A 43,677-nucleotide genomic window follows, 5' to 3' on the forward strand; every position below is an offset into this window, starting at 1 on the left:
CACGGAAGTTAAGCGCTTCAGCGCCGAAAGTAGTTGGGGGTCTCCCCCTGTGAGGATAGGACGTTGCCAGGCCAACGCGAAAGACGATCAAGCATCCGCTTGATCGTCTCTTTTTGTATATAAGTCGCATCTATTTCGGATAGGAAGGTTGCCTATATGACTCGAAAACCTAAACATAATCCTTTCACATTTATGGAAACATTGGAGCAACATGTACGCGAAGATCGTGTCTCTTTTCATGTACCTGGTCATCACAATGGAACAGTAAGAGATGAGAAACTTCCGACTGTATTCCAAAAAATAATGCCATACGATTTAACAGAACTCGGACACTTGGATGATTTACACCATGCTGAAGGTATTATTCTAGAAGGAGAGAGGGCACTAGGCTCTCTTTATCAAAGTAAAAGTAAATGGTTAGTGAATGGGTCAACGGCGGGAAACTGGAGTCTGTTGGCAGCAACTGTGAAACGGGGAGAACGAGTATATGTACAACGTAATTCCCACAAATCCGTGTGGAACGCCATTGAGTGGCTCGGTTTAGAACCCATTTTACTCACTCCTGAATTAGATAGGGGGAGCAGTTTACCGACTGTCGTCGCATTAGAAACAATTCAAGATGCTGTCACGCAGTACCCAGGTGGGAAGGCCCTCCTACTGACATCTCCTACTTATTACGGAGATATGGCAAACATCCCGGAGATCAGTGCTTATTTGCGTCCGTTGCATATTCCTCTCTTAGTTGATGAAGCACATGGCGCTCATTTGATTCATCCTACATTTCCAAAGCGATCCGCTATTTTCGAAGGAGCTAGCGCCGTTGTCCAGTCTGCTCATAAAACCCTTCCAGCGCTCACGATGGGTGCTTGGGTCCACTATAAGGAAGAGATTAATGAGAAACGTTTATTTCATGCACTCTCTTCTTTTCAAACGTCTAGTCCGTCTTATTTGATTATGGCTTCACTCGATTACGCTAGAGAGTATCTCGAAAATTTGAGTGAACGAGATTGGACACATATTCAAAAAAGTCATTTCGCATTCATCATGGAAATGAGACGAGCTGGCTTTTCAATCAAAGTGGGCGATGATTTTACCAAAATGACCGTGCTGACATATCCGAAAAATGGTCTCATCTTTAGTCAACATTTGGCGTCAATCGGTATTGATACGGAACTAGCTGCAGAAGATCATGTGTTATTCTGCCTGCCGTTAAGGGAATTAAAAAGCCAAGAGATTCAACATTGGGTAAAACTGATTAAAAATGCATCACAACATGTCCCGCTCATTGTCGAAGATGAAACAATCTATCCTTACCCGATGACAGAACGTGTTTCGGTGTTGCATGCTATTTCAGATGATGCAGATATCATTCGCAAATCATTTGAACAAGCAATAGGAGCCGTCGCTGCAGAAACTGTTATCCCTTATCCACCAGGAATTCCGTGGATACTAAGAGGAGAAGTCATCACACACGAGAAAATTAGAGTATTGAATGAATGGATTTCACTAGGACGGAACCTGCAAGCGAGTAGGCATGTTATGATGAAACAAATTGATGTTATCGTAGAGGAGTTTTAATCGTGAAAGGTATGTTTATTACCGTAGAAGGTCCCGACGGTTCGGGGAAAACCACGCAGTTGCAATTGTTAGTTCGTTCATTGACTGAAAAAGGATACGAAGTAGTCGTCACTCGAGAACCAGGAGGGACCAAAGTCGGAAACAGTATTCGAGAGGTCTTATTATCACCAGAACATGATGAAATGACTCCACGCGTCGAGATGATGCTGTATGCCGCGTCCCGTGCCCAAAACATCGATCAAGTGATTCGACCTGCTCTTAAACGAGGGGCGATTGTTGTGTGTGATCGATTTGTCGATGCCTCGATTGCCTATCAAGGATATGGACTCCAATATGATTTGAATCAAATTCTATCACTGAACGAGTGGGCAACGGCCGGGATTAAACCCGATTTGACTTTCCTCTTTGATTTGACCCCTGATCAAGCGAGCCGTCGCATGAAAGATCGAGGTCAATTAGACCGTATCGAGAGCCGAGATGAGTCTTTCCATCAACGCGTATACGATGGGTTCAAAAAAATATTAGAACAACATCCGGATCGGATGGTTCGTATCGATGCGAACGCTACAATTGAAATGATTCAAGATGAAGTGTTAGATATTACGTTAGAACGATTAAATGAAAGAGGAGTGACGCAATGATGAAGATGGTAATCGCGATTGTACATGATAAGGACAGTGCTCGGTTGTCAGATGCTTTAATCGAAGAGGACTTCCGCGCAACAAAATTAGCCACAACGGGAGGCTTTTTGAAAGAAGGTAACACAACGTTCATGATTGGTGTACCAAAAGAACGGTTAGATGATTTGCTCGCGCTAATCAAATCGAATTGCTCGAGCCGAGATCAAATGATCACGCCGATTTCACCGATGGGCGGTCACGCTGATTCATATATTCCGTATCCGGTAGAAGTACAAGTTGGCGGAGCGACTGTGTTCGTCTTGCCGATTGAAGGATTCCATCAGTTTTAATGGGAACGGTCACGAATATGAGCTTTCAAGAGTTAGCGAAATCTCAAACGGTTATCGCCAAAGTGATTGAAAATTCGATTGTCGCTCAAAAGGTGGGTCACGCCTATATTTTCTCAGGAGATTATGAACCTTATTTAATTGAGACGGCGCAACTGTTTGCAAAATCCCTTTTTTGCGAGTCGCCTGACGGAGTAGAGCCGTGTGGCAGTTGTCGAAACTGTAGACGGATGGATTCGGGGAACCTCGTCGACTATATGGAAGTGGAACCGGATGGGGCCAGTATCAAAAAAGAACAAGTTCAACAATTGTTGAGCGACTTGTCGCTACGTGGAGCAGAAGGGGACCGTCAAATATATGTCATTCATCAAGCGCATAAAATGACACCTCAGGCGGCCAACAGTCTCTTAAAATTTTTCGAAGAACCGGGCGTTGGGAAACTGGCCATCTTGGTCACGACCCAGCCGCAACTCTTATTACCAACCATTCGCTCGCGGGCTCAGCATTTAGTGTTTCGACCGATTGATCGAGAACGGCTTGTGGAAACGTTGGTCGCAGACGTGCAATGTACGAGCGATTTAGCACGTCTTGCTTTAGAGACATATCCGAAATTCGAAGACGCCCGTGAGGCGCTTCACAACGACTGGTTTGTACAGGCGTATGGGCTAGTGGTACAATTAGTTGAAGTGTTGACAAAACGCCCGCAAGAATTGCTTTTATTCGCCCAAGAAAAATGGCTCGGTCATTTTAAAGGGCGGAATGAATTGCGAGTCGGTCTCGAGCTGTTCGGAAATTGGTTGGAGCAAGCGCTCCACTTCAAAGTGCGAACAGACTATGTTCCGGAGTTGTTTACGAAAGAACAAGCGCTATATACCGCGTTTGTAAAAGATCGTCCGGTTCATAAAATCGTCCATGCTATTGAATCTGTCCATGAGGCGATTCGACGGCTTGAGGCAAACGTCAATCCTCAATTAACGTTCGAACGGTTAACGTTCGATTTGCAGAAAGGATAGGAGAGCGTGCTTGAAGTAGTCGGAGTCCGTTTTAAAGAAGCGGGAAAAATCTATTACTTTTCACCAGGCGAAGCAACGCTTGAACGTGGAGACCATGTCATCGTAGAGACGGTACGAGGCATCGAATACGGTGAAGTCGTCCAAGTTGGTAAGCAACTGGGTGAAGACGAAGTAGTATTGCCGTTAAAGACAATCCTTCGTGTCGCCGATCAAAAAGATGCCGAAATCGTTCAAGACAATCGATTGGCAGCATTTGACGCTCACGCCGTCTGTGAAGAAAAAATTCGTGAACATCGACTTGAAATGAAGTTAGTAGATGTTGAGTATACATTTGATCGTAATAAAGTCATCTTTTATTTCACGGCAGAAGGGCGCGTTGATTTTCGGGAACTCGTCAAAGATTTAGCAAGTGTGTTTCGCACCCGGATCGAACTCCGTCAAATTGGAGTTCGGGACGAAGCGAAACTGCTGAGCGGAATCGGGCCTTGTGGTCGTGTGTTGTGTTGCTCCTCGTTTTTAGGGGAATTTGAGCCGGTATCGATTAAGATGGCCAAGGATCAGAACTTATCCTTGAATCCGAATAAAATCTCCGGTGTGTGTGGTCGTCTCATGTGCTGTCTGAAATACGAGAATGATACGTATGAAGAATTGAAGCGGGATTTACCCGACGTCGGAAAACGAATCAAAATTCCAGAAGGTGACGGACGTGTCATCGGTCTCAATATCTTGGATCAATTGATTCAAGTCGAGTTGAATGATCGGACCCGTGTTGTGACGTATACAATCGACGAGCTCGTCGAGGTCGGTGCAGTCAAACGAAAACCGTCGAAACAGTGATGGGGTGCTGAGCAGTGGAAAGAATGGATAAAAAGGAAGTCATGATGCGGGTCGATGCGATCGAGCAACAAATGCAATTGTTGACGGAGCATTTAGGGGTGCTCAAAGAGCAACTCGCCTATTTGCTCGAAGAAAACCAACACATGTATCTCGAAAACCATCATTTGCGTGAAAAAGTGGAGCAACTTGCAGAAGTCGAGACGCCTGACGGGGATCCCCAAATTGCGTTGTCCGGAAAAGGACAGAACAATCTGGCGGCGTTATACCAAGAAGGATTTCACATTTGTAATTTGCACTATGGACAAGTCAGAAAAGACGGAGACTGTCTCTTCTGCATGTCGATGCTAAATAAACATTAATAAGGGGCGATAGACGGGGGTATTCCCGTCCGTCGCCTTTGTACGTTATGTAGGAGGGAAATGGCGTGACTGTTAAACAAGGTGAACGTCTTGATGATTTGTTAGGGCGTCCCGGCAAGATCATTCAAAGTGATGACGTTTTTTCATTTTCATTGGACGCCGTATTACTCGCCGAATTTGTATGGGTGCCGATTCGAAAAGGGAAGCTCGTCGATTTGTGCGCCGGCACGGGGGCGATTCCGCTCTTTTTATCATATCGAACGAAAGGGACGGTCACGGGTGTTGAAATCCAGCCTCGCCTCGTCGACATGGCCAATCGTAGCATTGCCATCAATGAGTTGGACGAGAGGCTCCACATCGTTGAAGGGGACGTGAAAACCGCTGCAAGTCGATTAGGACATGCCCGTTACGATGTTGTCACGTGCAATCCCCCTTATTTTTTGGCGAACGAGACATCGTTACGCAATCAAAATGAACATCATACGATTGCACGCCATGAAGTCCTTTGCACACTAGAAGACTGTATTCGTTCAGCCAGTCAACTCGTCAAACCGGGTGGCAAAGTAGCCTTCGTCCATCGTCCGGAACGATTACTCGACATTCTGACGCTCATGCGGGCGTATCGGATTGAACCAAAGCGAATGCAACTCGTTTATCCGAAGCAAGGTCGAGATGCGAACACATTGTTAATAGAGGGGTCGAAAGATGGAAAAGCAGGGCTCACAATCTTACCTCCGTTTATCGTTTATGAGGAAGATGACACGTATACGAGCGACATGCGGGCAATCCTCGATGCGTAAGCACTTTGCCTATATTCTCGAGTGCAACGATGGCACGTACTATACCGGATATACGACGGATGTGGATAAGCGGATGGAAGTGCATAACAACGGAAAAGGTGCGAAATATACACGGGCTCGTCTCCCGGTGACGTTGCGATATGTCAGGTCGTTTGCGACCAAACGCGAAGCCATGCAGTACGAATGGTCCATCAAACAACTCACGCGGGCTCAAAAACAGCAATTGATGGAGGGAACGAGTAATGAACTCACAGAAAAGTTACCAGACTGATGGGCCCACGCTCTATGTTGTGCCGACGCCGATTGGAAATTTAGAAGACATGACGTATCGGGCGGTTCGAATTTTAGGAGAAGTCGATTTGATTGCGGCTGAAGACACGCGCCAAACGATGAAACTCTGTCGCCATTTCGGCATTGAGACGAAACTGGTCAGCTACCATGAGCATAATAAGCACGTGAGTGGCCCTCGCTTAATCGAAGATATCGAGGCGGGCAAGTCGGTCGCCGTGGTCTCAGACGCTGGCATGCCGGGTATCTCAGACCCTGGGAGTGACCTCGTGAGGTTGGCCATTCAAGCGAGGCTCCCCGTCGTCGTACTCCCTGGAGCGAACGCAGCATTGACGGCTCTTGTCGCCTCTGGTCTTGCGACCGAGCGGTTTTTGTATTATGGATTCTTACCCCGTAAAAAGAAAGAGCGCCTCGATGTGTTGTCATCCTTACAATATGAACCGGGCACCATTATTTTTTATGAAGCGCCACATCGGTTAAAAGAGATGCTGACCGGGATTCAAGACGTGTTTGGCAATCGGAAACTCGTTCTCGGACGAGAGTTGACGAAAACGTTTGAAGAGTTTTTACGAGGGACGGTAGAAGAAGCGCTGGTCTGGTGCGAAGGCGAAGTACGCGGCGAATTCGTCGTCATGGTGGAAGGATCGACGGAAGCGGCACCGACACACGATTGGTGGGAGGCGCTATCGCCCCTCGAGCACGTCGACCGTTACATTGAGGACGGCTTAAAACCGAACGCTGCCATTAAACAAGCCGCTAAAGAGCGGGGTCTGTCACGGAGTGAAGTGTATGACGCGTATCATCAAGTCGACAAAAAAGAGTAAGCAAGGAATCCCTTGCTTACTCTTCGCTGTAGTAGTTTTCGAGCATGTTTTTCAACTCGACGAGAACGCGTTGTGCGCCTTCTGGTGAAAGGATCAATTTACCGTCAGCCAACTTGAAGTTGTCATCCGATACTTCGCCCGTCACTTGGCAAGTCATGTTCGGTTTGTATTTTTTCAACACGATTTGATCGTTGTCGACGTAGATTTCAAGTGCATCTTTCTCAGCGATCCCGAGTGTGCGGCGCAATTCGATTGGAATGACGACACGACCGAGTTCATCAACTTTCCGTACGATACCTGTAGATTTCATTTTGTGTTTCCTCCTCCAATGGTGTCGAAATCTCTTGGTGACATGAGTCGTCAAAATTCGACAATGTTACTACAGCAAAAAGCATACTAAACTTTCCAATTGTAGTCAACTGCTTACTATTGGAAATCTACATTTTCGAAAAATGACAATGTAGGAGCGATATATACCTAAAATTCCCCGAAAGTTAGGACCTGAAACAAAGAAAGGGTTTTTTTGGAACATATTTTATGAGATAACAACAAAAAAATTCCAAACAATTGGTTTGGAAATTCTTTTGTCGAACCGTGTATAATGGAAATTGCAAATGTCGAAAGGATGGAGAACATACAATGGCGAAGCCTACTTTTTATATTACGACTCCGATTTACTATCCGAGTGCCAAACTACACATCGGTCACGCTTATACGACGGTGGCCGGCGATGCGATCGCGCGCTATAAGCGTTTGAAAGGTTTTGACGTTCGTTATTTGACTGGGACGGATGAACACGGTCAAAAAATTCAAGAAAAAGCGAAAGAAGCCGGTGTGACACCGCAAGCGTTCGTGGATGAAGTTGTCAAAGACATCAAAGTGTTATGGGACCGTCTCGAAATCTCATATGATGACTACATCCGTACAACAGACGCACGCCACAAAGCTGTCGTCGAGCATGTGTTCGAGACGCTTCTTAAAAATGATGATATTTATCTCGGAGAGTATGAAGGTTGGTACTCGATTCCTGATGAGACGTATTATACGGAGTCTCAGCTCATCGACGGGAAGAGCCCGGACAGCGGCCACCCAGTCGAACTCGTACGCGAAGAGTGTTACTTCTTCCGTCTCAGCAAGTATGCGGATCGTTTGATCGAGTACTTCGAGTCGCACCCTGACTTCATCTTGCCAGAATCGCGCAAAACGGAGATGATCAACAACTTCTTGAAGCCGGGTCTTCAAGACTTGGCTGTCTCACGGACGACGTTTGACTGGGGTGTACAAGTCCCATCGAACCCGAAGCATGTCGTATACGTATGGGTCGATGCCCTTACGAACTATATCTCTGCCCTCGGCTACGGATCGGACAACGACGAGTTGTTCAACCGCTATTGGCCAGCCGACGTCCATTTGGTCGGAAAAGAGATCGTCCGGTTCCATACAATCATTTGGCCAGCGTTGCTCATGGCGCTTGACCTCCCGTTACCGAAACAAGTTTTCGCACATGGTTGGTTGCTCATGAAAGACGGCAAAATGTCGAAATCAAAAGGCAACGTGGTCGACCCGATTCCACTGATCGACCGATACGGACTCGACTCGCTCCGCTACTATCTTCTTCGTGAAGTTCCATTCGGGGCAGACGGCACGTTCACACCGGAAGCATTCGTTGATCGCTTGAACTTTGATCTTGCGAACGACCTCGGGAACCTGCTCAACCGGACCGTGGCCATGATTAAGAAGTATTTTGATGGTGAAATTCCTGCTTATGCGGGCAATGTAACGGAATTCGATGCCTCATTGCTTCAAGTCGTCAACGAGACGAAAGCGAAGACGGAAGCGGCTATGGAACACATGGAGTTTTCGGTAGCGCTCACAAGCATTTGGCAACTCGTCAGCCGTGCCAACAAATACATTGATGAGACGCAACCGTGGGTTCTCGCGAAGGACGAAACGAAGCATGACGAACTGGCGTCGGTGATGACTCACCTCGCCGGCGTCCTCCGTCACGTCGCGGTGATGATTCAGCCGTTCATGACACGGGCGCCGAAAGAGATGTTCCGTCAGCTCGGTCTCGAAGGAAAAGATATGTCATGGGAAGCGCTCGATACGTTCGCAGCCTTCGATGGAGCCGTCGTCACAGACGGGACACCGATTTTCCCGCGTCGTGACGTCAAAGAAGAAGTCGATGCGATTCAAGAAATGATGCGTCAAGCGTCGCAAGCTCGTGTCGAAGAAGCCGAAGCGGAAGCGGGCGACGTCGAAGATGAGGACGTGCGTCCGGAAATCACGATTGACGTCTTTGACCAAGTCGAGTTCCGCGTCGGCCAAATCGTCGAAGCCGATAAAATCAAGAAGGCGAAGAAGTTGTTGAAACTTCAAGTCGATCTTGGCGGGGAGACGCGTCAAATCGTCTCGGGTATCGCGGAATGGTATACGCCGGAAGACTTGGTTGGCAAGAAAGTCATCGTTGTCGCCAACTTGAAGCCGGTCAAACTGCGTGGCGAATTGTCACAAGGGATGATTTTAGCGGCTGATAAAGACGGCAAGCTTGAACTTGCGACCGTATCTGAGAATATGCCGAACGGGGCCATCGTCAAATAATCGTTTGGGGGAGACTTCGGTCTCCCTCTTTGTCTATACAAGGAGGAACCATCATGTTGATTGATACACACACACATATCAATGCCGAACAGTTCAATGAAGACGTCGAAGCGACGATTGAACGGGCTCGTGCTGCGGGCGTTTCCCCGATGCTCGTCGTCGGGTTCGACAATCCGACCATCACGCGTGCCATCGAGCTCGCGGAAACGTATGAAGACATTTACGCGATCGTCGGCTGGCACCCAGTCGACGCCGTCGATTGCACGGAGGCCGATTTGGCAAGAATCGAGACATTGATGGATCATCCGAAAGTAATGGCGCTCGGGGAGATCGGGCTCGACTATCATTGGGACAAATCACCTAAAGATGTCCAACAGCACGTGTTCCGGCAACAAATCGCCATCGCGAAACGGACGAATATGCCGATCGTGATTCACAATCGGGAAGCGACCGCCGACGTGCTCGATATTTTAGAGGAAGAACACGCCGAAGAGGTCGGGGGTGTGTTCCATAGTTACAGCATGTCCGTCGAACTGTTGGAGCGCTGTCTGCGTTTGAACTTCTATATTTCTCTTGGGGGACCGGTGACGTTCAAGAATGCGAAAGTACCAAAAGCGGTGGCACAACAAGTCCCGCTCGATCGACTCCTCGTAGAGACAGACTGTCCGTATTTAACGCCGACGCCGTTCCGTGGCAAGCGGAACGAACCGGCTTACGTCACGTATGTCGCCGAAGAGATTGCATCGCTACGTGACATGTCTTACGACGCACTTGCTGAGGCGACGACCGCTAATGCGAAGCGCCTGTTCCGTCTCCCATGATGTTCAGACGGATCGTGTTAAGCGTCGGCGTCGTGGCCACCGCTGTGTTCGCCTATATGGCGATGCAACCAGAACCTGTCACCATCATCGATGACGGAATGACGATGGTGCATGAGAGTCGGGGCGAATCGGTGTTAGATGTGCTTGAAGAGACGGGGATTGTCGTTGACGAGTCAGACGTCGTGACGCCGGCTTTGAGTGCGGATATCCCGCTCGACCGAGTTATTCAGATTGAGCGGGCCCGTACCGTCTCGCTACAAATTGGTTACGGACAAATCGAAACGATTGAGACGCGTGAACGGACTGTCGAAGACGTGTTGCTTCGTTATGGAGTGAGTGTCCGTGACGGGGACGATGTGTACCCGGGCGTCCGTACCCCTATTACATCGGGTATGACCATCCGGTATCAGCCTGTCGTCGCACTCGATGTCATTGTCGGCGCTGAGGCGAAGACGGTTCATACGATGGCTCAAACTGTCGAGCAGGCGCTACAGGAGGCGAATGTGATGGTTTCTGACAAGGATACTGTCGAACCGGCTCTGGCGACACCAGTGCGAGACGGGATGACAATCACGGTCAATGTGAGTCGAGACGTCGTGCAGTATGAGAATCGACTCATCCCATTTGAAATCGTCAGAGAAGAGGACGACACGCTTGCGCTCGGAGAAACCGAGGTTGTTCAAGTCGGTGTCCCTGGACTCGAACGGACGCGGTATGCACTGACAGTGGAAAATGGTACAATTACAAATCGGACCGAAACGAGCGTGGAAACGCTGCGAACCGTGCGCCCTCAAATCATAAAACTTGGAACGAGAATCGTAGCTGAACCAGAGGCGAATCAAGAGACCGAGCAAGAACAAGAGGAGACGGAAACGACCGAACCGTCGAGCCCGTTTCGAGAGGAAGCAGAGATTAAAATCGAAGAGACGCCTCGAGCCGAGGACGTCTTAGATTTCACCTCTGCGAAACAGCTTCTCGTCGAGGCGACGGCGTATACGAACAATGCGGAAGATACGATCACGTTTGACGGCAGGGTACTGACGCGCAGCGGTTATGATGTGACGGACACGATTCTGTATGAAGGCATGCGAATCATCGCGGTCGATCCAGCCATCATCCCACTCGGCACACGCGTTTACGTCGAAGGGTTTGGCATGGCGATTGCCTTGGACACAGGCAGTGCCATCAAAGGCAATAAAATCGATGTGATGATGGACTCAAAAGAAGAGGCGGTGACGTTTGGGCGTCAGCCACTCACGATTTGGGTCATCCCGAAGCAAGAAGAGAAAGAAGGAACCGATGATGCGTGAAAAGATACAAGAAGTGATCGTCGTCGAAGGTCGAGACGACACGACGCGGCTACAGGAAGTATATGACGTCGATACGATTGAAACGAACGGATCGGCCGTTTCGAAGCAAACCATCGAGCGAATCAAACGTGCCCAGGAGAAACGAGGCGTAATAATTTTGACGGACCCGGATTATCCGGGTGATCGCATCCGTGCCATCGTCGAGGAGCAAGTCAAAGGGTGCAAGCATGCCTATCTCCCTCGAGCCGAAGCGAAAGACAAGCGCGGTAAAATCGGGGTCGAGCATGCTTCTCCAGCGACAATTCGCCGTGTGCTCGAAGCGTTGTATGAACAGCGGGTTGAGACGGACATGCCGCTCGTCACCCGTCAGATGGTGCTCGAGGCCGATTTGATTGGCGGACCAGATGCGGCGCGGCGGCGCAAACGACTCGGGGTGTTACTTCGCATTGGTGAACCGAACGCGAAACAGTTTGTGAAACGTGTGGAAGCGTTACGGGTCACGATTGAAGAATGGGAACGAGCACTGGCTCAGTTAGAGGAGGAAAATCATTGAAAGACATCGCCACAATTCAACGCACGAAATCAATTCTAGAACGTCACGGCTTCTCGTTTAAAAAGTCGCTTGGGCAGAACTTTTTAATCGATTTAAATATTTTGAATAAAATCGTGGACGCCGCGGAGCTAGGAGAGGCGAGCGGGGTGCTCGAAATCGGTCCCGGTATCGGGTCATTGACGGAACAGTCTGCCAAGCGGGCTAAAAAGGTCGTCGCCCTCGAAATCGACCAACGTCTGCTTCCGATTTTGGAAGACACGATGTCTCCTTATCCACACGTGCATGTCATCCACGGCGATGCGCTCGAGCTCGATATTCAAGCCATCGTCGAGCGTGAGTTTTTCAGTCAAGGTATCGAAGACATCTCGGTCGTGGCGAACTTGCCGTATTACGTGACGACGCCAATCATCATGCGTTTACTGGAAAGCCAAATCAAGTTCCGCTCACTCGTCATGATGATTCAAAAAGAAGTTGCCGAGCGGATCGGAGCGAAGCCTGGGACGAAAGCATACGGCTCTCTTTCGATTGCAATTCAGTATTACGCAGAGGCGAACGTGAGCTTTATCGTCCCGAAAAGTGTGTTCATGCCGGCGCCGAACGTCGATTCAGCGGTCATCACGTTGAAGATGCGCCCCAAACCGGCGGTCGACGTGAAGGATGAAGCCTTCTTCTTTGAGATTGCCCGTGCCAGTTTCGCGCAACGTCGGAAAACGATTTTGAATAACTTGACGAATCACCTGGGCAAAGATAAAAAAATGGAAATCGAACGTCTCTTAGGTGAGGCTGAAATCGATCCAAAACGGCGAGGCGAAACGCTTTCGCTTGAAGAGTTTGCCCGGTTAGCGGACACAATTTTACCACTTAAAAACAGTTGACGACCGGATAGCGAATCGATATAATATTAATCTTTATTTTCATTTCTGAATGTGTTATACTTGTAACAGTGAGGTGAAGCGTATGCCAAAGACGTTGCAAGAAATCAGACAGAAACTCGAATCGCATGTTGGAGAACGATTGACGTTGAAAGCAAACGGCGGTCGTAAGAAAGTCGTTACTCGGTTTGGAACGCTCGTTGAGACGTATCCCGCGGTGTTCGTCGTCAAATTGGATGAAGACCATCATAACGTGGAACGTGTCTCATATAGCTACGCTGATGTCCTAACGGATACAGTTAAAATTGAATTCAGCAATTGAACGATAAATGAGAGGCGGATGCATTGGCAGCTGCTTCTTTTTTTGTGCGCTCGTTTACGGTACAATGGCGAACAGGAGATACATGGGAAGGGTGAACGATATGCGCACGATCAGTGTGAAAGCGCCGGCAAAAATCAATTTGACGCTTGACGTCCTTGGGAAGCGGGCAGATGGCTATCATGAAGTAGAAATGGTAATGACGACAGTGGATTTATCGGATCGACTGGAATTGACCGTCCTTGATACAGACGAGATTCGGATTCAATCTGAACATGCCTATGTGCCGAATGACCACCGGAACTTGGCGTATCGTGCAGCCGAGTTGTTGCGGAAGCGATTTGGCATCAAGCAAGGTGTCGAAATCGTATTGGATAAGCAGATTCCGGTCGCGGCAGGGCTTGCTGGCGGATCGAGTGACGCTGCCGCGACGCTTCGAGGTATGAACGACCTGTTCGATCTCGGCCTGTCGTTAGAAGAGTTGGCCGAACTTGGGGCCGCCGTCGGATCGGACGTATCGTTTTGTGTCATGGGGGGAACAGCCATCGCGCGCGGACGCGGTGAACAGTTAGAGACAATCCCGTCACCGCCACCGTGTTACGTCGTCTTGGCGAAACCGAAAATCGGGGTATCGACGGCCGACGTCTATCGCGCGGTAGAGATGGAGAAGATTGTGCATCCAAACACCGAGGCTATGGTCACGGCGATTCGTGATCGTGATTTTGACGGCATCTGTTCAAACTTAGGCAATGCCCTCGAGGCGGTCACGCTCGAACTTCATCCGGAAGTTCGCCAAATCAAAGAAACGATGCTCCACTGCGGAGCGGATGGGGTGCTCATGAGTGGAAGTGGTCCGACCGTATTCGCACTAATTGAGCATGAACAAAAAGCACATCGTGTCTATAACGGGCTGAAAGGATTTTGTCCTGAAGTGTTCGTCGTTCGGATTCTCGGCAAAAAACATTGAACAAAGACGAATGAGAATGATATATTCTGTTTAGAACATTCGTCTATTATTGAAGAAGTGAAGGGGAATCCGTATGAAAATTCGTAGAAGTGGTCGTCTCGTTGATATGACCCGTTATTTGCTGGACCATCCGCACCAGCTCGTCTCGTTATCGATGTTTTCGAGCCGTTATAAAGCAGCCAAGTCATCCATCAGTGAAGATTTGGTCATTGTCAGTGAAATGTTGGCCCACGATGGCACGGGTAAACTGGTCACGGTGCCAGGAGCGGCCGGTGGCGTCATGTTCATCCCAGGGTGGAGCAAAGACAAGTCGCTCTCGATGATCGACGGGCTATGTGAACAGTTGTCGAAGCCAGAACGGTTGCTCCCAGGAGGCTATCTCTATTTGACAGACGTCCTCGGTAACCCGCGTCAAGTGAAGCCGATGGGCCAAGTCTTCGCCTCGGTGTTCGCTGATCGGAAAGTCGATGTCGTCATGACGATTGCGACGAAAGGGATTCCGCTCGCTTACGCTGTAGCCGAGCAACTCGGGGTACCGTTTGTCATCGTTCGGTCCGATAGTCGTGTCACCGAAGGTTCGACCGTGAGTATCAACTACGTCTCCGGTTCGTCAAAGGCGATTCGCACGATGGCGCTCGCGCGTCGCAGTTTGCCACGTGGCGCGAACGTGCTGTTGATTGACGATTTCATGAAAGCTGGCGGAACGATTCGCGGAATGATGAGTCTCTTGAACGAGTTCGAAGCGAACCTTGCCGGTGTCGGCGTACTTATGGAAGCAGAAGGCGCCGAGAAGAAAATGGTGAGCGAATACGTCAGTTTAATGAAATTGACGAACGTCGACTCGGATGAAGGTCTCGTTACGATTTCGCGTGGAAACGTCGAACAATTCTTAAAGTGATTGGCAAAAATTTGATTTCGTTTTATGATGAAAGGGTATAAGAATCGTACGAAGTCAATCGGTTCGCTTGGAATCATCTCAGCCTTTTAGAAAGTACACCACGGTCCAGACAACGATGAAAAGGGGATGCGAAACATGCAGATCACAGACGTAAAAATTCGCAAAGTCGCGACGGAAGGTAGAATGAAGGCACTGGCCTCCATTACACTCGACCACGAATTTGTGGTACACGACCTTCGAATCATTGAAGGGAGTATCGGTCTGTTCGTAGCGATGCCGAGCAAGCGGACGCCAGAAGGAATTTTCCGTGACATTGCTCACCCGATTAATGGAGATATGCGTCAGAAAGTCGAGGCTGCCGTTTTAGACGCGTACGGTCAAGAGGACGTCGCCATCGCCGAGACGCAAGCCCAATATAATGCCATGAACGAGTAATATTTGACAGCGGATGGGGATCCTTCCGCTGCCTTTTTACGTTTCATTGGTTACGAATAGGTACAACGGTTGAAACCGCGTCATGGTTTCGATATAGTAGATACGGTGTAAATAAGGTTTGAATGTATAAAAAACCGAACATTTGAGTACATTACAGTCGATATGAGATAGGAGCGAATCAAGAATGGATCGTTTTGCAGTCATTTTGGCAGCAGGTAAAGGGACGCGCATGAAGTCGAAGCTTTATAAAGTACTTCATCCGGTCCTTGGAAAACCGATGGTCGAACACGTCGTCGATCAACTCGACAAAATCGGGGTCAGTCGTCAAATCGTCATCGTCGGCCATGGGGCTGAAGCGGTACAAGAGACGTTGGGCTCACGCGTGGAGTATGCGGTCCAAGAACAACAGCTCGGTACGGGCCATGCGGTACAGATGGCAGAAGCTGAACTCGCAGGCAAACCTGGCGCGACGCTCGTCGTTTGCGGCGATACACCGCTATTGACAGCGGAAACGCTCGAGGCGTTGTTGGCCCATCACGAGGCGCAACAGGCAAAAGTGACTGTGTTGACTGCGATTGCTGATGATGCGACTGGATATGGCCGCGTCATCCGCGGTGAAGACGGAAATGTCACAAAAGTCGTCGAGCATAAAGATGCGTCTGACACTGAACTAGAGATTCGTGAAATCAACACCGGAACGTACGTGTTCGATAACGAGCTCTTGTTTGATGCATTGAAGCAAGTCGGGAACAACAACGCTCAAGGCGAGTACTACTTGCCGGACGTCATCTCGATTGCGAAAGAAGCAGGCGAAGTCGTGGCAGCACACACGGCGCCGACATTCGATGAAACGATCGGCGTCAACGATCGTGTCGCTCTCTCACAAGCTGAAGCGGTCATGCGCAAGCGGACGAACGAACGCCTCATGCGTGAAGGTGTCACATTCATGGATGCAGCTTCGACATACATCTCACCAGATGCCGTCATCGGTTCGGATACGATCATCTATCCAGGGACGGTCATTCTCGGGAAAACGATTATCGGTTCAGAGTGCGTGATTGGTCCAAATTCAGATATCCGCAATAGCGTCATCGAAGACGGTGCGACGGTTCGTCAATCGGTCGTAAGTGACAGCCGTGTCGGAACTGAAGCACAGGTCGGGCCGTTCGCCCACCTTCGTCAACAAGCAGTCCTCGGCGCGAATACGCGCGTCGGTAACTTCGTGGAAATCAAAAAATCAACGTTCGGAGACGGTGCGAAAGCATCACATCTCAGCTATATCGGAGATGCTTCGATCGGGGAACGCGTCAACCTCGGCTGTGGCTCGATCACGGTCAACTATGACGGCAAGAACAAGTTCGAAACGGTCGTCGAAGCCGATGCATTCGTCGGCTGCAATGTGAACTTGATCGCTCCGGTGAAAGTCGGAAAAGGCTCAATCGTAGCAGCCGGTTCGACGATCACGGATGACGTTCCTGAAGAGGCGCTTGCGATTGCACGCGAACGCCAAACGAATAAAGAAGGTTACACGAAACGATAAGTTGCTGCCTATTATTATGGAAAACGATGGAGGAGAATCCTAAACATGTCTACTGTATATGAACGTGAAATTCGCCTATTTAGCTTAAACTCAAACCGCCCACTCGCCGAAGAGATTGCCAAGGAAATTGGCATCCCGCTCAGCGATTGCCAAGTGAAGCGGTTTAGCGACGGAGAACTTTACATCAACATCGAGGAGAGCGTGCGAGGCGATGATGTGTACATCATTCAATCGACGAGCTCACCGGTGAACGAAACGCTCATGGAGTTACTCGTCATGATCGATGCGTTGAAACGAGCATCGGTTCGGACGATTAACGTGGTCATGCCATACTACGGTTACGCTCGCCAAGACCGCAAGGCGCGCTCACGTGAGCCGATCACAGCGAAACTTGTCGCTGATTTATTGACGGTTGCAGGTGCCACGCGTTTAATCACGATGGACTTGCATGCTGCTCAAATCCAAGGTTTCTTCAATATCCCAGTAGACCAATTATTAGGTGTTCCACTCATCTCGACGTATTTTGAGACAGATGAATTTAAAGCGAAAGACATTGTCGTCGTTTCACCGGACCACGGTGGCGTCACGCGTGCCCGTAAGCTTGCCGAACGCTTGAAGGCTCCAATCGCCATCATCGACAAGCGTCGTCCTGAAGCGAACGTGGCTGAAGTCATGAACATCGTTGGCAGCGTTGAAGGCAAGACGGCCATCTTGATCGATGACATCATCGATACAGCTGGAACAATCACGCTCGCGGCCGATGCCATCGTCCAAGCTGGTGCAAAAGAAGTGTACGCCTCGTGTACACACCCAGTGTTATCTGGACCGGCAATGGAACGGATCGACAACTCGTCAATCAAGGAACTTGTTGTTTTGAACACGATCGATTTAGAAGGTCGCGAATGTTCAAGCAAAATCAAGCAGATGTCGGTTGCCCGTTTGCTTGGAGAAGCGATCATGCGTGTCCACGAGCACAAATCGGTGAGCACACTGTTCGATTAAAAAAACGAGGCCCGAAGGCGTTCGCCTTTGGGCTTTTTTGTTCAGGAGGAATAAGATGAAATGTATTGTCGGCCTCGGGAATCCAGGCAAAAAGTATGAGATGACCCGTCACAACGTCGGATTTTTGGCGATTGATCGCCTTGCCGACAAGCATGGGATCAAACTCGATGAAGCCAAGTTTAAAGCATTGATTGGAACGGGAAGAATCAATGGAGAACGTGTCGTCCTCGTCAAACCGCTCACGTATATGAATTTATCAGGCGAGTCGGTCCGTCCGATTTTAGATTATTATAAGATTGAGATTGACGACTTGCTCGTCATTTATGATGACTTGGACATGGTCCCAGGAAAGCTGCGGTTCCGTCCGAAAGGCAGTGCCGGCGGACATAATGGCATCAAGTCGTTGATTCAGCATTTAGGCACACAAGACTTTAAACGTCTGAAACTGGGGATTGGCCGTCCGCCGCATCCGATTAAAGTGGTCGATTGGGTGCTTATGAACTACCGTAAAGAAGACATGTCAGAATTAAAAGATACGCTCGATCAAGCTGTGTCCGCCGCAACCGATTTTGTGGATACTGAATGGATTGCGCTCATGAATCGATATAACTAAAGGGTCAACGTACCCTTTTTTGTCGTATGAGGTGGAGGAAAACAAATGAATGCTCTAGAGAAATTCATGGTGACGTTACCTGAGACGAACGTGATTCGGGAGCGGTTGCCAAAAGTCGATCGACAACTCGTCACCGGATTGACGACAAGTGCCAAGGCGCTTGTATTGGCGGGTTTGGCGAAAAATTCGCCAAGACGTCTCGTCGTCGTCACGCATAACATGTATCAAGCACAAAAAATGTACGATCAACTCGAGTCGCTCATCGGTCCGAGCAAAACGTTGCTTTATCCGATTGATGAGACGCTCGCTGGCGAACTATCCCTCACATCGAGCCCAGAATTGCTGGCCGCTCGGATTGAGGCTCGGACACGTCTCCTTGACGAAACGGGAGGCGTCATTGTCGTGCCGCTCGGTGGCTTGCGCCGTTATATCCCGAACCCGTCAGACTGGAAGATGAGCCATCATCACATCAAACCTGGACAAGAGCTCGATTTAAAGCCATTCGCCGAGACGCTCATCACGCTCGGTTATGAACGGACGGCCACCGTGACCGCACCGGGTGAATTCTCCGTCCGCGGCAGTATTTTAGACGTTTATCCGCTCACGGCAGCGCGCCCGTATCGTATCGATTTGTTCGACACCGAAGTCGATTCCATCTTTACGTTTGATGCCGAGACACAGCGTTCGCTAGGTGTCGTCGGCGAAGCGGTCATCCCACCCGCCACCGAGTTCATCGCCTCACGCGACCAGTTGCAGCAGGCCGGACAAGCACTCGAACGTCAATACGAGCGGACGCTCTCGCTCGTCGAGACCGAGACGATCCGGCAAGCGCTCGAAGATGGAATTGCCCGGGACATCGAACAGTTCGGTCGAGGCGAGGCTCCTGAAAAAGTTGGGAAGTACACACCGCTCCTGTATAGCTCGACGCTCCTCGATTATGTTGGGGCGGAAGCGGTGTTGATGTTAGATGAAGTGGCACGGATTGAAGATGCTGCCGACGTGCAAGACCGCGAAGAAGCGGAATGGTTCTCGTCGCTCATCGAACGAGGGGAGTCGGTCAGCAACTACACGCTCGCCGTCCCGATGCATAAAGTATTCCGTACGTTGAAGCAAGTCGCGTTCTCCTTGTTGCCGTCACGACGGTCCGGAATTCCAGAGACGAACACGGTCCACCTCAGCTGTCGCCCGCTCTCGGCGTTTCATGGCCAGATGCACTTATTGAAACAAGAAGTTGAACGGTGGCAACAAGGTGACCATCGCATCGTCTTCTTGGCAGGCGATCAAACACGGGCCGATAAAGTAGTGGAGTTGCTTGACGATTATGGAATCTCATCCACGTTCACAAATGTGGACGGTGAGCTGTTGCCGCGTCACGTCCATGTCATGATCGGACAAATCGAAGGCGGCTTTGAACTCTCGACGAGCCGTCTCGTCGTCGTTTCCGAAGAAGAACTGTTCAAGCGCGTCACGAAGCGGAAACGTCAGACGAAGAATTTGACGAACGCCGAACGGATTAAAAGTTACCAAGAATTGAAGCCGAACGACCACGTCGTCCACATCCATCACGGAATCGGGAAGTACCTGGGCATCAAGACGATTGAAGTCGGCGGCATTCATCAAGACTACTTACATCTCGTCTATGCCGGCGACGATGCGCTGTACGTCCCCGTCGATCAAATCGATCTCGTTCAAAAGTATGTCGGGGCCGAAGGCAAAGAGCCTAAGATTTACAAACTCGGCGGGACCGAGTGGAAGAAGGTCAAATCGAAAGTCGCCAAATCGGTGGAAGACATCGCCGATGAACTGATCAAGCTGTACGCGGCGCGTGAAGCGTCCGTCGGCTATGCGTTCCCAGGTGATGACGAAGAGATGAGCCAGTTCGAAAGCTCGTTCCCGTACGCAGAGACAGAAGACCAAGTCCGCTCCATCGCCGAAATCAAAGCGGACATGGAACGGTCGCGGCCAATGGACCGTCTCCTTTGCGGCGATGTCGGTTACGGCAAGACGGAAGTGGCGATTCGAGCCGCGTTCAAAGCCGTGCTCGCCGGGAAGCAAGTCGCGTTCCTCGTGCCGACGACCGTGCTGGCGCAACAACATTACGAGACGATGCTCGAACGGTTCAGTGAATTTCCAATTAACGTCTCTGTCATGAGCCGCTTCCGCTCGAAAAGCGAGATGGCGGCGACGAAAAAAGGCTTGAAAGAAGGGACGATTGACGTCGTCGTCGGGACGCACCGCGTCTTGTCGAAAGATGTGACGTTCGCCGACCTCGGTCTCGTCATCATTGATGAAGAGCAGCGGTTCGGGGTCAAGCACAAGGAACGGCTCAAGCAGTTGAAGACGAATATCGACGTCTTGACGCTGACGGCGACACCGATTCCGCGGACACTCCACATGTCGATGATCGGCATCCGGGACTTGTCGGTACTCGAGACACCGCCGGAGAACCGCTACCCGGTGCAGACGTATGTCATGGAATACGATGGTATCGTCTTGCGGGAAGCACTTGAGCGCGAACTCGCGCGAGGCGGACAGGCATTCTTCCTCTACAACCGCGTCGAAGGCATCGAGCGGAAGGCAGAAGAGATTCGCGCTTTGTTACCGGAGGCACGCATTGCGACGGCACACGGTCGGATGACCGAGACAGAACTCGAGAGCCAGCTCATCAGTTTCCTAGAAGGGGAAGCGGATGTGCTCGTCTCGACGACGATCATCGAGACCGGCATCGATATCCCGAACGTGAACACACTCATCGTCCACGATGCGGACAAGATGGGGCTGTCACAGCTGTATCAGTTGCGCGGACGTGTCGGGCGTTCCAACCGGATTGCCTACGCCTACTTCACGTATCGGAAAGATAAGCGTTTGACCGAGGTCGCGGAGAGCCGGCTACAGGCCATTAAAGAGTTCACGGAGCTCGGGAGCGGGTTCAAGATTGCGATGCGCGACTTATCGATTCGCGGCGCCGGCAATCTGCTCGGAGCCCAACAGTCCGGATTCATTGATTCGGTCGGATTCGACTTATACTCACAAATGTTGTCCGAAGCCATCGAGGAACGGAAAGACCGGATGCGCGGACAGGCGAAACAAGTCGTCTTCAAACCAGAAATCGCGTTCCAAGCGGATGCGTACATTCCGGACGATTATTTATCGGACAGCGAATTGAAAATCGAGATGTACAAACGCTTCAAGTACGTCGATACACCAGAAGCGTTGTTCGCCCTCCAGGACGAGTTGATTGAACGGTTCGGCGAATTCCCGGAACCGGTCGCGCTCCTCATCCAACTGACGCGTCTGCGCATCTATGGCGAGATGGCGAAAGTGGCGCGCATCAAACAGTCTCCGGGCCGCATCGAGATGGTATTGTCGCTCGAATCGACGACGGCGCTCGACGTACCGTCATTCATGGAATGGACGATGCCGCTCGGTCGGAAACTCGGTGTCGGACAAGACAACGGCGCCCTCAAATTGTCGCTCAGTGGCCGCATGCCGGTCGTCGAACTGTTGAACGATGCCGATACGGTGCTTGAGGAGCTCGTGAAGAGGTTGGCGCATGCGGTCGCCAAGTAAGTTTGCGACCGGCGTCGTCTTATTTGCGCTCGCGGGCTATCTTTCAAAGTTCATCAGTTTTGCTTACCGAGTGCCTTACCAAAATATCGCCGGAGACTTCGGGCTATATGCCTATCAGACGGTGTATCCGTTTGCCGCGATCGTCGCTTCGCTCGGCATGTATGCGATGCCGGTCGTGATTGCCAAAATCGGTGTCGGCGCCCATGGACCGAGACGAAAACTCGAAGTGTTATGGGGCAGTTTTTATGCCTTGCTCGGTCTAGCCGTCATCCTTGTCGTCACGATGTGGATGCTAGCACCCGTCATCGCCCGTCTCCTCGGGGACATGGAACTCGCACCGACGCTGCGGATCATCAGCCTGAGTTATTTACTCATGCCGGCTTTAGCGGTGCTCCGCGGTTCGTTTCAGGCCGTCGATGACTTGCGGCCGAGTGCGATTTCTCAAGTGCTCGAGAACCTCGTTCGCGTCACGGTCTTACTCGTCGCCTTGTTGATTGGCGTGCGCTTCGGTCAAGATGCCTATACACTCAGTCGATACGCGTATGGGGCGACGCTCGTCGGAGGTGTCATCGCCATCGTCATCTTGTCATTATGGGCGAAGCAGTTACGGCTCGTACCGGTACAACCCACGACGTTGCGGTCTGTCCTTCGAATCTTACTGACGACGGGGTTTGCCGTCGGTTTCGCCTCGCTCGGGATTTTATGGATGCAACTCGTCGACTCGTTCACGGTTGTCAATCTGATGGGCGGGGATTATGCGGCGAAAGTCGGCAAAGGGGTATTTGACCGAGGTTATCCGCTCGTTCAATTCGCGATTCTTTTCACGACGGCGCTCGGAATGGCAAACGTCCCGAACTTGGTGCGGCATTATCGTGCCGGTCGTATCGAAGCGACCTCTTCCGGACTCAGTTCGATGATTCGCGTGACGACAACGGTCGCCGCTGCGGCCACAATCGGCTTGATGGGTGTCATGTTCCCGTTGAATGTCGCGCTATTTGAGAACGCGGCCGGGACGACAGCGCTCGTCTTGCTCTCGACGAGTACGTTCGCCGCGTCGCTTGCCGTGGCGAGCATGACGTGTCTACAGGCGATTGATCGGGAACGCACAGCTGCTGTCGGTATGATTCTCGCCATCGGCGTGAAGCTCGGCAGCAACTTGTGGCTCGTCCCTTACTATGGCATCGCCGGGGCTGCCCTCGGGACCTCGATTGCCTTTTTAGCGATGGCCGCGTTCAATTTCAATCGGCTCGATCAAATCATCCCGCTCGGCATGCTCCGGTTTCGACATTATGGACGTCTCGTCAAAGCGGTGGCGCCGATGGGTGTCATCTTGCTCGGCTTGAACGTCATGGCGCTGGATGGCCTGACGCATCGTCTCGATGCCCTCATCTGGCTCGTCTTCATGCTCGTGCTCGGGGCCGGCATTTATGTCTGGCGGTTATGGAAAGAACAAATTTTGACGATAGAAGAATGGGAAATGATTCCGTTCGGAGGTCGTCTCATCAATCTGCTAGAAAAAAAGGAGAACTGATATGAGTTACGGAATTACGGTCGTCGGCCTCGGGTCTGGCGAACTTGATCAACTACCGCTCGGTGTCTATCGTCATTTGAAGCAGCAACCGCTCGTTTGGTTGCGCACGAAAGAACACCCTGTCGTCAGCGAACTTGAGGCGGAAGGCGTGACGTTCGAATCGTTTGATGCGATTTACGAAGCGAGTGACACGTTCGAGGACGTCTACCGACAAATCGTTGAGACGTTGCTTGAAAAGAGTGAAGAGCTAGCCATCACCTATGCCGTACCGGGACATCCGTTCGTGGCGGAGCGGACGGTCGAGTTGCTCGTCGAACAAGGTGCGGACCTCACGTTCCTCGGCGGTCAGAGCTTTTTGGACGCCATGTTCCAAGCCCTCCGCATCGATCCAATCAACGGCTTCCAATTACTCGATGCGACGGCGCTCGATGTCGAACGGATTCAAGTGACTCAACACGTATTGATTGGTCAAGTGTATGACGGGTTCGTGGCCGGAGACGTGAAAGTCCAATTGATGGAACGATATCCGGATGAGCATATCGTCAAACTCGTGACAGCCGCTGGGACAAAACATGAGCGGGTCAGTGAAATCCCGCTCTATGAGATGGACCGCGTGGCAGAAGTCGACAACTTGACGACGCTCTATGTGCCGCCGTTGACGGACGAGACGCATTTGGCGCGCGAATTTTCGACGTTGAAGCACATCATTGCGACGCTCCGCGGTCCGGACGGCTGCCCGTGGGACCGGAAACAGACGCATGAGTCGCTCCGCAAATATTTGCTCGAAGAAGCGTATGAATTGATTGAAGCAATCGATACGGAAGACGATGATGCGATTGTCGAAGAGCTCGGTGATGTGTTGCTTCAAGTCATGCTCCACGCCCAAATCGGAGCGGACGAAGGCTATTTTGATATTCGAGACGTCATTGGCACCGTCAGTGAGAAGATGGTCCGCCGTCATCCTCATGTGTTTGGGGATGTGACGGTCGATGATGCCGATGAAGTGGTGACGAATTGGAATGCGATTAAACAAGTGGAAAAAGGGGAAAAGAGAAAATCGCAGCTAGATGGAGTTCTCATGACGCAACCTGGTTTGATGCGGGCCGAGCAATTGCAGAAGAAAGCTGCGCAAGTCGGTTTCGAATGGGACGATGTTCAAGGTGCGTTCGAGAAATTGGAAGAAGAACTCCACGAGTGGAGAAGTCAGCCTGAAGATGAACGAGAACTTGGGGATGTCCTCTTCTCAATCGTCAACGTGGCGCGCTATTTCAAGTTGAACGCCGAGCAGGCGCTCGAACGAACCAATCAAAAATTTAAGAGACGATTCGAATACATTGAAGCGAACGGCTCCCTCGAAGAGATGACGCTCGAAGAGATGGATCGGCTCTGGGATGAAGCGAAGGAGAAGGGATTATGAGACTAGACAAGTTTTTGAAAGTATCCCGCTTGATTAAGCGGCGTACGTTGGCGAAAGAAGTCGCCGACCAAGGCCGGATTCAATTGAACGGACAAGTAGCGAAAGCGAGCACCGACGTCAAAGTCGGTGATGAGTTACAAATTCGATTCGGGAACAAGCTCGTCACGGTCGTCATTGACTCGATTGCCGAGCATGCCCGCAAAGAGGATGCGAAAGAAATGTACCGCTTGCTCAAAGAAGAAAAGGTGAACAGTGGTACGGAAGCGTAAAAAAAAGGTATACTGAACGTAACAGGACAGGAGGAAGGTGATTCGATGAATGGACGTAACCCGATGGAACGCAAACAGCGGATTCGGGCTCTTGATGAACGGAGAGAACAGCTGGAAAAAGAACAGAACCGGCGACGTATCCATCTTCGACGCCGCCTGGCTGCGGCCTCACTTCTCTTTTTGTTAATGGTTGTCTTCATCGGTCAGAGTTACTTCTCGAAAGTCGGATATGTGTCCGAGCAAGAACGGAAACAAAATGAAGCGCAAGTCGAACTTCGGGAAACGAAGGACGAACAATCAGAACTGAAAGAGCAGGTCGAGCGTTTACAAGACGAAGAATACATCGCCAATCTAGCGCGCAACGAGCTGTTGTTCTCGAAAGATGGCGAGATTATTTTTTACTTCTCACCAGAGGAATAAGTGGGTTCGTTGACCGTTGACGAATCGACTCGTATAATTGTAGGGAATCAATCAAAAAAAGGAGTACATTATTTTATGTCAATTGAAGTAGGAAGCAAGGTACAAGGTAAGGTTACAGGGATTACGCATTTCGGAGCGTTCGTAGAACTTCCAAACGGCAAAACGGGTTTGGTGCACATCAGTGAAGTGGCAGATTCTTACGTCAAAGACATCAATGAAGTGCTAACGGTCGGTCAAGAAGTGACGGTCAAAATCTTGAACGTCGAAACAGATGGCAAAATCGGGTTGTCTATCAAAAAGGCCGTCGATCGCCCTGTCAGTGAACGTCCAGAGCGTCCAGCCGGCGAGCGTTTCTCTCGTGGCCCACGCCCGGGCGGCCCGGGTCAAGGCGGCCCACGCCCAGGTGGTCCAGGACAAGGTGGCCCACGCGGTGGCGGCGGTCCACGCGGTGGCGGTCCACGTGGCGGCGGCGGCGGACGTCGTGAAGTACGCCGTGAGCCAGAAACGTTCGATACGTTGATGAGCAAGTTCTTGAAAGACAGCGACGAGCGCTTGACGACGTTAAAACGTCAAACCGACTCAAAACGCGGTGGACGTGGAGCCAAGCGCGGGTAACCCTTCGTAAACCATCAGCTTCTACTCGTAACGATAGACGGTCTTCCTCAAGAAGACGACGAACCACAGACTTTTATAGTCTGTGGTTTTTTTTGATTCTTTTTTTGTTATGAAAAATAACTAAAAAGGGTTGCATTTTTTCGGGGAAGCGAGCACAATAGGGAACATGAAAAAATAGTTATGTTTTATAAGTGAAAGGTGAGAATGAAGATGAATGGATGGAAACTGTGGTTGGCGGAATGGAGAAGCATCGGGAAGAATCCTCGGGTCTGGGTCCCGATTCTCGCGGTCGCACTCGTACCGCTCATGTATGCCGGGATGTTCTTATGGGCGTTTTGGGATCCGTATGGACAGATGAAAGACTTGCCGGTGGCGATCGTGAACGAAGACCAGGGAGCGACGTTCGACGGGGAGCAACTTGCCGTCGGGGACGAACTCGTTGAGAAGTTAAAGACGTCTGAGGCGTTCGAATTTATCGAGACGACGAAACAAGAAGCCGAGTCAGGGTTGAACGATCATGACTATTACATGGCGATTGAGATTCCGGCAAACTTCTCAGAAAAAGCGACGACGGCGCTCAGCGAAAAACCTGAGAAGCTTGAACTCAAATATATCGCCAATGAATCGTATAACTTTTTAGCGGCTCAAATCGGCGGTTCCGCGATGGAGCAAGTGAAAGGTGAACTGTCGACCGAAGTCGCGAAACAGTACGTCAGTGCGATGCGTGACGGGATTCAAGATGCCGCTGCTGGACTCGATGAAGCGGCGGCTGGGGCGGGAAAACTAGCAGATGGATCGCAGACGGCCGAACAGGGGGCGACCCAATTGGCCGACGGGACCGCATTGCTCGCTTCAAAACAACAAGAATTGGCTGACGGGGCGAGTCGGCTGAATGAAGGTGTGGCCCAACTCGAGACAGGGACGACGGAGTTGGCGAAGGGAAGCCAGCAAGTTTATGCAGGTAGCGCCGCCTTATCAGACGGGGCACGTCAAGTGAATGACGGGGCGTCTGCCCTTCAAGACGGAACGAGCCAACTTGTCGAAGGGACAGACACGTTCGCCTCGAAGTTGGAGGAATTGCACAGCGGGACGGCTTCTCTCAATCAAGGCGTTCAACAACTCGCGGCCGGGATTCAGCGTTCGAAGGACGGCAGTGAGCAATTGAGTGCCGGTTCAAATGAATTGGCGGCCGCGATGACGGCGGCGAAAGAAGGGAATGCCGCCTTGATGGCAGGAGAGACAGAACTCGTGGCCGGAATCGGTCAGATGAAGACAGAAGTGTTGGCCAGTCAAGATCAGTTGATGACCCAGCTGTCAGCACTCGCCGAGGCAGGGCAACCTGCTTCACCAGAGATGCTACAGGCGATTGTGGCCCAATTGGCGGAAGGTCAAACAGCGACAGCCGCTGGATTCGATGCACTGTCCGCGGGAGCGACGCGTGTGAAAGAAGGACAGGCCGCGCTCGGTGACGGATTGACGCAAGCAGAGGCTGGTGCCAATGAACTCGCTTCGGGACTGGTGACGTTACGTGACGGACAAGCCGAACTCGCAAGCGGGGCACAGGCGTTGGCGGATGGGTCGACCCAAGTGGAACAAGGGGCGCAAACGGCAGCCGTGAGTTCGAAAGAGTTGGCTTCGGCAAGCAATCGCTTAAACGCCGGCGTCGGAGCGTTGAAAGACGGGACCGCCGAACTCGCGTCCGGCAGTACGCAGTTGACCGAGGCGACGGGTGCCTTGTCAGAGGGGAGTTCGAAACTCGCAGACGGGGCGAAGAGCGCCGGCGCGGGCACGAATACACTCGCGAACGGGGCTGTACGTTTGGCAGAGGGCGGTAAAGACCTCCAGTCAGGTAGCGACCAGCTCGCAGACGGAGTGTCCGAACTTGCGGCTGGTAACAGCAAGTTACGGGACGCGCTCGCCGATGGGGCCGAAGCGGCCGCGATCGACATCCGAGACGATAACGTCGACATGATGGCTGGACCGGTCACGGTCGTCAACGAATCGATTCACAAAGTCCCGAACTACGGAACGGGTTTTGCACCGTACTTCATGTCACTCGGACTATTCGTCGGGGCGCTCTTGCTCTCGATTGTCTATCCGCTGTACGATCCGGCTGGAAAACCGAAACGCAGCCTGTCATGGCTCGTCTCAAAATCAGGTGTGTTGCTCGTCATCGGATTTATTCAAGCGCTCGTCTTGGATGTGGCGATGGTCATGTTGCTCGGACTTGAAGTCGAGGCGCCGCTCCAGTTCTTCGGATTCAGTTGGCTCGTCAGCATCACGTTCCTCTTAATCGTGCAGCTACTCGTCACGACGCTCGGAAATCCGGGCCGTTTCGTAGCCATCGTCTTATTAATCCTTCAATTGACGACGTCGGCTGGAACGTTCCCGCTCGAACTGATTCCGAGCGCCCTCCAACCGTTTAACGCTTGGTTGCCGATGACATACACCGTATCGGGCTATAAAGAAATCTTGTCAGCGGACGGCTGGAGCTACCTGCAACAAGCAATCATCTATTTGGCGTTCGTCTCAACCGCTTGCTTCTTCCTGCTATGGGGATATTTCCGCATCGCTTGGAAGAAAAAATATCGGCTGACGACGTCAGAAGCGTGATGCACAACGAACTGAAAATCGTGTATAGTGGATAAGACGACACTATACACGATTTTTTTGTGAAAAAACTTTTAAAAAAGAATTGACACTGGCGTGGGTACTGGTTATTATAGAAAATGTGCTTAGGACACAACAATAACATGGCGGTGTAGCTCAGCTGGCTAGAGCGTACGGTTCATACCCGTGAGGTCGTGGGTTCGACTCCCTCCGCCGCTACCATTTTATTTAGGCCCGTTGGTCAAGCGGTTAAGACACCGCCCTTTCACGGCGGTAACACGGGTTCGAATCCCGTACGGGTCACTTACCTAAGCGAAAAGAAGCCATCTCACTCGAGATGGCTTCTTTTGTTATATCAAGGAGGCGGACGGATGACGAGAGTATTGGTTGCCGTGTCCGGTGGAATCGATTCGGTCGTCTTGTTGGATCGGGTCATTCGGAACGGTATGGAAGTGGGCGTGGCCCATGTCCATCATGGACTGCGTCCCGAGTCGGATGAAGAGTATGAATTTGTGCGACGTTTGGCCGACAAGTACGACGTGCCATTTCATGGCAAACGGCTCGCTTTCCCGAACGGCGGTTCGCAGGCGAGTTACCGGACGGCACGATATGCGTTCTTTGAACAGGTTATGCAGAAGTTCGGATATACACAACTGATGACGGCCCATCACGCGGATGACCAACTCGAGACCGTCCTCATTCAACTGCAGCGTAACGTCGTCGAAGTGACGGGGATTCCTGAGCGTCGTCCGTTCGCAGGAGGAGAACTCGTTCGTCCGCTCTTATCGGAACCGAAGCGGGAATTGATTGCCTATGCCAAACGATACGGACTTGAATGGCGAGAAGATGCGAGCAACGCCACGACCGAATATTTGCGCAATCAAGTGCGGCATCAGATCGTGCCCCAGCTCCTCGCGTCGCAACCGGATCTTGTTCAAGTTGTGAGCGAAACAGCTCGGCATCAACGCGAACTGTGGCGGACCCGCTACCGACAGATGGAGAATTGGATCCAGGACAACGTGCGGCTTGAGATGAAAGCGTTTCACGTGAAATCGGATAACTTGATGTGTCTAAATCCTGTCGAACGATACACCGTCGGGCGCCTGCTATCAATGCGCTACGGGGTAGAGGTGGGGACCGCGATCGACCGTCTGTTAACGAGTGCCCAAGGTTCTGGCCACTTCGACTTAGAGGGGCCATGGGGCCTGCGGAAACAAGACGGGTTCTTATCGTTACAGGCAACTGGTCAATCGCTCCTAGCCCCACACAAACAAGTGGTAACGACCTTCCCAGCACATGTAGTGTTCGGGACTTCGTTATTCTCACTAGACGTTGAGGATGATACGGACGGCATCCCGCTCGAGGCAATCGAGTTGCCGTTGATCATCCGCTCTGTTGAGGCTGGGGACGCGATGAAACTGTCCATCGGGACGAAAAAAGTCGCCCGCATCTTCATTGACGCGAAGATTCCGCGAGAAAAACGGCCTTTTGTCCCATTGGTAGTTGACGCAACGGGACGGATTATCGCTATAGTAGGGGTAAGAGTTTCCGATTTTCCGGATAAGTCGGGTGCGATGTGCCCACGATTAATGGTAAAATGATGATTGTGTCGGATAAGAAAGAGGAGGATTTTAAGATGTCATTAATGAACGATATGGAGAAAGTACTGATTTCAAGCGAAGAGATTCAAGGTAAAGTGAAAGAACTCGCTACAACACTTAGCGAAGAATATAAAGAAGAGTTTCCACTCCTCGTCTGCGTGTTAAAAGGTGCGATGCCATTCATGTCAGACCTCGTCAAAGAAATGGACATCCATTTAGAAATGGATTTCATGGACGTGTCGACGTACCATGGCGGAACGTCATCGACGGGTGAAGTTAAAATTGAGAAAGATTTAAATACATCTGTAGAAGGACGCGACATCTTGATTGTAGAAGATATCATTGATAGTGGACTCACGCTCGGCTATCTCGTCGACCTGCTCAAGTACCGCAAAGCCAAATCGGTTAAAATCGTGACGCTTCTCGATAAACCGACGGGCCGCAAGAACGGATTGTCGGCAGATTATAGCGGTTTCGTTATTCCGCACGAGTTTGTTGTCGGCTATGGTCTCGATTACGAAGAGAAATATCGTAACCTTCCGTACGTCGGTGTGCTCAAGCCGAGCATTTACGGGGGCTAACGTTTTTCTTTTGAAAATGCGTCGTGTTAAGATAAAAGAAATACCCAAAGTATACACATATACTGAATGGGCGAGAACATCGTTTCTCGGAATAGGAGGCAGAGAATGAATCGTGCAGTGAAAAACACCTTAGTTTTCGGTGTGATTTTCCTAGCCTTGATCTTGTTCCTTCAATATTTACAAAACCCGAATAGCCAGAGCGAGACGCTCACGTATTCGAAGTTCTTGGAATATGTGGAAGAAGGTCGGATTGAAACGGCAACCGTACAAGAAATTCCGGGAGCCATCTCAATTACAGGAGATCTAACAGGAGACGAAGATCAGCGTTTTGAAACGAATATCCCGGCCAACGAGGCCGAATACGCCGAAGTGCTCTCGTCACTTCGCGCGGATACCGACATCCAAATCGAAGAAGCAGAGTCGAGTGGTAGCTGGTTCAGCATCGTATTCGCGATCTTACCGTTCATCATCATCTTCATCTTATTCTTCTTCTTGCTCAACCAAGCCCAAGGTGGCGGTGGTGGTGGTCGTGTGATGAACTTCGGGAAATCGAAGGCGAAATTATACGATCAAGAGAAGCGTCGTGTGACGTTTGAAGACGTTGCCGGAGCAGATGAAGAGAAGCAAGAGCTCATCGAAGTCGTTGAATTCTTGAAAGACCCACGTAAGTTCTCGAAACTCGGGGCACGGATTCCGAAAGGTGTCTTGCTTGTCGGTCCTCCGGGAACAGGTAAAACATTGCTCGCTCGTGCAGCTGCAGGAGAAGCCGGTGTACCGTTCTTCTCAATCTCAGGTTCTGACTTCGTCGAAATGTTCGTCGGTGTCGGGGCGTCACGTGTACGTGACTTGTTCGAGAATGCGAAAAAGAACGCACCGTGTATCATCTTTATCGATGAAATCGATGCGGTCGGACGTCAACGTGGCGCTGGCCTCGGTGGTGGACATGACGAGCGTGAACAAACGCTTAACCAACTTCTTGTCGAGATGGATGGATTCAGTGACAACGAAGGGATCATCATGATTGCCGCGACGAACCGTCCGGATATTCTTGACCCGGCCCTTCTTCGCCCAGGTCGATTTGACCGTCAAATCACGGTTGATCGTCCGGATGTTAAAGGCCGTGAAGCAGTCCTCAAAGTTCACGCCCGCAACAAGCCACTTGATTCGACAGTCGACTTGAAGTCGATTGCGCAGCGGACACCTGGATTCTCAGGTGCTGACCTTGAAAACTTATTGAACGAAGCGGCGCTCGTCGCAGCCCGGTCTGACCGTTCAGCGGTATCAGTCGTGGATGTCGAGGAAGCGATTGACCGCGTCATCGCCGGTCCTTCTAAGAAGAGCCGTGTCATCTCGGAGAAAGAACGACAAATCGTCGCCTATCATGAAGCGGGTCATACGATTATCGGGATTGAACTTGAGAATGCAGATGAAGTGCATAAAGTGACGATCGTTCCTCGCGGTAACGCAGGCGGCTATGTCGTCATGCTTCCAAAAGAAGATCGCTACTTCATGACGAAACCTGAGCTTGAAGATAAAATCGTCGGTCTCCTCGGGGGCCGCGTGGCGGAAGACGTCATCTTCGGTGAAGTGTCAACAGGAGCAAGCAATGATTTCCAACGTGCGACTGGTATCGCCCGGAAGATGGTCATGGATTACGGGATGAGCGACAAGCTCGGGCCGCTCCAACTTGGGTCAAACCATGGTGGACAAGTCTTCCTTGGCCGTGACTTCCAAACGGAACAGAACTACTCGGATGCGATTGCACAAGACATCGACCTCGAGATTCGTGATATCATCAACCGTTGTTACGCGAAAGCGAAACAAATCTTGACGGATCGTAGAGACGATCTCGAACTCGTCGCGAAGACGTTGCTCGAAGTCGAGACGCTCGATTCGAAACAGATTCGTCACTTGATTAAGACGCGCGAATATCTTCCGCACGAACCGGAAGAGCCGTCTGAACCATCGAAAGATGATGCAAGCGACGAAGCGAAGAAGGATGAGGCGGCCGTCAAGCACGGACAAGTCATCGATCAGCCTGGAGTCGTTCAAGAAGCGAAGCCGGATGTTGTCCCTGAAGGCGATAAGCCGGAAGCGACACCGACGGAACGCCCGAACAACGAATCACGGTAAGTGTAAGAGACGAATGCCCTAAACAAGGCATTCGTCTTTTTTCGTGTTATAATTCGAGCGAACTGTAATTGACAACAAAGTGAGGAACGCTATCATGATTTTAGTGATTGATGTTGGGAATACAAATATTGTCCTTGGGATGTATGACGGCGAGACACTCGTCCATCATTGGCGCATCTCGACAGACCGCACGAAAACGACCGATGAATACGGCATGCTCGTGAAATCACTGTTCGATCATTCGAACGTCTCATTCGATCAGATTGACGGTGTGATTCTGTCTTCGGTCGTTCCGCCGGTCATCTTTCCGCTCGAGCAGATGTCGCAGCGCTACTTTAACGTCCGACCGATTGTCGTCGGTCCCGGCGTAAAAACCGGTCTCGACATTCATGTTGATAATCCGCGTGAAGTCGGAGCGGACCGCATCGTCAACGCGGTTGCTGGAATTGCCAAGTATGATGGACCGCTCATCATCGTCGATTTCGGAACGGCGACGACGTACTGCTATATTGATGAGAACCGCCGTTATCACGGAGGCATCATTTCACCGGGGATCATGATTTCGGTCGAGGCGCTCTATCAACGGGCGGCCAAGCTGCCGCGCATCGAGCTCGCGACACCGCCTACGGTCGTTGGGAAAAATACAATTCAAGCGATGCAGTCCGGGACGTATTACGGCTATGTCGCACAAGTCGATGGCATTGTCGGTCGTATGAAGCGTGAAGTCGGAGAAGCGACCGTGATTGCCACGGGCGGTCTCGCGCGTTTGATTAGCGAGCATGCAGAGACGATTGATGTCGTCGATTCATTTTTGACGCTCGATGGGCTTCGTCTCATCTATGAGCGCAACCAGAAATAAACTTAAAGGAGTTACTCGATATGATTCAACCAGAACAACAAGCATTACTTGACCAAATGAAAGCCGATTACCTCGTCCGTGCCCTCGGGTTCAACGGGGAAGTCCGCGCGTTTGCCGTCCGGACGACGAAAACAATCTTTGAAACGCAACTCCGTCACCAGACGACACCGGTCGCTTCAGCAGCGCTCGGTCGCACGATGACGATCGGGACGATGATCGGTGCGATGCAAAAAGGCGCCGCTCGCGTGACGCTCAAAGTCGAAGGCGATGGACCGATTGGGAAAATCATCGTCGATGCCGATACGGCGGGAGACGTGCGCGGTTACGTGTCACATCCTCGTGTCGAAGGCGGCACGTTTGTGAATGATCACGGTTTGACGAAGTTGAAAGTCGGTGAAGCCGTCGGACGCGGGACGATCTCGGTCATTAAAGACCTCGGTTTGAAAGACTTTGTCGGCGGCTCGTCTGAGATTCAAACGGGTGAGATTAGCGAAGACTTCACGTACTACTTTGCGACGTCAGAACAAGTACCGTCAGTCGTCGGTGCGGGTGTGCTCGTCCTTCCAGAAGATGAATCGATTCTTGCGGCCGGTGGCATTATCGTTCAATTGATGCCGGATGCGTCAGAAGAGACGATTCAAGCGCTTGAACAGGCGCTCAAGACGTTCCCGCCAGTGTCGGTCCTCATCGGTGAAGAGAAAACACCGGAAGAAATGCTCCATATGCTCCTTGGCGACAGCCTCGAAATGTTGGATCAAAAACCGGTTCAATTTAATTGCACATGTGGCCGCGACCGTATGGAAAGCGCGATTATCGGGCTCGGTGCCGAAGAGATTCGTCACATGATTGAAGAGGATGGCGGCGCTGAAGCGGTTTGTCACTTCTGCGGCGAGAAATACCACTTCTCGGCGGAACAATTAGAAACGATGAAACAACAAGCACGTTGACCGCTTTACTCCAAATTGCATATTTTGAATCTGATAGGGTATGATTACAATATCGGAATAGTCGGAATTATGGAGGAGGAAATGAAATGCGTATCGTAGATTCAGTAACAGACTTGATTGGAAAGACACCGATTGTGAAGTTGAATGGATTGACTGGCGCTGAAGATGCCACGGTTTACTTGAAATTGGAGTATATGAACCCGGGCTCTAGCGTAAAAGACCGGATTGCGCTCGCTATGATTGAAGCGGCTGAACGAGAAGGGGTCTTGAAACCAGGAGATACGATTATCGAACCGACCAGTGGGAACACGGGAATCGGTCTCGCCATGGTCAGTGCGGCCAAAGGCTATAAAGCGATTTTGGTCATGCCGGAAACGATGAGCATGGAACGTCGCAATTTGCTTCGTGGCTACGGTGCCGAACTCATTTTGACGCCGGGTCCTGAAGGGATGGGCGGAGCGATTCGCCGTGCGACGGAAGAGGCTGAACAAAACGGTTATTTCCTCCCGCAGCAGTTTAACAATGAAGCTAACCCGAACGTGCACGAGATGACGACAGGACCTGAAATCGTCGACGCGTTCGATGCGTCAGGCCTTCAAGTCGATGCGTTCATCGCCGGCGTCGGGACAGGTGGAACAATCACGGGAGCGGGTAAAGTGTTGAAAGCCCACTATCCGAACGTTCAAATCCTAGCGGTCGAACCGGTCGATTCACCGGTCTTGTCGGGTGGTAAACCAGGCCCGCATAAAATCCAAGGGATCGGGGCCGGGTTCATCCCGTCGATTCTAGATACGGAGATTTATGAAGGTGTCCTTCAAATCACGACCGATCAGGCGTTCGAATACGCACGTCTTGCGGCCAAAACGAACGGCGTGCTCGGAGGCATCTCATCTGGGGCGGCGATCGCAGCGGCTGTCGATACGGCGAAACGTCTCGGCAAAGGGAAAAACGTGCTGGCAATCATCCCGTCAAACGGAGAACGCTACCTCAGCACACCGCTCTATCAATTCGATGAAGAATCAGATAGCGTACGCTCGTAAACAAACGGCAGTTACCGGGAGACAACTTCTTTCGGTAACTGCCTTTTCTTGTGTACAATTAAAGGCATGAATCAGTGGAACGGGGGAATGTGGCGTGAGACAAACAGCGTTCAAAACCATGAGTATGACAAAAGAGAAGATGTACGACACATATATGACATTGACGGAAGGGAAGAAGCATTATGCGTGGTTAGAGAGCGGACGCGTCGGCCGCTATACAATGGCCGGGATTGAACCGTTCGCTACGCTTCACGTGAAAGATGGGGTCGGAACGTTCGAGACATCAGAGGCGACGGAAACACTTTACGGTGACCCGCTCGACATCGTCGAAACAATCCGGACCCGGTACGCCACCGAGCGGCCAGCTGGCGCTCCCCCGTTTTTTGGCGGGATGATCGGTTATGTGAGCTATGATGTAGCCCGTACCCTCGAACGTTTACCACGGCAAGCGGCAGACGATTTGGCAACACCGGACGTCTCGTTCTTGCTGTTCGATGAAGTAGCGGTCTTCGATGAAGAAGAATCACTTTTATATATGCTCGTTACGACGGACAATCAGTTAGAAGTGAAACTCGATCGCTTTGTCGCCCTCTGGCACACCGAGACGCACTATTCGTTCCCGCAGGTCGCGAGCGGAACGCTCGAACGTTCACGTTCATTGTCACAAGAGAATTTCGTGACGGCGGTGCAAAAGATTCAAGACTACATCGTCGAGGGCGATGTGTTCCAAGTGAACTTGAGCGTCCGGCAGTCGGAACCGCTACTCGCACACCCGCGTCACATCTACGACACGCTCCGGAAAGTGAACCCTTCACCGTATATGGGTTATTTCGTTGACGATTCGCTCACGATGGTGTCGGCTTCGCCGGAACTGTTGCTCGAGAAACATGGCGCCGCCATCTCGACCCGCCCGATTGCTGGGACGAGACCACGAGGACGAGATGAGGCGGAAGATCTGGAAATGGCTCGGACGCTGCTCGACAATGAGAAAGAGCGGGCCGAACACGTCATGCTCGTCGACCTTGAACGAAACGACTTGGGCAAAGTCGCGGCTTACGGGACAGTGCATGTCGATGAGCTGATGGTCATCGAGAAGTACTCGCACGTCCAACATATCGTCTCGAACGTGCGCGGTTTGATGCGGGACGGCGTATCGGGAGCCGAAGCACTCGGTGCGATGTTCCCGGGCGGCACCATCACCGGGGCACCGAAAATCCGGACGATGGAAATCATCGAGGAACTCGAACCGGTCCGACGCGGGATTTACACCGGCTCATACGGATGGCTTAGTTGGGATGATGACCTCGTGTTCAACATCACGATTCGGACGATGGTCGTGAAGGACGGAATCGCCCATGTTCAGGCTGGTGCCGGGATTGTGATTGATTCGGATCCTGAAGCGGAGTACGCCGAATCACTTTCCAAGGCGAAAGCGCTATGGACGGCGAAAGAAATGACGGAGGCGACGGTATGATTTTACTCATCGATAACTATGACTCGTTCACATACAATTTAGTTCAATACTTTGGGGAGCTCGGTGAACAACTCGTCGTCCGTCGTAACGATGACATCACGATCGAGGAAATTGAAGCGCTCGCCCCAAGTTATCTCGTCATTTCGCCTGGTCCGTGCACACCGAGTGAGGCGGGTATCAGCATCGATGCGATTCAGGCGTTTGCCGGTCGCATCCCGATTCTTGGCGTTTGTCTAGGACATCAAGCGATTGCTCAAGCGTTCGGCGGAAAAGTCGTCCATGCCGAGCGGCTCATGCATGGCAAGACGTCAGCGATTCAACATGACGGAAACACGCTGTTTAACGGCATCCCGCAACAGACAATCGTGACACGCTACCATTCGCTCGCGGTCGAACGAGATGCGTTACCGTCGTGCTTGAAAGTCACGGCCGAGACGAGCCTAGGAGAGATTATGGCACTCCGGCATGAAACGTTACCGATTGAAGGGGTCCAGTTTCATCCGGAAGCGATTTTGACAGAACACGGCAAAGACATGATTCGTAATTTCGTCGAGGTGTATCGTCATGTGGCTTTGGCATAACGGCGAACTGCGGGGCAGCTCTGAAGTAACGATTCCGGTGGAAGATCACGGATTTTTATATGGGATGGGCCTATTCGAGACGTTTCGAACGTTCAATGGCATCCCGTTCTTGTTTGATCTTCACTGGGAACGTCTCGAAAAGAGCTTAGTGGAACTATGGATTGATTTACCGTATACGAAACAAGAGATGGAGCAGGCGATTCAAGACGTCGTTCGTCAAAACGGGACCCCGAACCTGTATGTGCGCTTGAACGTGTCCGCGGGGGTGGCGCCACTTGGACTCTACGACGGACGCTACACTCGTCCGAACGTGACACTGCTCGTCAAGCCGTTACCGGAATCGTTCCAGCCCACGGAAAAACGGTTGGAAGCCATCCCGTTTCCGAGAAGTCGGCCCGAAGCTTCATTCCGCTTAAAATCCCATCATTATATGAACAATATATTAGGGAAGCGCATGCTCGTTGATCGGGAGGCGGAAGGGCTGTTCGCCGATGACTCAGGACATGTCGTAGAAGGGCTTGTCTCGAATATCTTCTGGGTCGAAGCTGACCAACTTTGGACGACGCCGCTCGCGACGGGACCTCTGGCTGGGGTCACGCGACGTTGGGTGATGGATACGTTTGATGTGAAGGAACGTGATGTGACGTTTGCGGAACTTACACAGGCAGACGAGATTTGGTTGACCAATTCGGTTCAACAGATTGCTCCGGTCACAGACTATGCCGGGAACAGCTATCCAGGAAAAGACGGGGCAAAATTTAAAGCATGTTGGTCTGTCTTGTCGCATGCGATTGAGAGGGAAGAAACGCGATGACAAAAATCATGGGAATTTTAAATGTGACACCGGATTCGTTTTCGGACGGAGGACGGTATACGGCGCTCGAACAGGCGGTCGCTCACGCCAAGCAACTCGTTCAAGACGGAGCGGACGCGATTGATATCGGCGGGGAATCGACACGGCCGGGAGCCCGGTTCGTCTCGGCGGAAGAAGAAATCGAGCGAGTCGTTCCTGTCATTCGTCAACTGAAGCAAGAGCTCGACGTGCTCATCTCGATCGATACGTACAAACCGGTGGTGGCAAAGGCAGCATTAGAAGCCGGGGCCGATATCATCAATGACGTCTGGGGCTCGAAGTGGGGCGATCAATCGATGGCACAAGTGGCACGGGCGTTTAACGTTCCCATCATCTTGATGCACAATCGCGACAATCGAAATTATGGCCATTTCATTGAGGAGGTCGTCGGTGACTTGTATGAATCGATTGAAATCGCTCAAGCGGCAGGTGTGCCGGATGAGATGATTTGGTTAGACCCGGGAATCGGCTTTGCGAAAGACTATGCGCAAAACATGGAGTTGATGAATCGACTCGACGTGATCACGAACCTCGGTTATCCGGTGTTACTCGGAACGTCGCGGAAATCATTTATCGGGCAAGCGCTTGATTTACCGACCGAAGAACGACTGGAAGGGACACTGGCGACGACGTGTCTAGGCATTATGAAAGGCTGTGCGTGGATTCGGGTCCATGACGTACGAGAGAATAAACGAGCGTCACTCATGATGGACGCGATGCTGGGAGGCGGACAAATTGGATAAGATGTTTGTGAATGGGATGCGTTTTTACGGCTATCACGGTGTGTTTGCAGAAGAGAATCGACTCGGTCAACGGTTTAACATCGATTTGATGTGTGAGTTGGATTTGGCGCCGGCTGGACAATCGGATGATTTATCAGACGGGGTCAGCTACGCCGGTCTCTATCAATTGACGGAAGACATCGTCACCGGGGAGCCAGTCAATCTACTTGAGGCGCTAGGCGAGCGCATTACGACGGCTGTTTTGGCCCACAGCGACAAGATTCAAAGCGTCACCGTCAAAGTGATCAAGCCGGACCCGCCCATCCCGGGTCATTATGACTCAGTCGCAATTGAGATGACACGGAGACGGAACGTATGATGTACGTAGCGCTGGGCTCGAACATTGGGGAGCGTGCCAACTATCTGGCAGAAGCGATTCAAGCGATGGCGGTAAACGGTCTTCAGGTGACGAAAGAGTCATCCGTATATGAGACGGCACCGGTCGGATACACAGATCAGCCATCCTTCTATAATATGGTCGTCGAAGTCGAGCCGTCGCTTTCTGCGGAAGCAGCCTTGCTTCAACTCCAACAGATTGAACGGGACCTAGGGAGAGAACGACTATTCAAGAATGGACCGCGTACAATCGACCTTGACATCTTGGTCTATAACAGCGAAGATATACAATCGAAGCAGTTAACTGTTCCGCATCCACGGATGCATGAACGCGCTTTTGTCCTTGCCCCGTTCGCGGAGATTGCTCCGGCGGTCGAGGTAAAGGGAATGACGGTGCGGGCGTTGCTAGAAGCCATTCCTGCGTCGGAACGACAAGATGTCGTCCGTCTCGGGCCGTTACAATCATTAGTCAGCTCGGTTTAACGTTAGCAAAGGAAGTGGAGAAGTGTCAGGGTTCAAAATTGGTAACATCGATATAAAGAACCGCGCCGTCCTTGCCCCGATGGCCGGAGTGACAAACCCTGCGTTTCGTTTGATCGCTAAAGAATTTGGCGCGGGACTCGTCTGTGCTGAAATGGTCAGCGATAAAGGGATTTTATTGGAGAACGCAAGAACGCTCCGGATGCTGTACGTCGATGAACGGGAAAAGCCACTCAGCCTTCAAATTTTCGGCGGTTCGAAAGATACACTCGTCAGAGCGGCCCAGTACGTAGATCAAAACACGAATGCGGACATCATCGATATCAATATGGGTTGCCCGGTCCCAAAAGTCACGAAGTGTGAGGCGGGTGCCAAATGGTTGCTTGACCCGGACAAAGTTTACGAGATGGTGAACGCCGTCTCGAATGCGGTGGATAAGCCGGTCACGGTCAAAATGCGCCTCGGTTGGGACGAAGACCATATTTATATTCTCGACAATGTTCGGGCGGCTCAATCCGGAGGAGCGGCGGCGATTGCGATTCATGGTCGTACGCGGTCTCAACAATATGAAGGAACCGCAAACTGGGATTGGATTGGCGAAGCCAAGAAGATTGCGACGGTTCCGATTATTGGTAACGGCGATATCTCGACACCTCAAGAAGCAAAACATGCGATTGATCACTATGGTGTCGATGCCGTCATGATCGGGCGGGCAGCGCTTGGTAACCCATGGATGCTGTATCAAACGGTGCAGTATTTGGAGACGGGTGAACTTCCGCCAGAACCAGCGGCGCGTGAAAAAATCGACATCTGTATGTTGCACCTCGATCGCTTGATTGCCATCAAAGGAGAAGTGACGGCCGTTCGCGAGATGCGTCAACATGCGGCGTGGTACTTGAAAGGGTTGAAAGGCAGCGGCCCGGTTCGGAAGCAAATCAACGAAACGGAATCGCGAGATGCTTTTGGCATCGTGTTGTATCATTTTGTGGAACAGCTCGAGCGACAAATGCAAGAAGTGTGAACTAGTGAAAAAAATTGATTTGTGGTAAGCTTGTTTGGCGAAAAAGTGAACCACACAAGCAAACGGTTTAGGCTGTGCTGTTGGCCGTGAGGCTGACAGTTTTTTATTAGGAACATCCCCAATACGTATAGAGGAGTGAATGGAGTAGTGAGTCACGAGTTGGAAATGAATGACCAAATGCAGGTTCGGTTTGAAAAAATGACCGAGATGCGTGAACAAGGGCTTGACCCGTTCGGACGTCGGTTCGAACGTTCTGCCCACGCCGGTGAATTACATGAACAATATGAGGCAATTGAAAAAGAAGCCTTGGCCGAACAAGACGTCGAAGTGACGCTTGCCGGACGAATCATGACGAAACGTGGAAAAGGGAAAGTCTTCTTTGCCCACATCCAAGACGTCACAGGACAAATCCAAATCTACGTGCGTAAAAATGACGTAGGTGACGAACCGTTCGATTTATTCAAATCATCTGACCTTGGTGACATCGTCGGGGTGAAAGGGAAGCTGTTCAAGACGAACGTCGGCGAATTGTCGATTCATGTTGAAGAGTTCGAACTCTTAACAAAAGCACTTCGTCCGCTTCCTGATAAATATCATGGCTTAAAAGATGTTGAGCAACGCTATCGTCAACGTTATTTGGATTTAATTACGAATAACGATTCGCGTCAAACGTTTATTCTGCGTAGCCGGATCATCTCGGAAATTCGGAATTTCTTGAACCATCGCGGTTACTTGGAAGTCGAAACGCCGATGTTGCATACAATCGCAGGTGGAGCGGCGGCCCGTCCGTTCTTGACGCACCATAATGCACTTGATATGGAATTATATATGCGGATCGCCATCGAGCTTCATTTGAAGCGCTTGATTGTCGGTGGTCTCGAGCGCGTGTATGAGATTGGCCGTGTCTTCCGTAATGAAGGGATCTCAACACGTCATAACCCAGAGTTCACGATGATTGAATTGTATGAAGCGTATGCGGACTATAATGACATCATGGATTTGACAGAAGAACTCGTAGCTCACGTAGCCCAAGAAGTTCTTGGCACGACGGACGTTCAATATGGAGAAGATACGATTCATTTGGCTGTCGGTTGGAAACGTGCGCACATGGTCGACTTGGTTAAAGAAGAAACAGGCGTCGATTTCTGGCAACAGATGTCTGATGAAGATGCACGTGCGCTTGCAAAAGAGCACGGTGTAGAGATTCAAGACCATATGACATTCGGTCACATCGTCAATGAATTCTTTGAGCAGAAAGTCGAAGAAACATTGTTACAACCGACGTTTGTCACCGGTCACCCTGTCGAAGTATCGCCATTGGCGAAAAAGAACGATACAGATCCACGCTTCACGGATCGATTTGAATTGTTCATCGTTCGTCGTGAACATGCTAACGCCTTCACGGAATTGAATGATCCGATTGATCAGCGTGAGCGTTTCGAAGCTCAACTTCTTGAGAAAGAAGCAGGGAATGACGAAGCCCATGAATTGGACAACGATTTCCTTGAGGCACTCGAGTACGGAATGCCGCCAACGGGCGGTCTTGGAATCGGAATCGATCGCCTCGTCATGTTGTTGACGAATGCACCATCGATTCGTGATGTTCTATTGTTCCCGACGATGAGACACCAACAGTAAAGAATCGTTTTAACCTCTCGCTCTTACGGGCGAGAGGTTTTTCTATGGAGAATGTTGCCGGTGTAAAGAGGCTAAAAACTTTTTCAGAAAAACTTTTGCAAAAAGACTTGCGTTCTATTTAGGGATGCGGTAAAGTAATAAACGTTGCCGCTGATGGCAGCGGAAAAGAATAAAAAAAGTGGTTGACAACTGTGTCGATGACTTGTATTATTTTAAGAGTCGCCAATGAGCGACAGACGAACTTTGAAAACTGAACGATGAGGCAAAAAAAGTTTTACAATTTTTGAATGAAGCGCAAGCTTCGTCATTTTTAAAGAGCTAT

General features: G+C 51.0%; 43 protein-coding genes and 2 tRNA genes. 44 read left to right on the forward strand and 1 reads right to left on the reverse strand.

Going from position 1 to position 43,677, the window contains the following annotated elements; translation table 11 throughout:
• Window positions 1-156: 156 nt before the first annotated feature.
• From KNP71_RS14255 to rsmI, 9 genes are all read left to right on the forward strand, one after another.
• The gene (locus tag KNP71_RS14255; RefSeq protein ID WP_236355765.1) at window positions 157-1,578 is read left to right on the forward strand and encodes an aminotransferase class I/II-fold pyridoxal phosphate-dependent enzyme; all 1,422 of its coding nucleotides are present in this window, start codon (window positions 157-159) and stop codon (window positions 1,576-1,578) included.
• Between the two features lie 2 nt (window positions 1,579-1,580).
• Window positions 1,581-2,219, forward strand: coding sequence for a dTMP kinase (tmk, locus tag KNP71_RS14260; protein ID WP_029594396.1), 639 nt, complete (start codon window positions 1,581-1,583; stop codon window positions 2,217-2,219).
• A complete protein-coding gene (locus KNP71_RS14265) occupies window positions 2,219-2,548 on the forward strand; it encodes a cyclic-di-AMP receptor (protein ID WP_029594397.1) in 330 nt (109 codons plus the stop codon). The genes tmk and KNP71_RS14265 overlap by 1 nt, the downstream gene beginning before the upstream one ends.
• Window positions 2,549-2,565: 17 nt before the next feature.
• Window positions 2,566-3,558 carry a DNA polymerase gene (locus KNP71_RS14270; RefSeq protein ID WP_034796952.1) on the forward strand — a complete coding sequence of 331 codons (993 nt, stop codon included), beginning with the start codon at window positions 2,566-2,568 and terminating at the stop codon, window positions 3,556-3,558.
• Between the two features lie 6 nt (window positions 3,559-3,564).
• Window positions 3,565-4,395, forward strand: coding sequence for a PSP1 domain-containing protein (locus tag KNP71_RS14275; RefSeq protein WP_021065761.1), 831 nt, complete (start codon window positions 3,565-3,567; stop codon window positions 4,393-4,395).
• 23 nt (window positions 4,396-4,418) lie between these two features.
• Window positions 4,419-4,754, forward strand: a complete 336-nt coding sequence (yabA, locus tag KNP71_RS14280; RefSeq protein ID WP_021065760.1) for a DNA replication initiation control protein YabA — start codon at window positions 4,419-4,421, stop codon at window positions 4,752-4,754.
• Between the two features lie 65 nt (window positions 4,755-4,819).
• A complete protein-coding gene (locus KNP71_RS14285) occupies window positions 4,820-5,554 on the forward strand; it encodes a tRNA1(Val) (adenine(37)-N6)-methyltransferase (protein ID WP_131472973.1) in 735 nt (244 codons plus the stop codon).
• The gene (locus tag KNP71_RS14290) at window positions 5,547-5,825 is read left to right on the forward strand and encodes a GIY-YIG nuclease family protein (RefSeq protein ID WP_021065758.1); all 279 of its coding nucleotides are present in this window, start codon (window positions 5,547-5,549) and stop codon (window positions 5,823-5,825) included. Before KNP71_RS14285 ends, KNP71_RS14290 begins: the two co-directional genes overlap by 8 nt.
• Window positions 5,797-6,666: a 16S rRNA (cytidine(1402)-2'-O)-methyltransferase gene (rsmI, locus tag KNP71_RS14295; protein ID WP_214756927.1), complete on the forward strand. Its 870-nt coding sequence runs from the start codon at window positions 5,797-5,799 to the stop codon at window positions 6,664-6,666. The genes KNP71_RS14290 and rsmI overlap by 29 nt, the downstream gene beginning before the upstream one ends.
• A 16-nt stretch (window positions 6,667-6,682) precedes the next feature.
• On the opposite strand, the gene KNP71_RS14300 is transcribed toward rsmI, so the two are convergent.
• Window positions 6,683-6,976, reverse strand: coding sequence for a transition state genes transcriptional regulator AbrB (locus tag KNP71_RS14300; RefSeq protein WP_012727742.1), 294 nt, complete (start codon window positions 6,974-6,976; stop codon window positions 6,683-6,685).
• Between the two features lie 329 nt (window positions 6,977-7,305).
• Between KNP71_RS14300 and metG the strand changes: the two genes are divergently transcribed.
• The 35 genes from metG to lysS all read left to right on the forward strand — a co-directional run bounded on the left by metG (window position 7,306) and on the right by lysS (window position 43,355).
• Window positions 7,306-9,267 carry a methionine--tRNA ligase gene (gene metG, locus KNP71_RS14305; protein WP_214756926.1) on the forward strand — a complete coding sequence of 654 codons (1,962 nt, stop codon included), beginning with the start codon at window positions 7,306-7,308 and terminating at the stop codon, window positions 9,265-9,267.
• A gap of 53 nt (window positions 9,268-9,320) precedes the next feature.
• Window positions 9,321-10,088 (forward strand): TatD family hydrolase, encoded by a 768-nt coding sequence (locus KNP71_RS14310; protein WP_021065755.1) that lies wholly within the window; start codon window positions 9,321-9,323, stop codon window positions 10,086-10,088.
• Between the two features lie 14 nt (window positions 10,089-10,102).
• On the forward strand, window positions 10,103-11,398 hold the full coding sequence (locus KNP71_RS14315) for a ubiquitin-like domain-containing protein (protein ID WP_353049158.1): 1,296 nt from the start codon (window positions 10,103-10,105) through the stop codon (window positions 11,396-11,398).
• Window positions 11,391-11,951 carry a ribonuclease M5 gene (gene rnmV, locus KNP71_RS14320; RefSeq protein WP_058765147.1) on the forward strand — a complete coding sequence of 187 codons (561 nt, stop codon included), beginning with the start codon at window positions 11,391-11,393 and terminating at the stop codon, window positions 11,949-11,951. Before KNP71_RS14315 ends, rnmV begins: the two co-directional genes overlap by 8 nt.
• Entirely contained in the window at window positions 11,948-12,826 is an 879-nt protein-coding gene (gene rsmA / locus KNP71_RS14325) for a 16S rRNA (adenine(1518)-N(6)/adenine(1519)-N(6))-dimethyltransferase RsmA (protein WP_058765146.1), read from the forward strand. Before rnmV ends, rsmA begins: the two co-directional genes overlap by 4 nt.
• Before the next feature lie 82 nt (window positions 12,827-12,908).
• Window positions 12,909-13,145: a Veg family protein gene (locus KNP71_RS14330; RefSeq protein ID WP_021065751.1), complete on the forward strand. Its 237-nt coding sequence runs from the start codon at window positions 12,909-12,911 to the stop codon at window positions 13,143-13,145.
• Window positions 13,146-13,245: 100 nt separating this feature from the next.
• Window positions 13,246-14,109: a 4-(cytidine 5'-diphospho)-2-C-methyl-D-erythritol kinase gene (ispE, locus tag KNP71_RS14335; RefSeq protein WP_034796941.1), complete on the forward strand. Its 864-nt coding sequence runs from the start codon at window positions 13,246-13,248 to the stop codon at window positions 14,107-14,109.
• Window positions 14,110-14,182: 73 nt separating this feature from the next.
• Window positions 14,183-15,007: a pur operon repressor gene (purR, locus tag KNP71_RS14340; protein ID WP_021065749.1), complete on the forward strand. Its 825-nt coding sequence runs from the start codon at window positions 14,183-14,185 to the stop codon at window positions 15,005-15,007.
• A gap of 135 nt (window positions 15,008-15,142) precedes the next feature.
• A complete protein-coding gene (gene spoVG, locus KNP71_RS14345; RefSeq protein WP_214830934.1) occupies window positions 15,143-15,442 on the forward strand; it encodes a septation regulator SpoVG in 300 nt (99 codons plus the stop codon).
• A 184-nt stretch (window positions 15,443-15,626) separates the two neighbouring features.
• Window positions 15,627-16,982: a bifunctional UDP-N-acetylglucosamine diphosphorylase/glucosamine-1-phosphate N-acetyltransferase GlmU gene (gene glmU / locus KNP71_RS14350; protein WP_021065747.1), complete on the forward strand. Its 1,356-nt coding sequence runs from the start codon at window positions 15,627-15,629 to the stop codon at window positions 16,980-16,982.
• A 45-nt stretch (window positions 16,983-17,027) separates the two neighbouring features.
• Window positions 17,028-17,984, forward strand: a complete 957-nt coding sequence (locus KNP71_RS14355; RefSeq protein ID WP_021065746.1) for a ribose-phosphate diphosphokinase — start codon at window positions 17,028-17,030, stop codon at window positions 17,982-17,984.
• A 55-nt stretch (window positions 17,985-18,039) separates the two neighbouring features.
• On the forward strand, window positions 18,040-18,597 hold the full coding sequence (gene pth, locus KNP71_RS14360) for an aminoacyl-tRNA hydrolase (RefSeq protein WP_214756921.1): 558 nt from the start codon (window positions 18,040-18,042) through the stop codon (window positions 18,595-18,597).
• Window positions 18,598-18,642: 45 nt separating this feature from the next.
• A complete protein-coding gene (gene mfd / locus KNP71_RS14365; RefSeq protein WP_214830936.1) occupies window positions 18,643-22,167 on the forward strand; it encodes a transcription-repair coupling factor in 3,525 nt (1,174 codons plus the stop codon).
• Window positions 22,151-23,698: a polysaccharide biosynthesis protein gene (locus KNP71_RS14370; protein ID WP_214830937.1), complete on the forward strand. Its 1,548-nt coding sequence runs from the start codon at window positions 22,151-22,153 to the stop codon at window positions 23,696-23,698. The genes mfd and KNP71_RS14370 overlap by 17 nt, the downstream gene beginning before the upstream one ends.
• 1 nt (window position 23,699) lies before the next feature.
• On the forward strand, window positions 23,700-25,115 hold the full coding sequence (gene yabN / locus KNP71_RS14375; protein WP_214830939.1) for a bifunctional methyltransferase/pyrophosphohydrolase YabN: 1,416 nt from the start codon (window positions 23,700-23,702) through the stop codon (window positions 25,113-25,115).
• On the forward strand, window positions 25,112-25,384 hold the full coding sequence (locus KNP71_RS14380; RefSeq protein ID WP_021065741.1) for an RNA-binding S4 domain-containing protein: 273 nt from the start codon (window positions 25,112-25,114) through the stop codon (window positions 25,382-25,384). The genes yabN and KNP71_RS14380 overlap by 4 nt, the downstream gene beginning before the upstream one ends.
• Before the next feature lie 45 nt (window positions 25,385-25,429).
• Complete coding sequence (locus KNP71_RS14385; protein WP_021065740.1) at window positions 25,430-25,804, forward strand: FtsB family cell division protein; 375 nt, start codon at window positions 25,430-25,432, stop codon at window positions 25,802-25,804.
• 75 nt (window positions 25,805-25,879) lie between these two features.
• Entirely contained in the window at window positions 25,880-26,419 is a 540-nt protein-coding gene (locus tag KNP71_RS14390; protein WP_021065739.1) for a S1 domain-containing RNA-binding protein, read from the forward strand.
• Window positions 26,420-26,629: 210 nt separating this feature from the next.
• A complete protein-coding gene (locus KNP71_RS14395; RefSeq protein ID WP_214830941.1) occupies window positions 26,630-29,032 on the forward strand; it encodes a YhgE/Pip domain-containing protein in 2,403 nt (800 codons plus the stop codon).
• Window positions 29,033-29,174: 142 nt separating this feature from the next.
• A tRNA-Met gene (locus tag KNP71_RS14400) sits at window positions 29,175-29,251 on the forward strand.
• Between the two features lie 9 nt (window positions 29,252-29,260).
• Window positions 29,261-29,332 (forward strand) — tRNA-Glu (locus tag KNP71_RS14405).
• Between the two features lie 68 nt (window positions 29,333-29,400).
• Window positions 29,401-30,630 carry a tRNA lysidine(34) synthetase TilS gene (gene tilS, locus KNP71_RS14410; protein ID WP_214716314.1) on the forward strand — a complete coding sequence of 410 codons (1,230 nt, stop codon included), beginning with the start codon at window positions 29,401-29,403 and terminating at the stop codon, window positions 30,628-30,630.
• A gap of 35 nt (window positions 30,631-30,665) precedes the next feature.
• Window positions 30,666-31,211: a hypoxanthine phosphoribosyltransferase gene (hpt, locus tag KNP71_RS14415; protein ID WP_021068188.1), complete on the forward strand. Its 546-nt coding sequence runs from the start codon at window positions 30,666-30,668 to the stop codon at window positions 31,209-31,211.
• Window positions 31,212-31,316: 105 nt separating this feature from the next.
• On the forward strand, window positions 31,317-33,344 hold the full coding sequence (gene ftsH, locus KNP71_RS14420; protein WP_021068189.1) for an ATP-dependent zinc metalloprotease FtsH: 2,028 nt from the start codon (window positions 31,317-31,319) through the stop codon (window positions 33,342-33,344).
• Between the two features lie 94 nt (window positions 33,345-33,438).
• Complete coding sequence (locus KNP71_RS14425; RefSeq protein ID WP_021068190.1) at window positions 33,439-34,203, forward strand: type III pantothenate kinase; 765 nt, start codon at window positions 33,439-33,441, stop codon at window positions 34,201-34,203.
• Between the two features lie 20 nt (window positions 34,204-34,223).
• Entirely contained in the window at window positions 34,224-35,150 is a 927-nt protein-coding gene (hslO, locus tag KNP71_RS14430; RefSeq protein ID WP_285801282.1) for an Hsp33 family molecular chaperone HslO, read from the forward strand.
• Window positions 35,151-35,236: 86 nt separating this feature from the next.
• Window positions 35,237-36,190: a cysteine synthase A gene (gene cysK / locus KNP71_RS14435; RefSeq protein ID WP_021068192.1), complete on the forward strand. Its 954-nt coding sequence runs from the start codon at window positions 35,237-35,239 to the stop codon at window positions 36,188-36,190.
• A gap of 94 nt (window positions 36,191-36,284) precedes the next feature.
• Entirely contained in the window at window positions 36,285-37,664 is a 1,380-nt protein-coding gene (locus tag KNP71_RS14440) for an anthranilate synthase component I family protein (protein WP_214830943.1), read from the forward strand.
• Window positions 37,661-38,245, forward strand: coding sequence for an aminodeoxychorismate/anthranilate synthase component II (gene pabA, locus KNP71_RS14445; RefSeq protein ID WP_029594412.1), 585 nt, complete (start codon window positions 37,661-37,663; stop codon window positions 38,243-38,245). The genes KNP71_RS14440 and pabA overlap by 4 nt, the downstream gene beginning before the upstream one ends.
• On the forward strand, window positions 38,229-39,059 hold the full coding sequence (locus KNP71_RS14450) for an aminotransferase class IV (protein ID WP_214830945.1): 831 nt from the start codon (window positions 38,229-38,231) through the stop codon (window positions 39,057-39,059). The genes pabA and KNP71_RS14450 overlap by 17 nt, the downstream gene beginning before the upstream one ends.
• Window positions 39,056-39,841: a dihydropteroate synthase gene (gene folP, locus KNP71_RS14455; protein ID WP_021068196.1), complete on the forward strand. Its 786-nt coding sequence runs from the start codon at window positions 39,056-39,058 to the stop codon at window positions 39,839-39,841. Before KNP71_RS14450 ends, folP begins: the two co-directional genes overlap by 4 nt.
• A complete protein-coding gene (folB, locus tag KNP71_RS14460) occupies window positions 39,834-40,199 on the forward strand; it encodes a dihydroneopterin aldolase (RefSeq protein WP_021068197.1) in 366 nt (121 codons plus the stop codon). Before folP ends, folB begins: the two co-directional genes overlap by 8 nt.
• Window positions 40,196-40,699, forward strand: a complete 504-nt coding sequence (folK, locus tag KNP71_RS14465; protein WP_214830947.1) for a 2-amino-4-hydroxy-6-hydroxymethyldihydropteridine diphosphokinase — start codon at window positions 40,196-40,198, stop codon at window positions 40,697-40,699. Before folB ends, folK begins: the two co-directional genes overlap by 4 nt.
• A 79-nt stretch (window positions 40,700-40,778) precedes the next feature.
• Entirely contained in the window at window positions 40,779-41,717 is a 939-nt protein-coding gene (gene dusB / locus KNP71_RS14470; protein ID WP_232819639.1) for a tRNA dihydrouridine synthase DusB, read from the forward strand.
• Between the two features lie 147 nt (window positions 41,718-41,864).
• Complete coding sequence (gene lysS / locus KNP71_RS14475) at window positions 41,865-43,355, forward strand: lysine--tRNA ligase (RefSeq protein WP_021068200.1); 1,491 nt, start codon at window positions 41,865-41,867, stop codon at window positions 43,353-43,355.
• The last annotated feature ends 322 nt before the right edge of the window (window positions 43,356-43,677 follow it).

This window comes from Exiguobacterium sp. s56 (assembly GCF_018618255.1).
Classification (GTDB): domain Bacteria; phylum Bacillota; class Bacilli; order Exiguobacteriales; family Exiguobacteriaceae; genus Exiguobacterium; species Exiguobacterium chiriqhucha.

What these genes read in the sequence shown, in the direction of transcription:
- KNP71_RS14255 (WP_236355765.1), top strand. Translation starts at nt 157, where the DNA reads ATGACTCGAAAACCTAAACATAATCCTTTCACATTTATGGAAACATTG.
- KNP71_RS14265 (WP_029594397.1), top strand. Translation starts at nt 2,219, where the DNA reads ATGAAGATGGTAATCGCGATTGTACATGATAAGGACAGTGCTCGGTTG.
- KNP71_RS14270 (WP_034796952.1), top strand. Translation starts at nt 2,566, where the DNA reads ATGAGCTTTCAAGAGTTAGCGAAATCTCAAACGGTTATCGCCAAAGTG.
- yabA (WP_021065760.1), top strand. Translation starts at nt 4,419, where the DNA reads ATGGATAAAAAGGAAGTCATGATGCGGGTCGATGCGATCGAGCAACAA.
- KNP71_RS14290 (WP_021065758.1), top strand. Translation starts at nt 5,547, where the DNA reads ATGCGTAAGCACTTTGCCTATATTCTCGAGTGCAACGATGGCACGTAC.
- rsmI (WP_214756927.1), top strand. Translation starts at nt 5,797, where the DNA reads ATGAACTCACAGAAAAGTTACCAGACTGATGGGCCCACGCTCTATGTT.
- KNP71_RS14300 (WP_012727742.1), bottom strand. Translation starts at nt 6,976, where the DNA reads ATGAAATCTACAGGTATCGTACGGAAAGTTGATGAACTCGGTCGTGTC.
- metG (WP_214756926.1), top strand. Translation starts at nt 7,306, where the DNA reads ATGGCGAAGCCTACTTTTTATATTACGACTCCGATTTACTATCCGAGT.
- KNP71_RS14310 (WP_021065755.1), top strand. Translation starts at nt 9,321, where the DNA reads ATGTTGATTGATACACACACACATATCAATGCCGAACAGTTCAATGAA.
- rnmV (WP_058765147.1), top strand. Translation starts at nt 11,391, where the DNA reads ATGCGTGAAAAGATACAAGAAGTGATCGTCGTCGAAGGTCGAGACGAC.
- KNP71_RS14330 (WP_021065751.1), top strand. Translation starts at nt 12,909, where the DNA reads ATGCCAAAGACGTTGCAAGAAATCAGACAGAAACTCGAATCGCATGTT.
- ispE (WP_034796941.1), top strand. Translation starts at nt 13,246, where the DNA reads ATGCGCACGATCAGTGTGAAAGCGCCGGCAAAAATCAATTTGACGCTT.
- purR (WP_021065749.1), top strand. Translation starts at nt 14,183, where the DNA reads ATGAAAATTCGTAGAAGTGGTCGTCTCGTTGATATGACCCGTTATTTG.
- spoVG (WP_214830934.1), top strand. Translation starts at nt 15,143, where the DNA reads ATGCAGATCACAGACGTAAAAATTCGCAAAGTCGCGACGGAAGGTAGA.
- glmU (WP_021065747.1), top strand. Translation starts at nt 15,627, where the DNA reads ATGGATCGTTTTGCAGTCATTTTGGCAGCAGGTAAAGGGACGCGCATG.
- KNP71_RS14355 (WP_021065746.1), top strand. Translation starts at nt 17,028, where the DNA reads ATGTCTACTGTATATGAACGTGAAATTCGCCTATTTAGCTTAAACTCA.
- pth (WP_214756921.1), top strand. Translation starts at nt 18,040, where the DNA reads ATGAAATGTATTGTCGGCCTCGGGAATCCAGGCAAAAAGTATGAGATG.
- mfd (WP_214830936.1), top strand. Translation starts at nt 18,643, where the DNA reads ATGAATGCTCTAGAGAAATTCATGGTGACGTTACCTGAGACGAACGTG.
- KNP71_RS14370 (WP_214830937.1), top strand. Translation starts at nt 22,151, where the DNA reads ATGCGGTCGCCAAGTAAGTTTGCGACCGGCGTCGTCTTATTTGCGCTC.
- yabN (WP_214830939.1), top strand. Translation starts at nt 23,700, where the DNA reads ATGAGTTACGGAATTACGGTCGTCGGCCTCGGGTCTGGCGAACTTGAT.
- KNP71_RS14380 (WP_021065741.1), top strand. Translation starts at nt 25,112, where the DNA reads ATGAGACTAGACAAGTTTTTGAAAGTATCCCGCTTGATTAAGCGGCGT.
- KNP71_RS14385 (WP_021065740.1), top strand. Translation starts at nt 25,430, where the DNA reads ATGAATGGACGTAACCCGATGGAACGCAAACAGCGGATTCGGGCTCTT.
- KNP71_RS14390 (WP_021065739.1), top strand. Translation starts at nt 25,880, where the DNA reads ATGTCAATTGAAGTAGGAAGCAAGGTACAAGGTAAGGTTACAGGGATT.
- KNP71_RS14395 (WP_214830941.1), top strand. Translation starts at nt 26,630, where the DNA reads ATGAATGGATGGAAACTGTGGTTGGCGGAATGGAGAAGCATCGGGAAG.
- tilS (WP_214716314.1), top strand. Translation starts at nt 29,401, where the DNA reads ATGACGAGAGTATTGGTTGCCGTGTCCGGTGGAATCGATTCGGTCGTC.
- hpt (WP_021068188.1), top strand. Translation starts at nt 30,666, where the DNA reads ATGTCATTAATGAACGATATGGAGAAAGTACTGATTTCAAGCGAAGAG.
- ftsH (WP_021068189.1), top strand. Translation starts at nt 31,317, where the DNA reads ATGAATCGTGCAGTGAAAAACACCTTAGTTTTCGGTGTGATTTTCCTA.
- KNP71_RS14425 (WP_021068190.1), top strand. Translation starts at nt 33,439, where the DNA reads ATGATTTTAGTGATTGATGTTGGGAATACAAATATTGTCCTTGGGATG.
- hslO (WP_285801282.1), top strand. Translation starts at nt 34,224, where the DNA reads ATGATTCAACCAGAACAACAAGCATTACTTGACCAAATGAAAGCCGAT.
- cysK (WP_021068192.1), top strand. Translation starts at nt 35,237, where the DNA reads ATGCGTATCGTAGATTCAGTAACAGACTTGATTGGAAAGACACCGATT.
- pabA (WP_029594412.1), top strand. Translation starts at nt 37,661, where the DNA reads ATGATTTTACTCATCGATAACTATGACTCGTTCACATACAATTTAGTT.
- KNP71_RS14450 (WP_214830945.1), top strand. Translation starts at nt 38,229, where the DNA reads ATGTGGCTTTGGCATAACGGCGAACTGCGGGGCAGCTCTGAAGTAACG.
- folP (WP_021068196.1), top strand. Translation starts at nt 39,056, where the DNA reads ATGACAAAAATCATGGGAATTTTAAATGTGACACCGGATTCGTTTTCG.
- folK (WP_214830947.1), top strand. Translation starts at nt 40,196, where the DNA reads ATGATGTACGTAGCGCTGGGCTCGAACATTGGGGAGCGTGCCAACTAT.
- dusB (WP_232819639.1), top strand. Translation starts at nt 40,779, where the DNA reads ATGGCCGGAGTGACAAACCCTGCGTTTCGTTTGATCGCTAAAGAATTT.